This window comes from Pedobacter steynii (genome assembly GCF_001721645.1).
Lineage (GTDB): Bacteria > Bacteroidota > Bacteroidia > Sphingobacteriales > Sphingobacteriaceae > Pedobacter > Pedobacter steynii_A.
On record NZ_CP017141.1, the window covers coordinates 2,364,528 to 2,422,198 of the forward strand.

53 protein-coding genes (2 of these 53 cut by a window edge) are annotated in these 57,671 nt (G+C 39.7%); 38 read left to right on the top strand and 15 right to left on the bottom strand.

Annotation, left to right across the window (positions count from 1 at the left end; translation table 11 throughout):
* A protein-coding gene (locus BFS30_RS09735) for an MBL fold metallo-hydrolase (RefSeq protein ID WP_069379114.1) crosses the window boundary here: on the bottom strand, positions 1 to 764 show its 5' portion. The gene continues 202 nt to the left of window position 1, outside the view; only the first 764 of its 966 coding nucleotides appear in the window; its start codon is at positions 762 to 764; its stop codon lies beyond the left edge, outside the window.
* Between the two features lie 180 nt (positions 765 to 944).
* Between BFS30_RS09735 and BFS30_RS09740 the strand changes: the two genes are divergently transcribed.
* From BFS30_RS09740 to BFS30_RS09810, 15 genes are all read left to right on the top strand, one after another.
* The gene (locus BFS30_RS09740) at positions 945 to 2,024 is read left to right on the top strand and encodes a hypothetical protein (RefSeq protein ID WP_069379115.1); all 1,080 of its coding nucleotides are present in this window, start codon (positions 945 to 947) and stop codon (positions 2,022 to 2,024) included.
* A 174-nt stretch (positions 2,025 to 2,198) separates the two neighbouring features.
* Positions 2,199 to 2,927: a tyrosine-protein phosphatase gene (locus BFS30_RS09745; protein WP_069379116.1), complete on the top strand. Its 729-nt coding sequence runs from the start codon at positions 2,199 to 2,201 to the stop codon at positions 2,925 to 2,927.
* Positions 2,928 to 3,040: 113 nt separating this feature from the next.
* The gene (locus tag BFS30_RS09750) at positions 3,041 to 3,835 is read left to right on the top strand and encodes a polysaccharide biosynthesis/export family protein (RefSeq protein WP_237028733.1); all 795 of its coding nucleotides are present in this window, start codon (positions 3,041 to 3,043) and stop codon (positions 3,833 to 3,835) included.
* Between the two features lie 35 nt (positions 3,836 to 3,870).
* Positions 3,871 to 6,228 carry a GumC family protein gene (locus BFS30_RS09755; protein WP_069379118.1) on the top strand — a complete coding sequence of 786 codons (2,358 nt, stop codon included), beginning with the start codon at positions 3,871 to 3,873 and terminating at the stop codon, positions 6,226 to 6,228.
* A 6-nt stretch (positions 6,229 to 6,234) separates the two neighbouring features.
* Positions 6,235 to 7,782: an MATE family efflux transporter gene (locus BFS30_RS09760; protein WP_069379119.1), complete on the top strand. Its 1,548-nt coding sequence runs from the start codon at positions 6,235 to 6,237 to the stop codon at positions 7,780 to 7,782.
* 11 nt (positions 7,783 to 7,793) lie between these two features.
* On the top strand, positions 7,794 to 8,801 hold the full coding sequence (locus tag BFS30_RS09765) for a nitroreductase family protein (protein WP_069379120.1): 1,008 nt from the start codon (positions 7,794 to 7,796) through the stop codon (positions 8,799 to 8,801).
* Positions 8,802 to 8,824: 23 nt separating this feature from the next.
* Positions 8,825 to 10,069, top strand: a complete 1,245-nt coding sequence (locus BFS30_RS09770; RefSeq protein ID WP_083252005.1) for a polysaccharide pyruvyl transferase family protein — start codon at positions 8,825 to 8,827, stop codon at positions 10,067 to 10,069.
* Positions 10,062 to 11,399 (top strand): O-antigen ligase family protein, encoded by a 1,338-nt coding sequence (locus tag BFS30_RS09775; RefSeq protein WP_069379122.1) that lies wholly within the window; start codon positions 10,062 to 10,064, stop codon positions 11,397 to 11,399. Before BFS30_RS09770 ends, BFS30_RS09775 begins: the two co-directional genes overlap by 8 nt.
* Positions 11,396 to 12,655 (top strand): glycosyltransferase, encoded by a 1,260-nt coding sequence (locus BFS30_RS09780; RefSeq protein ID WP_069379123.1) that lies wholly within the window; start codon positions 11,396 to 11,398, stop codon positions 12,653 to 12,655. The genes BFS30_RS09775 and BFS30_RS09780 overlap by 4 nt, the downstream gene beginning before the upstream one ends.
* Positions 12,656 to 12,666: 11 nt before the next feature.
* Complete coding sequence (locus tag BFS30_RS09785) at positions 12,667 to 13,509, top strand: glycosyltransferase (RefSeq protein WP_069379124.1); 843 nt, start codon at positions 12,667 to 12,669, stop codon at positions 13,507 to 13,509.
* Between the two features lie 36 nt (positions 13,510 to 13,545).
* Entirely contained in the window at positions 13,546 to 14,652 is a 1,107-nt protein-coding gene (locus tag BFS30_RS09790; protein ID WP_083252006.1) for a glycosyltransferase family 4 protein, read from the top strand.
* Positions 14,653 to 14,692: 40 nt separating this feature from the next.
* A complete protein-coding gene (locus BFS30_RS09795; protein WP_069379126.1) occupies positions 14,693 to 15,775 on the top strand; it encodes a glycoside hydrolase family 99-like domain-containing protein in 1,083 nt (360 codons plus the stop codon).
* Positions 15,776 to 15,791: 16 nt separating this feature from the next.
* A complete protein-coding gene (locus BFS30_RS09800; RefSeq protein ID WP_069379127.1) occupies positions 15,792 to 16,487 on the top strand; it encodes an acyltransferase in 696 nt (231 codons plus the stop codon).
* Positions 16,480 to 17,175 carry an SGNH/GDSL hydrolase family protein gene (locus BFS30_RS09805; RefSeq protein ID WP_069379128.1) on the top strand — a complete coding sequence of 232 codons (696 nt, stop codon included), beginning with the start codon at positions 16,480 to 16,482 and terminating at the stop codon, positions 17,173 to 17,175. The genes BFS30_RS09800 and BFS30_RS09805 overlap by 8 nt, the downstream gene beginning before the upstream one ends.
* Positions 17,172 to 18,278 carry a DUF1972 domain-containing protein gene (locus tag BFS30_RS09810; RefSeq protein WP_069379129.1) on the top strand — a complete coding sequence of 369 codons (1,107 nt, stop codon included), beginning with the start codon at positions 17,172 to 17,174 and terminating at the stop codon, positions 18,276 to 18,278. Before BFS30_RS09805 ends, BFS30_RS09810 begins: the two co-directional genes overlap by 4 nt.
* A 15-nt stretch (positions 18,279 to 18,293) precedes the next feature.
* Here the strand turns inward: BFS30_RS09810 and BFS30_RS09815 are convergent, their stop codons facing one another.
* The 3 genes from BFS30_RS09815 to BFS30_RS09825 are packed head-to-tail and all read right to left on the bottom strand — an operon-like array spanning position 18,294 to position 22,273.
* Positions 18,294 to 19,823, bottom strand: a complete 1,530-nt coding sequence (locus tag BFS30_RS09815) for a capsule assembly Wzi family protein (protein WP_069379130.1) — start codon at positions 19,821 to 19,823, stop codon at positions 18,294 to 18,296.
* A 31-nt stretch (positions 19,824 to 19,854) separates the two neighbouring features.
* Positions 19,855 to 20,934, bottom strand: coding sequence for a mannose-1-phosphate guanylyltransferase (locus tag BFS30_RS09820; protein WP_069379131.1), 1,080 nt, complete (start codon positions 20,932 to 20,934; stop codon positions 19,855 to 19,857).
* 4 nt (positions 20,935 to 20,938) lie between these two features.
* Positions 20,939 to 22,273: a UDP-glucose dehydrogenase family protein gene (locus BFS30_RS09825; protein WP_069379132.1), complete on the bottom strand. Its 1,335-nt coding sequence runs from the start codon at positions 22,271 to 22,273 to the stop codon at positions 20,939 to 20,941.
* A gap of 238 nt (positions 22,274 to 22,511) precedes the next feature.
* Here BFS30_RS09825 and BFS30_RS09830 point away from each other — a divergent pair, with 238 nt between their 5' ends.
* The 5 genes from BFS30_RS09830 to BFS30_RS09850 all read left to right on the top strand — a co-directional run bounded on the left by BFS30_RS09830 (position 22,512) and on the right by BFS30_RS09850 (position 28,433).
* On the top strand, positions 22,512 to 23,903 hold the full coding sequence (locus BFS30_RS09830; protein WP_069379133.1) for an undecaprenyl-phosphate glucose phosphotransferase: 1,392 nt from the start codon (positions 22,512 to 22,514) through the stop codon (positions 23,901 to 23,903).
* Between the two features lie 21 nt (positions 23,904 to 23,924).
* Positions 23,925 to 24,983, top strand: coding sequence for a dTDP-glucose 4,6-dehydratase (gene rfbB / locus BFS30_RS09835; protein ID WP_069379134.1), 1,059 nt, complete (start codon positions 23,925 to 23,927; stop codon positions 24,981 to 24,983).
* Positions 24,973 to 25,842, top strand: coding sequence for a dTDP-4-dehydrorhamnose reductase (rfbD, locus tag BFS30_RS09840; protein WP_069382369.1), 870 nt, complete (start codon positions 24,973 to 24,975; stop codon positions 25,840 to 25,842). The genes rfbB and rfbD overlap by 11 nt, the downstream gene beginning before the upstream one ends.
* Positions 25,843 to 26,727 carry a glucose-1-phosphate thymidylyltransferase RfbA gene (gene rfbA, locus BFS30_RS09845; protein WP_069379135.1) on the top strand — a complete coding sequence of 295 codons (885 nt, stop codon included), beginning with the start codon at positions 25,843 to 25,845 and terminating at the stop codon, positions 26,725 to 26,727.
* Between the two features lie 929 nt (positions 26,728 to 27,656).
* Positions 27,657 to 28,433, top strand: coding sequence for a LuxR C-terminal-related transcriptional regulator (locus BFS30_RS09850; protein WP_167353136.1), 777 nt, complete (start codon positions 27,657 to 27,659; stop codon positions 28,431 to 28,433).
* 170 nt (positions 28,434 to 28,603) lie between these two features.
* Here BFS30_RS09850 and BFS30_RS09855 read toward each other — a convergent pair whose 3' ends face one another.
* The 3 genes from BFS30_RS09855 to BFS30_RS09865 all read right to left on the bottom strand — a co-directional run bounded on the left by BFS30_RS09855 (position 28,604) and on the right by BFS30_RS09865 (position 30,312).
* A complete protein-coding gene (locus BFS30_RS09855; RefSeq protein WP_069379137.1) occupies positions 28,604 to 28,867 on the bottom strand; it encodes a hypothetical protein in 264 nt (87 codons plus the stop codon).
* 74 nt (positions 28,868 to 28,941) lie between these two features.
* Positions 28,942 to 29,466, bottom strand: a complete 525-nt coding sequence (locus tag BFS30_RS09860) for a hypothetical protein (RefSeq protein ID WP_069379138.1) — start codon at positions 29,464 to 29,466, stop codon at positions 28,942 to 28,944.
* Between the two features lie 60 nt (positions 29,467 to 29,526).
* Positions 29,527 to 30,312 carry a helix-turn-helix domain-containing protein gene (locus tag BFS30_RS09865; protein ID WP_069379139.1) on the bottom strand — a complete coding sequence of 262 codons (786 nt, stop codon included), beginning with the start codon at positions 30,310 to 30,312 and terminating at the stop codon, positions 29,527 to 29,529.
* Between the two features lie 764 nt (positions 30,313 to 31,076).
* On the opposite strand from BFS30_RS09865, the gene BFS30_RS09870 reads away from it, so the two are divergent.
* Together BFS30_RS09870 and obgE are read left to right on the top strand one after the other, a co-directional pair.
* Positions 31,077 to 31,646, top strand: a complete 570-nt coding sequence (locus BFS30_RS09870) for an adenylate kinase (RefSeq protein ID WP_069379140.1) — start codon at positions 31,077 to 31,079, stop codon at positions 31,644 to 31,646.
* 87 nt (positions 31,647 to 31,733) lie between these two features.
* The gene (gene obgE, locus BFS30_RS09875) at positions 31,734 to 32,738 is read left to right on the top strand and encodes a GTPase ObgE (RefSeq protein ID WP_069379141.1); all 1,005 of its coding nucleotides are present in this window, start codon (positions 31,734 to 31,736) and stop codon (positions 32,736 to 32,738) included.
* Positions 32,739 to 32,765: 27 nt separating this feature from the next.
* Here obgE and BFS30_RS09880 read toward each other — a convergent pair whose 3' ends face one another.
* Positions 32,766 to 33,245 carry a GNAT family N-acetyltransferase gene (locus BFS30_RS09880; protein WP_069379142.1) on the bottom strand — a complete coding sequence of 160 codons (480 nt, stop codon included), beginning with the start codon at positions 33,243 to 33,245 and terminating at the stop codon, positions 32,766 to 32,768.
* 283 nt (positions 33,246 to 33,528) lie between these two features.
* Here BFS30_RS09880 and BFS30_RS09885 point away from each other — a divergent pair, with 283 nt between their 5' ends.
* Positions 33,529 to 35,112 (top strand): M1 family metallopeptidase, encoded by a 1,584-nt coding sequence (locus tag BFS30_RS09885; protein WP_069379143.1) that lies wholly within the window; start codon positions 33,529 to 33,531, stop codon positions 35,110 to 35,112.
* Positions 35,113 to 35,227: 115 nt separating this feature from the next.
* Here the strand turns inward: BFS30_RS09885 and BFS30_RS09890 are convergent, their stop codons facing one another.
* The 6 genes from BFS30_RS09890 to BFS30_RS09915 form a co-directional block, all read right to left on the bottom strand.
* Complete coding sequence (locus tag BFS30_RS09890; protein WP_069379144.1) at positions 35,228 to 36,457, bottom strand: TCR/Tet family MFS transporter; 1,230 nt, start codon at positions 36,455 to 36,457, stop codon at positions 35,228 to 35,230.
* A 264-nt stretch (positions 36,458 to 36,721) separates the two neighbouring features.
* A complete protein-coding gene (locus tag BFS30_RS09895; RefSeq protein WP_069379145.1) occupies positions 36,722 to 37,150 on the bottom strand; it encodes an SRPBCC family protein in 429 nt (142 codons plus the stop codon).
* 20 nt (positions 37,151 to 37,170) lie between these two features.
* On the bottom strand, positions 37,171 to 37,491 hold the full coding sequence (locus BFS30_RS09900) for an ArsR/SmtB family transcription factor (protein WP_069379146.1): 321 nt from the start codon (positions 37,489 to 37,491) through the stop codon (positions 37,171 to 37,173).
* A gap of 74 nt (positions 37,492 to 37,565) precedes the next feature.
* Positions 37,566 to 38,378: a DUF4249 domain-containing protein gene (locus tag BFS30_RS09905; protein ID WP_069382370.1), complete on the bottom strand. Its 813-nt coding sequence runs from the start codon at positions 38,376 to 38,378 to the stop codon at positions 37,566 to 37,568.
* A 5-nt stretch (positions 38,379 to 38,383) separates the two neighbouring features.
* Positions 38,384 to 40,729, bottom strand: coding sequence for a TonB-dependent receptor (locus BFS30_RS09910; RefSeq protein WP_167353137.1), 2,346 nt, complete (start codon positions 40,727 to 40,729; stop codon positions 38,384 to 38,386).
* 213 nt (positions 40,730 to 40,942) lie between these two features.
* A complete protein-coding gene (locus tag BFS30_RS09915; RefSeq protein WP_069379148.1) occupies positions 40,943 to 41,410 on the bottom strand; it encodes a nucleoside triphosphate pyrophosphohydrolase family protein in 468 nt (155 codons plus the stop codon).
* 142 nt (positions 41,411 to 41,552) lie between these two features.
* Between BFS30_RS09915 and BFS30_RS09920 the strand changes: the two genes are divergently transcribed.
* Positions 41,553 to 42,380 carry a hypothetical protein gene (locus BFS30_RS09920; RefSeq protein ID WP_157262898.1) on the top strand — a complete coding sequence of 276 codons (828 nt, stop codon included), beginning with the start codon at positions 41,553 to 41,555 and terminating at the stop codon, positions 42,378 to 42,380.
* An 18-nt stretch (positions 42,381 to 42,398) separates the two neighbouring features.
* Here the strand turns inward: BFS30_RS09920 and BFS30_RS09925 are convergent, their stop codons facing one another.
* Positions 42,399 to 42,992, bottom strand: coding sequence for an HD domain-containing protein (locus tag BFS30_RS09925; RefSeq protein ID WP_069379150.1), 594 nt, complete (start codon positions 42,990 to 42,992; stop codon positions 42,399 to 42,401).
* Between the two features lie 300 nt (positions 42,993 to 43,292).
* On the opposite strand from BFS30_RS09925, the gene BFS30_RS09930 reads away from it, so the two are divergent.
* From BFS30_RS09930 to BFS30_RS09995, 14 genes are all read left to right on the top strand, one after another.
* Positions 43,293 to 44,468: a hypothetical protein gene (locus BFS30_RS09930; RefSeq protein WP_083252009.1), complete on the top strand. Its 1,176-nt coding sequence runs from the start codon at positions 43,293 to 43,295 to the stop codon at positions 44,466 to 44,468.
* An 18-nt stretch (positions 44,469 to 44,486) separates the two neighbouring features.
* Entirely contained in the window at positions 44,487 to 45,725 is a 1,239-nt protein-coding gene (locus BFS30_RS09935) for a quaternary amine ABC transporter ATP-binding protein (protein ID WP_069379151.1), read from the top strand.
* 1 nt (position 45,726) lies between these two features.
* Positions 45,727 to 46,554 (top strand): ABC transporter permease, encoded by an 828-nt coding sequence (locus BFS30_RS09940; protein ID WP_069379152.1) that lies wholly within the window; start codon positions 45,727 to 45,729, stop codon positions 46,552 to 46,554.
* A 48-nt stretch (positions 46,555 to 46,602) separates the two neighbouring features.
* The gene (locus BFS30_RS09945) at positions 46,603 to 47,466 is read left to right on the top strand and encodes a glycine betaine ABC transporter substrate-binding protein (RefSeq protein WP_069379153.1); all 864 of its coding nucleotides are present in this window, start codon (positions 46,603 to 46,605) and stop codon (positions 47,464 to 47,466) included.
* 209 nt (positions 47,467 to 47,675) lie between these two features.
* A complete protein-coding gene (locus BFS30_RS09950) occupies positions 47,676 to 48,419 on the top strand; it encodes a glycosyltransferase family 2 protein (RefSeq protein ID WP_069379154.1) in 744 nt (247 codons plus the stop codon).
* A 10-nt stretch (positions 48,420 to 48,429) separates the two neighbouring features.
* Entirely contained in the window at positions 48,430 to 49,488 is a 1,059-nt protein-coding gene (locus BFS30_RS09955; protein WP_083252010.1) for a glycosyltransferase family 4 protein, read from the top strand.
* A gap of 131 nt (positions 49,489 to 49,619) precedes the next feature.
* On the top strand, positions 49,620 to 50,615 hold the full coding sequence (gene gap, locus BFS30_RS09960) for a type I glyceraldehyde-3-phosphate dehydrogenase (RefSeq protein ID WP_069382373.1): 996 nt from the start codon (positions 49,620 to 49,622) through the stop codon (positions 50,613 to 50,615).
* Complete coding sequence (locus BFS30_RS09965; protein WP_069379155.1) at positions 50,608 to 51,045, top strand: GNAT family N-acetyltransferase; 438 nt, start codon at positions 50,608 to 50,610, stop codon at positions 51,043 to 51,045. The genes gap and BFS30_RS09965 overlap by 8 nt, the downstream gene beginning before the upstream one ends.
* 36 nt (positions 51,046 to 51,081) lie before the next feature.
* Positions 51,082 to 52,275, top strand: coding sequence for a phosphoglycerate kinase (locus BFS30_RS09970; protein WP_069379156.1), 1,194 nt, complete (start codon positions 51,082 to 51,084; stop codon positions 52,273 to 52,275).
* Between the two features lie 201 nt (positions 52,276 to 52,476).
* Positions 52,477 to 52,950 (top strand): division/cell wall cluster transcriptional repressor MraZ, encoded by a 474-nt coding sequence (mraZ, locus tag BFS30_RS09975; protein ID WP_069379157.1) that lies wholly within the window; start codon positions 52,477 to 52,479, stop codon positions 52,948 to 52,950.
* Positions 52,940 to 53,845, top strand: a complete 906-nt coding sequence (gene rsmH, locus BFS30_RS09980) for a 16S rRNA (cytosine(1402)-N(4))-methyltransferase RsmH (protein WP_069382374.1) — start codon at positions 52,940 to 52,942, stop codon at positions 53,843 to 53,845. The genes mraZ and rsmH overlap by 11 nt, the downstream gene beginning before the upstream one ends.
* Positions 53,842 to 54,261: an FtsL-like putative cell division protein gene (locus tag BFS30_RS09985; protein WP_069379158.1), complete on the top strand. Its 420-nt coding sequence runs from the start codon at positions 53,842 to 53,844 to the stop codon at positions 54,259 to 54,261. The genes rsmH and BFS30_RS09985 overlap by 4 nt, the downstream gene beginning before the upstream one ends.
* Entirely contained in the window at positions 54,251 to 56,353 is a 2,103-nt protein-coding gene (locus BFS30_RS09990) for a penicillin-binding protein (RefSeq protein WP_069379159.1), read from the top strand. The genes BFS30_RS09985 and BFS30_RS09990 overlap by 11 nt, the downstream gene beginning before the upstream one ends.
* Before the next feature lies 1 nt (position 56,354).
* A protein-coding gene (locus BFS30_RS09995; protein ID WP_069379160.1) for a UDP-N-acetylmuramoyl-L-alanyl-D-glutamate--2,6-diaminopimelate ligase crosses the window boundary here: on the top strand, positions 56,355 to 57,671 show its 5' portion. The gene runs 141 nt beyond the window's last position; 1,317 of the gene's 1,458 nt are visible here — the first part of the coding sequence; the start codon lies at positions 56,355 to 56,357; the stop codon falls past the right edge of the window.

Below are 57,671 nucleotides of genomic sequence, written 5' to 3' on the forward strand. Positions count from 1 at the left end.
ACCAATACATCAGAGTGTACGAGGTCTGCTACGTCTATCAATTCCTCTTCACCAGAAAAAACGGTGCATACGGTATGCCCTGGGGTATGTCCGGGAGCGATCTGTAGCCGGATGCAATCAAACAAAACGTCCTTGTCGTTGAATAAATGAAGTCTGTCTTTTATAACAGAAATAGTTTTGTGGGCGGCAGAGACTACGGACGATATCATCTGATCACTCAATTTACTCTTTGAAAAGTCAGGGTGGGAAGCAGCCCAAAATTCATTTTCAATTTTTGACAGGTAGACCTGTGCATTGCTGAAAGTTAATCCTCCATCTTTATTGATTAATCCGCCAATATGGTCCGGGTGAGCATGACTGATCACAATGTCGGTTACCTGAGAAGGACTGATCCCCGCATCTGCAAGCGACTGAGGTAGCCATCCGGATACATTGCCTTCAGAAATTCCTGTTCCGGTATCGATAAGGATGATCTTGTCTTTTTTTCTGATGACCAATACATTGATACTTAAATCTACTTCTTTGACAGATCTGAAATTGTTTTTCAGTTCTGTTGCGACTGTTGCTGAATCAATCATCGGTGCAAAGAAAGGTTGTACAGGGCTCAGTGGTATATGTCCGTCGGTAACAATTGTTAACTCCAGTTCGCCAAGAGAAAAACGATGAAAGCTTTTTTTAGCCGGATCAGAAAAGAAGTTTTTAAAAGGGATTACTGCCGTGATCCCTAACAGGCTGCTATGTTTTAGAAAGGTTCTTCGCTTCATCTTTTTTTTATAAAACTAGACAATAGAAAAAATCAGAACAAGTACTTACAAGAAAGTAACCTAGGCACTAAAACCATACTGATGTTGATTGTCAGTGTTTTATTTTTAAGGAGGGGTATAGTTATCTGTTTTCGATATATTGCAGGGATTAAGATTTCTATTGATTTGAAATAACTGCGTATGTATATCAGGCAACTGTTGTTGGTTTTCTTCCTGTTGATCAGTATCGCTGTGTTTGCGAACATGGCAAAACCGTATGAAGAAGGTGCCGATCATTCACTTTTATTCTTTGGTAAGGAATTGAAGGTTACGGCAGAGTTTCTTAAAATCAAAGTTGTTCAGGAAAATATAGGTGATAGAGAACAGTATTATCATGCCCAATATGAGATTGATTATGAAGTCAGTTCGGGGCAGGCGCAGGTGTTGCCTTTATTATTTATCGCTGTCGGTTTAGCAGATCAGCCCTTGATTAAGGTGAACGGACTTATCGTGAAGGTAGCAGACCTGAAGGGTAAAATAAAAAATGGTAGCCCTCAGTTATATCCTTTTATTAAGCCTTATAAAGGAGATCAGGTAGGTGTTTTATATGAAAAGGATAAGGAGAAAATTGTTGACGTGAACGGCCTGGTGTATTTTGAGGCACCATTGAAAAAGGGGAAGAACATTATTCATGTTGCCTATACAGCTTCCTTAGGGTACAATACTTATGGTTTCTATAAAAAGCTGGATATTAATTATGCTTTATTCCCTTCTAAATACTGGTCGTCCTTTGGGCCGATAAAAATTGCCCTTGAGTTGCCGGAAGGGCTTTCTCTGGAAAGTGCTTCCGTTGGGGAACCGGAAAGAGATCAAAAGAAATATTCCTGGATACTAAATGAACTTCCGGATCAGGATTTGAAAATTGAAGTGATTCCTGAATTATCCGTGTTGTCGAAAATACTACTGGCTATCGGCCCTTTTGGCTTAGCCTTAATTGGTTTTTCAGGAGGCTTTTATCTTCATTTTAGGATGCTGAAAAGACGAAGACAAGCGGAGAAAACTGGGTTTAATTGGGTATTGACCATTGGGGTATTTTTGGTGCCTGTATTATTTTATGTTTGCTTTCTGCTTGCTTATGATTTAATAGACTGGAGTTTGGGCGGGAATGCGTTGGGAAGACATGGTTACGTGTTTCTCGTAGTCTTTAGTTTACCTGTGTTCTGGTTGGCCTATTGGGCGCTAATGTGGTGGCTGAATCGGAAGATGAAGCCGGTTAAATAAGAAAAATCACCTTCCTGATATACCTATTATTGGGTATATTTCCTTAATTCTAGGATAAAATTTTAAAATATAGCGCATGTAAACTGTCGCGATTGTATTTTTGTTAAAGCAAACTTTAGCCCGTTACGATGAGCCGCGGACTTATATTAAACAACATCCTTTAAAAATCTTATCATGTTTTCCTTTTTTAAGAAAAGAACGCACGTCGACCATATGGAGTGGTTAGGAGTGGATATGCATTCCCATTTATTGCCAGGTATTGATGACGGGGCAACGGACAGTATACAGTCTGTTGGTTTTATAAAAAAGTTGCATGAGTTGGGCTTTCAGAAATTGCTTTGTACGCCTCATATTTTTTCTGAGCTCTATCCAAATACACCTGATACGATAGGGGCTGCATTGGATATTACACGCCTGGCCTTGAAAGAGGCGGGGGTATCCATAGAAATTGGAGCGGCAGCAGAGTACATGATCAATGATACCTTTAAAGTTTCCAAAGACCTGATGTGTCTGCCCAATAAATACCTGCTGATTGAGATGTCTTACCTGGCTGAAATGCCCAATATAGAGCAGGTTATTTTTAACCTTCAGGTAAAAGGATACAAAGTGATTCTTGCTCATCCTGAACGCTATAATTTCTATTTTGAAAAACACCAGCGTTTCCATCGTTTTAAAGAAATGGGAGTTTTGTTTCAGTTAAACCTGTTGTCGGTGTGTGGCTATTATGGTAAAGATGTTAAGAAACTGGCTGAGTACCTGCTGCAAAAGAACTATTATGACCTGGCGGGTACCGACCTGCATCATGATAAACATTTACAGGTATTAAGCCAGGAAATACAAACTGGACGCCTTTTTAGTAAGATTGGACATGTTGGTTTTAAGAACAAAGAACTGTTTTTTTAATTAAATACCCATTTCTGGCTAGGTGTACTGAAATTTAAATCATTTAGTTTTGCTTTTACGGAATTCTGCTGGTTAGGTGGATTTTTTAGATCGAAATTACTATGATTAAATTAATGTTAACAAAAAAATACCTGAATTGCTTAATTATTTTCTCTGTTTTTCTGTTAAGTTCCTGTTCTGTTACTAAAAAAGTTCCCTATTTCCAGGATATTGATGCAGATGGCAGGTCTTTGTTTGCAAAAACAGGCGTGTTTAAAGAGTTGACGATTCATACTGATGATATTTTGTCGATTTCTATCGTAACTATTGATCCTGCAACTGCTATGCCGGTTAATCAGTTGGCCGGACAGAGTGTGAGTACCAATGCTCAGCTGGCCAATTCTGGTCCTGTTTCTTCAACAAGTGGTTTTCTGGTGGATAAAAATGGAGAGATCGATATTTCTGTAGTTGGAAAGGTGAAAGTAGCCGGATTAACGACATATGAAGCAAGGGAGCTGATTAAAAGTAAAGCATCTGTGGTTTACAGAGACCCCAATGTGCAGGTCCGGTATGCAAATTTCAAAGTTACGGTATTGGGTGAGGTTGCCAGACCTGCTTCCTATGTACTGCCAAACGAAAAGGTAAGTCTTTTAGATGCCCTGGGTATGGCCGGTGACCTGACGATTTTTGGAAAAAGAGAGAATATTCTGCTGATCAGAGATATAGATGGAAAGAAGGAGTTTGCAAGGCTGGACCTGAACTCTTCTCAGGTATTTAATAGTCCCTTTTATTATCTAAAACAAAATGATGTGATCTATGTGGAGCCTAATAAAGGTAAAGCTGCCTCATTGAATCAGGCGAGAACACAAACTTTCGCCGTTATTGGAACTGCACTTTCAGTCTTGATCGTGTTGTTTTCAAGACTTTAATAAATAGTATCATGCTTACACCTATGCAATATTAAATGAAGAACACGATTTCAGAATATAAAACGGCACAAGAAGATATAGAAGGACTGGATTTAAAACAGATCCTGTCGCGGGTACTGGCTAATTGGTATTGGATTGCTTTATCTGTAGTTATCTGTCTGGCATTTTCTAATCTATACGTAAGGTATAAAACACCTAACTATAAAATTTCTGCCAGAGTATTGGTAAATGATGAAAAGAAAGGTGCTGGTTTATCTGGTGGCGGAGATCTTCTGGGAGATTTAGGAGGGCTTTTAGGTACAAAGAGTACGGTTGATAACGAGGCCGAAATCCTAAAAACAAGATACCTGATGGAACAGGTGGTGAAGGATATGGATCTGAACATCACTTATTACAGAAAAGGGACACTGAAAAAGGTAGAACTCTATGAATCTCCGTATAAAATTAAGGTGGTTGCTGGTGCAGATACCATCAGGGCTACGGATGTGGAGGTTAGTTTTTTAAAGAATAATCAGGTTGCTGTAAGTGCGGATGGAATTGATACACTGGTTGCGCTGGACCGCTCTTTTACGATTCCATATGTTGGCGTGGTGCAGGTGATTAAAGGACCTGCTGTTCCGGTAATGGAGGAGAAATATTCTTTTAACATCATGTCTGTGGATTCGAAAGTGATTGCGCTCATGGATGCGATTACGGTGGAGGTTAAAAATAAGCAGGTGACGATTATTGACCTGAGCTTAACTCATGCAATCCCCAAAAAAGGAGAGGACATATTAAGTAAGCTTATTGAAAAATATGTACAGGCCAACCTGATGGATAAAAATGAGGTGGCTGATAGTACGGTTAAGTTTATTCAAAACCGGCTGGCTTATATCGGCGGAGAATTGGGCGGCCTGGAAGGAAATATCCAGAACTTTAAGCAGGAAAATAATCTGGCCGATATGTCTGAGCAATCAAAATTATTGGTGCAAACTACCGGTCAATATGTAAACGACCTCAGTAAAATAGAGACCCAGATCAGCATTCTAAAAAGTTTACAGGATTATTTAGGTGATGAGGCCAAAAATAAAAGGGTATTGCCTAGTTCGCTCGTTCCTGCAGATCTGGTTTTCAATGGGGCAGTAGAGAAATACAACACCCTGACTCTGGAAAGGGCAAGGCGATTGATTGGAGTAACGGAGGCGAATCCGGGAATCCAGTTAATGGATAAAGAGATTGCCAATGCAAGAGCTGATATTGAATCCAATATTTCCACTACGTTGGATGGTTTTATCATTACGAGAAACCGGATCAATGATCAAATGAGAAAGGCTGAGGGGCAGGTGAGGAATGTTCCAAAGGTGGAGCGAAACTATTTAAACCTGGCCAGACAACAACAGATTAAACAGGAGCTTTATATTTTTCTGATGCAGAAAAGTGAAGAGACCGCCATTTCTAAGACGTCTAATATCGCGAACTCAAAAACCATAGACCCCCCCAAGTCTGAAGTGAAGCCTTTTAGCCCGAAAAGAATGGTGGTCTATTTATTTGGAATGGTTGCCGGTCTGGTGATTCCTCTTGGATTGATGTATGTCAAAGATATACTGAATGATAAAGTTCAGACCAAAGAAGATGTGACCAGGATTACCCAGGTTCCTATTATAGGGGAGATCAGTCATGATGAGGGTAATGACAACATGGTGGTGGCAAACAGCTCCAGATCAGCGATATCAGAACAATTTCGGGCATTGCGGACCAATCTTTCTTTTTTCATAAAGAATGCTGATGAGAAAGTGATCTTGCTAACGAGCAGTATGTCCGGAGAAGGAAAATCGTTTGTAGCGATTAATCTGGGACAGATCCTGGCATTGACGAACAAGAAGGTATTGTTAATGGAGCTGGATTTACGCAAACCGGGTCTCTCGGCTAAACTGGAAGTTTCAAACCCGATAGGTTTTACTAATTATGTGACCAATGCGGAATTGACCAGTGATGATATTGTGAAGCAACTGAAACCTCAGGAGAATCTGTTTCTGGTGAGTTCAGGACCGATACCACCAAATCCTGCCGAATTGCTCTTAAGCGAGAGAACAAAAATACTAATGGCAGAACTGAAGCAGCAATTTGATTATATCATTATTGACGCGCCTCCTGTGGGAATTGTTACCGATGCGCAGTTACTGGCTTCTTATGCAGATGTCTGTATGTATCTGGTTAGACAAAATTATACGCTGAAACAGCAGGTGAATATCGTGGATGATTTGGCAAAAAGTCAAAAGATGAAAGGTTTAAGCATTGTGATCAATGACATTAAAGCTACCAAAGGTTATGGCTATGGATACAGTTATGGCAATTATGAAGTGAATGGTAAGGAACCGGGTTTTTTCAGCAAACTGTTTAAACGAAATAAATAATTTCAAATGAAATCAGCAAATAAGGTGGTTATCAACACGGGCATATTGTATGCCCGGATGTTAATAACAATGGGGATTTCTTTATATTCCACAAGGCTGGTATTAAATGCATTGGGCTCGGTTGATTATGGGGTTTTTAACCTGGTGGCGGGAGTGATTGCGATGTTATCTTTTCTAAATACAGCGATGGCTACCTCTACCCAAAGGTTTTTGTCTTTCTATCAGGGGAAGAATGATCTGAAAATGCAAAAACGGGTGTTTTCGAACAGCTTGCTCTTACATATTGGTATTGGTTTATTGATGGTCGTTGTGCTGGAGATTTCAGGGCTTTTTCTTTTTAATGGTTTTTTAAATATTCCTGCAGAGCGGATCGAAGTGGCCAGACTGATCTATCATTTTATGTCGGTTACAGTATTTTTTACGATTGTATCGGTTCCTTTTACGGGTTCGCTGGTTGCGCATGAAAATATGTTATGGGTAGCCATTGTGAATGTGGTGGAGACACTGTTGAAATTAGGAATTGCTTATATACTCTATGTTGTGGCTCAGGATAAATTGTCTGTTTATGGCTTATTAACGGCAGGAATCAGTATCGCGAGTTTTTTACTTTATGCGGTATACTGTTTTGGGAAATATGAAGACTGTACGGTGGAGGGAATCTTTTCTGTAGATAAAGATATGATGAAAGAGCTGACTTCTTTTGCAGGATGGAACTTGTTTGGTTCTTTATGCGCACTGGGAAGAGCACAGGGTTTAGCGATTTTGCTGAATGTCTTTTTTGGAACTGTAGTTAATGCGGCCTATGCAATTGCGAATCAGGTGGCAGCTCAGTTAAACTTTTTTTCTTTGACCCTGTTAAGGGCAATCAATCCACAGATCATGAAGAGTGAGGGTGCTGAGAATCGGGAAAAGATGCTCAGGCTGTCTATGATTGGCAGTAAATTTGGCTTCTTCCTGCTTGCCTTTGCGGCGGTTCCATGCATTTTTGAGATGAATGCAATCCTTCATCTATGGCTGAATAAGGTGCCGGAATATACAGCGGCTTTTTGCTCCCTGATGTTGTGTGCCACGTTAATTAACCAGTTAACCATCGGCTTACAGTCGGCGGTGCAGGCCACGGGAAAGGTAAAGCTTTATCAGGCGGTAGTGGGTTCTGTGTTATTGCTGGCCTTGCCGCTCGCTTATCTATTGTTAAAATTAGGGTATCCGGTTTATACCGTATTTATAGGTTATTGTTTTATAGAATTGATCGCGTGTACATTGCGGTTGTTTTTTTTAAGAAATATAGCAGGTCTCTCGATCTCCTTATATTTTTCTAATGTGATTTTCAAAGTGATTGTTCCACTTTGCCTGCTGATTCTGACTTGCTATCTGAGTGTGACTTATATTCATTTTGGATGGAGGTTTCTCTTTACCGGAGTTGCTGGCGTATCTGTATTCATCATGAGTATTTATCTCTTTGGCTTGTGTGATGACGAGAAAGAAATCATTCATAAAATAACGAATCAGCTGGTCAGTAAGCTGAATCCAAAAAAACAATTTAATCACGTATAGCTGTATTAAGTATGAAAAGTATCCTAAAAAAGATCGTTCCGAAATCTGCTAAAAGGTTCTATCGGTCGAAGCAAACACAGTTGTCGATTATCAAGGATTACGTGTACGATTACCGGAAGTTCAATAGAGAATCGGCCTCTTTTAAATTGAAAAATAAAGAGATGATGCAGGCGTATATCATCAAGGAATACCATGCCGTAGAAAAAGGGCTGGCCTTGCTGGAGCCCCGTCCCGGATTTGGTGCAGAGCGGATTTCTGCTTTGGCTGATGTAGTGGAAGAGTATCTGAATAACTATGGAATGGATTCAGTGACTTCTATCACTGCATTTACATTGAGGGAGTACCTGAATTTTGATGCCCCTTATCAAAAGATTCCTGAGTACTTATCAAGGAAGCTGGAAAAATTGCTGAAGCGGTGTGACGAGTCTGCTCAGATCAAAACCGGAGGGACTAAAATTATTCCAAGAACTGAAATTACAGAAACCCTGAATTTTGATTACGCTGGCTTTTTTAAATCCAGGCATAGTGTGCGGGATTTTTCGGAAGAACCGGTGGCTACTCAGCTGATTTTAAATGCGATTGATACTGCGAGATATACCCCTTCCGTGTGTAACCGGCAGGCCTGGAAAGTTTATGTGATTGAACATTCAAATCTGGAACTGAAGAAAAGACTGCTCAATGTTCAAAATGGCAACAGGGGATTTGGGGAACACATCAGTTCCTTAATTGTCATCACTGGAAAGCTATCTTCTTTCTTTGCCTATGAACGAAACCAGGTATTTATCGATGGAGGAATGTTTGCCATGTCTATTGTGCTGGCGCTTCATGCAGAAGGGTTGGGGGTATGCTGTCTGAATACCAGTTATGCCGTGAAACAATATGAAGCCTTTAAGGCATCAATGGAGATGGATAGTGACTGTGTGCCGATCATGTTTTTGGCGGTAGGGAACTTGAAAGATGATTTTAAAGTTGCGATTTCTGAGCGTAAGCCGCTGGCTGATATTGTTGAAGTAAGGTAATAAGATATACATTTTAATTTTTAATGATGAACAATTTTAAGCAGCTATTTAAGGGGTTATATGTTGAATTTTTCTGGTCTGTGGCCCTTTTCTGTTCTTTTTTTATAAAAGCTAAAAAGAATGCGAATAAAATTTTAGTGTTGCCGGCTGCTAACCTGAACGGTGGTTTTGGAGAAGATATCATGATTACCAGTTTCATGAATAATTTCGCAAATGGTACTCCGGTTTGTATCCTGAATGGATTTAAGATCATTCGTGAAGATTATAAGAAGATCAATAAGAATATAGAGTTTATTGATGGTTTTAACGATAAAGTGAATTTTCTAAAACTGTTGTTGCTGATTAAAAACTGTTCGCTGGTTTATGTGATTGGCGCAGACATTATGGACGGAACCTACCGTGTTCATAATTCCATCAATAGGTTGCGGGTAATTGAGCTGGCACATCGTATTGGGGTAAAAGCGCAGATTTCCGGATTTAGTGTAAGCAAAAATATACTTCCAGTTGTAAAGGCAAAATTCATTAAGGTAGCTAAAGATGTGAGGTTGAAAATCAGAGATGTGGAATCCTATACCAGGATGAAAGATTTTATTGATACTGACCGGTTGATCTTAACGAATGACATCGCTTTTATCTGCCCTGATGTGCCTAATAGTTATGAGAGTAAAATTTATGATGATTATCAGGCATGGGTGAGCACTGCGAAGGCGAATGGAAAAACAATAATAGGGGTTTGTCCGAATGCCATTCAGGCTAAAAAAATTGGTTTTGAAAACTACTTGTCGGGCTTTAAAAAGTTGCTGGAAGGCTTTTTAGAAGTAGGAAATTATGCTTTTGTATTCCTATATCATGACATCAGGCCGATTTGTGATGAGGCGAGCGATAGTACCATCAGTAAGATTTTGAACGAATACTTTAAGGCTAAGTCTGTCGACTGCTTCTATACTGATCAGATCAAAAATGGAGTAGAGCTTAAAGGTTATGTTGCACAGGTTGATTTTACCATTACCGGAAGGATGCATTTAGGAATCTCCGGGCTGACTTTTTCTAAGCCGATGTTTGGTGTTTCTTATGCCAACAAGTTTGAGGGAATGGTCAAATTATTTGATGTGGATCCGAATACCTGCCTGATAGATTATGATAAGCTGAGTGAATCAAAAGAGAAGATTCTGCTCTTTACTAAAAACTTTGCAGCTATCGAGGACAGTGTTAAAAAGAATATACAGAAGGTTAAACTAGAAACAAGTAACAATTATACCCATGGGTAAAGGGATTCTATTATTTATTATAATCTCGATTTATCTGCTTAGAACGGTTATCCTTAAGACGAAAAAAAAGGATACGAAATACTTATGGGTCAGCTTTTTTATATTCTGTATTCCATTTGAATTTGGAAAAGCTTTAAATACCCCAAAGCTAAATGATATTGCGGGGACTGTACAGCCGATCTATATCATTTCGCTATGTATCGGGTTAATTGTTGCAGTACTGCCTTATGCGAAACGGAGGTTTATAAATTATTCCTTTAAACTCAATAACTGGATCAACGGATTTTGTGTCTTGCTGATCGTTTCTTTCCTGAATCCATACAATACTTTTTATACCGGAACCTGGGTGCTGGCCATTTTTTTTCTGTCGAATATTCTTTTATTTAAGCTGCTGAGTAGCTTTCTGGATGAGTCTGATGTGGTTAATGGCCTTTTTGATGGATTGAAATGGCTGGCCTATACTCAGTTTTTTCTGGCCATTTGTTTTCCTGTTCTGGGTATCTCTGCGGTAACCAGGCTATTTCATGAATCTGCAGAAATCTGGGCAACCAGACTGGACACCAGAAGCGGAGCGGTTGGCTTTTTTAATCACCCGGGGCGGTTAGCCTTATTTATGGTGATCGCTTCCTCCTTTTTTCTTGCTACCTATTTGTATAATTTCAAAAGAAAGGCAAGTGCAATATGTTTGGGAATTTGTATCCTGACACTTTTTCTGACTTATTCGAGGACCTCGTATCTGGCTTTAATCATTACGCTGTTCTCTTGTTATTATATTGATAAGAACGCACAGAAAAATATCTTTTCAATTGCTAATATTTTAAAATTTGTCGTGCCTACAGTGTTGGTGTTGGTGTATCTGATTGTGTATTCTCCTTTGAGTGCTTTGTTTCTTCAGAGTGACTCTTCGGATCAGTACGATAACAGGATGGTGCACTGGCTGATGGCCTTTAATATATTTGAGGCTTCACCTGTGATCGGGGTGGGCTTGAATGCACACCTTTCCTATATCTCACAACACCTGGGTATTGTAAGCCAGGTAACTATGGACGACTTCTTTTCGGTCAATCCAATACATAACATTCATTTGATTGTCTTAAGTGAAATTGGGATCGTCGGAATTCTTATATGGGTCTATTTTTTATTTGGTAACATATTTAAAGCAAAAAAAGAAATTAAGGAGGGGCGTAATGAGGTGCTCTCTCTTACATTAGTCGGGCTCTTTGTAGCTTACATTATTTACGGTCTAACAGGTTGGGCTCCTTTCTCAACAGCCATTTTGCCAATATTTCTTTTTATAACTTTTTTTTCAATTAAATACAGAAACCAATGAGGAATATACTGATTGTTACCCCCTATATGCCATTCCCTCTAAATTCTGGTGGAAGAATAGCTCAATTTGAATTCAATAATGAATTGCGTCATCATTTTAATATGACGATTGCCTTTACGATGAAACCCGAAGATCAGAAAGATCTGGAGGAGCTGAAAAAATTATGGAAAAACGTAAACTTTAAACCTTACCTGATTACGGAGAAAACTTTTTCTGATAAGTTCGGAGATATCATATTCCGTTTCTCTGAATTCTTTAACCGTTTGGTTGGTAAAGGCGTTTTTTTCTTTGGTTGTAAGACCAATCTGGATAAATTACTCAAGCTGAATACCACGCTCTTCAGGTCTAAAAGCTTTGGATTTCCAAGGGGATTTATTGACCATTTTAGAAATGTATTACTGGAAGATAGTTTTGAATATGTTCAGGTTGAATTCCATCAGCTGATCTCTTTTGCTAAATATATTCCGCGTAGTTCCTACCGGATTTTTGTTCATCATGAAATCAGGTTCGTCAGAGAAAAGAGGGAGCTGGAACTTTTTAGTTTCAAGTCAGGCTTTCTGAAACACATCTATAAAAAAAATAAGATGTTTGAGCTTTCTGCTCTGGAGGAATATGATATGGTTTGTACCCTGTCTGATGTGGATAAGCTGCTCTTGGAAAAAGATATACAGAAACCAGTTCTGGTGTCTTCTCCGGTTCCGATTAAAGCCGGGAAATCAGCAGTTGATTTTTCATCTGTGAATAAGCTGGTTTTCCTGGGTGGGGAAGATCATTTCCCGAATAAGGAGGGGGTAGACTGGTTTTTGATGAACTGCTGGATGCCTTTGAAATCAAAATACCCTGATCTGAAGTTTTCTATAATTGGTAAATGGCATCAGCCGACTATTGACAGCTATGCCGGATTGTTAGATGCAGTTAGCTTTCTGGGCTATGTAGAGGACCTCAATAAGGAATTAGCTAACAGCATCTTTATCGTGCCCATCCGTATTGGCAGCGGGATCAGAATGAAAATTATCGAAGCCGTTAATGCAGGAATCCCATTCGTTTCTACAGAGGTGGGGGCAGAAGGATTATGTTTTAGAAACGGATATGATTGCTTAATTGGAAATTCTCCACAGGAATTTTGTTCTGCTATTGCCAGAATACTGGAGAGTAAAGATTTGGGCCAACAGTTATTGACGAATGCCCGGATTACCTTAAGCGAAGAGAACTCTTATGAGAAATTAATTGACCGAAGGCTGGCCATTTACAACTAAAGTAGACACAGATGAAACCTTTAACGAAAACTACCGCATCATCAAAACCGAAATTAATTGTTCTGGTGGTCCTTTATAAAAAGAAGATCTCGGAATCTCCTACAATCAGCCACTTGCTTTTGCAAAACAGAGCCTTGTTTGAGGTGGAGCTGGTGATTTGGGATAACAGTCCGGAGCCTTCTCCGGAACAGGAGGTGTCGGGTTTAGCGGGTGAGTTTGATAAATTTCAGTACATCTCCAGTCCTGAAAATGTATGGTTGTCGAAGTTATACAACCAGGTGCTGCGTTCGAACACTTATGATTATGCCTTATTGCTGGATCAGGACAGCGAGTTTCCTGAGTTTTATTTTGATAAATTAAAGATTGCGATTCTGGGCTTTCCTCATATTTCTCTTTTTCTTCCTATTGTGATGAACAACAGAAAAGTGGTGAGCCCGGGGTCCTTCGTTTATTTTAAGGGTAAACATTGGGAAAAGATAAAAACCGGACTCATCAGTTCTAAAAATGTACTGGCCATTACCAGCGGTATGGTCATTTCTGTTAAGGTCTTTCTCGCGCATCAGATGGAATTTGATGAGCGCCTGAACCTGTATGGAATTGATACTAGTTTTATGTTAAGGTTTTCAAAATTTGAAAAACAGCTCTATGTGCTTCGGATAAAGTTTGATCATGATACGGTGTTGTGGTCGAATCCTTCGGCCGATGTGATGTTAAGCAGGTTCAGAAACCTGAAGGCTACCTGGCCAAAAATTTTATCGGACAGGCCGGTCGCCCTGGTGCTGGCTTATTTTTATAGCAAGGCCGTTTCTCTGAAAATGGCGTTAAAATATCATGATATGAGGTTCCTGAAGTAAGGAATTCTGAAGAACAATAAGCAAATACGAAAACCGATGAAAATTATTTGTGTACACCAAAGTGCTGATATGTATGGTTCTGACAGGAGCTTTTTACAGGTTATCCAGTACCTTAGTCAGTCTGGCGATTTTGAGAAAATAACAGTCGTGCTTCCACGTACAGGACCATTGGTACTGGAGTTGGAAAAGCTAAGCGTGGATATTAAATATATGACGCTTTCTTTATTGAGTAAAACTTATTTAATGAAGTTGCAATGGGGGAAAATCCTTTTTCCTTTATTTCAGTTTCGTGCTAAAAAGAAATTATTCAATGAATATGATATCGTGTATGCCAACACTTCCGTGATTCTGGATTTTTACCTTCTGGCGCCTTTCCTTCGCCAGATGAAGATTATCCACATCAGGGAGATTCCTAATAAATTGATCAGTAAAGTGTTGTCTGCTTTTTTGAAACAGGCCGGATCAAAAATTATATTCAACTCTTATTCTACTTTAAAGAGCTTTGAAAAACTGGATAACAGTGTGGTGATTCACAATGCGTTTGAAGGATTTGGAGAAAGAAACATCGATGAGATAACAGGCCCCTCAAATATGCCCCTGCGCGTTTTGCTGATTGGCAGGATCAATGGCTGGAAAGGTCAGGATTTCGCAATTGAATCCCTGGTGAATATGAAATCTTCTCCGGTTCTGCTAAGAATTGTCGGCAGTACTTCTGCAGGAAATGAAGATTTAGTGATACAGCTTAAAAAGAAGGTGGATCAGCTGGGATTGAACGGTCAGGTTGAGTTTTTAGATTTTGTTTCGGATACGGCCGAAATCTATGCCTGGTCTGATGTGGTGATTGTACCGAGCACAAAGCCAGAGCCCTTCGGGAGGATTGCTATAGAAGCCATGAGTCTTTATAAACCTGTTGTTGCAGCAAATCATGGTGGATTGCCGGAAATTATTGAAGACGATGTAAGCGGGTACTTATTTGAGCCCAATAATAAAGCTTCATTTGTAAACGCTTTAAGTAAATATGCCAACGACAGAAAGTTATTGGAGCAACATGGAAAGAATGCAAAAAGATCTTTTGATGAGAAGTTTTCTTTAAACGGATTTTATAAAAAACTGGATTCCGTTTTTAAAGAAGAACTGGTTTGAAATAATAATAAGGTCGTTTGAAACTTTAAAACCGGAAAGTATGAACAGCAAGGCAGGAATAGGATTTTTACTTTTAATCGCTACATGTGGTATCTGGAAAACGGAGCTTTATGCTCAGGATAAAGCTGCCGGGGAGCTACGCGTTGGCGCCTATTATTTTGATGGCTGGACAGGAAAGACCAGTCATATTACCAGGTCTTTACGGGAGGATTTTAAAGGAAGAAAGCCTGTTTGGGGCTGGATTACGAGCAGGCCGGAAATTATTCAAAAGCAGATTACTGCAGCTGTGGAAGCAAATATTGATTTTTTTAGTTTTTGCTGGTATGATTCTGATTTATCTAAAAAGAACCTGGCCGAGCCCAGAAATAATGCACTCAATCTGTTTGTAAAGGCAAAAGAAAAAAAAGGCCTGAAGTTCAACCTGCTGGTGGCCAATCATTATGGATACCTGATTGGTCCGGCTGATTGGGATCGGGTGACGAAAACCTGGATTGATTTGTTTGAGGATGAAGCCTATCTGAAATTTAAGAAAAAGCCATTGCTGACTTTCCTGAGTCTGCGCATGTTGCTCAGTACATTTGGCTCTCCGGTAAAGATTAAATCAGCATTAGATAAATTGAGGGCAGATGCAAAGGCCAGGGGCCTGGAAGGTGTGCAGATTGCCATTTGTGTGGCTCCCAAACAGGCAGATGCTGATCTTGCGAAAGCATGCGGCTTTGATCTGTTGACCGGCTATAATTACCATGATCAGACTTTAATTGCAGGGCAATCAGTGAGTCCGATTGCGGCTTTGAGCCCAAAAGAACAATCGGTTTGGGCTGGTTTCCTAAAATTGGGAATGCCGTATATGCCGGTTAGTACGCTTAACTGGGACCCACGCCCCTGGGACGAAACGAATAAGGTAAAAAAGGCTTCTCCTCATTTCGATGGTTATTCTCCGGCTTCGGTATATCAATCTGTAAAGGGATTAAAAAAATGGACACTGGAGAATCATCCCTCCGGTGAAGGAGTACAAGTGGCTATGATCTATGCCTGGAATGAATATGGCGAAGGCGCCTGGCTTACTCCATCACAGCAATACCAAAATAAATTTTTACGTGCCGTTAAGGAGGCGCTGAAATAAACAAAGAAATACATTGATGAAAAGATTGTTCCAAGCTATTATTACTAAAAGAAACCCCTCCTTCAAATTTGATGAAAATATCAGCAGCCGTACGCTGTTCAATTTGGTTCGGAACAAAAGTTTCGATCTTTTGAGAGGTGTTATTTTTCTTCTATTTCATTTGAAAAAGCCAAAGCTGATCTTCCTGGCTGGAGCAGTAAGGTGTTTCAATAGTCAGAATATCGTTATCGGCAAGTGGGTGAAGATTGACTATGGCGTATACCTCAGTGGGCTTGGCAAAGGAAAACTCATCATAGGAGATTCATCAGGGATCGGGGCTTATTCGCAATTGATCATCTCGACCTCTTTTAACAATCTGGGAGAATTTATCCATATTGGAAAGCATGTGGGTATTGGTCAGTTTGCCAGTATTGGCGGCTCTGGTGGTGTTTCTATTGGTAATAATACCATAATCGGACAATATTTTAGCTGTCATCCAGAGAACCACAATTATGGGGATCCCAATCAGCTGATTAAAAATCAGGGAACAACACGTGCTAAAATTAGCATTGGAGAGAACTGCTGGATAGGAGCGAAAGTGACCATTCTTGCGGGTGTTTCTATCGGAGATAATTCCATCATTGCAGCCGGAGCAGTGGTAAATAAAAGTATGCCGGCAAATTCTATCATTGCGGGTGTTCCTGCCCGTGTTATTAAAGGTATCTATGATTAGAAAAATCTTTTTCAGCAGTATCATGCTGTTCATAGCGATTCAGGCTTATGCACGCAGCTATAGTTATCTGGATACGATCCCTAAGCGGGTATTGATTCTGGGGAACAGCATCACTTATCATGGCGCTAAAGCATCGGTGGGATGGTCCGGCAATTGGGGGATGGCTGCAAGTACTGCGGAAAAAGATTATGTACATCGTCTGGAATCAAAAATCAGGGGATTACACCCCAATACATTATTTAAATCCGGTAATATTGCCAATAGTTTTGAGCGGCAATTCTGGAAATATAACAGTGATGATTTTAAGGATTATCAGGCATTCAACGCAGACCTTGTTATCCTGGTAACAGGTGAAAATATTGATGATGCGCTAGCGGTTAAACAAGGACTGGAAACTCATCTGGAACGCTTTATTAGAGGACTGTCTGGTAGGCCTGATTTAAAGGTTTGTCTGGTAGGCAGTTTTTGGCCCAATAAACACATTGATAAGATCATGAAAGCAACTGCTGACAGAAATAACTGGGCATATGTTGACCTTCAGGGATTGTATCAGGAGAGAGAGAAAAACACGGCCATCCGGCAATACAGGGATAAGGGGGTAGGAATGCATCCTTCTGACCTGGGAATGGAAAATATAGCAAACAGAATCTGGAATAACATACAAGACTTATTTATTAATCAACAATGAAAATAGCAATTATAGGTACCCGGGGGATTCCGAACCATTATGGAGGATTTGAGCAATGTGCTGAATATTTAGCGCTGGGTTTAGTGAAGAAAGGACATGAGGTACTTGTTTATAATTCACATAATCATCCTTATCAGAAAAATGAATGGAATGGTGTGAATTTACGTCATTGTTATGATCCGGAGTATAAATTGGGAACGGCAGGGCAGTTTATATACGATTTAAATTGTATTCTCGATGTAAGGAAGAGAAAATGTGATGTGATCCTTCAGTTAGGGTATACCAGCGGTTCTGTTTGGGGCTGGTTATTACCTAAAAAGGTGGTGGTTACTACAAATATGGACGGATTGGAGTGGAAAAGAACCAAGTACTCCAATAAAGTAAGAAAATTTCTGCAATGGGCCGAAAAATTAGGAGTTAAATACAGTGATCATCTCATTTCTGATTCCATCGGTATTCAGGATTATTTAAAACAGAAATATAACGCGGATTCTACTTTTATCGCCTATGGCGCAACACTGTTTGAAGAGCCTGTGGAAAGCACACTTAAAAGTTATGGATTGTCTTCTTATCAATATGATATGTTAATTGCCAGACTGGAGCCGGAGAACAGCATAGAGATCATTTTAGATGGGGTTGTAAAAGCTGCGGTTGACCGTCCATTTTTAGTGATTGGTAAGCATGAAACGATATATGGAAATTACTTAAAGGAAAAGTATGCCGCTTTCGGACAGATCCGGTTTATTGGAGGTATTTATAATATAGCTATTCTGAATAGTCTGCGCTATTATTCCAATATCTATTTTCACGGACATACGGTGGGAGGAACAAATCCTTCATTGTTGGAAGCAATGGCTTCCAATAGCCTGATCTGTGCCAATGACAACCCTTTTAACCGGTATATCTTAGGAGAGGATGCTATTTATTTTAATGACCTAGATCAGGTGGCTGATCACCTGACAGGGCTGAAGTATCAGGAGGGTAGATATCAGGTAATGCTGAAGGCAAACAGCGATAAAATTACCAATATTTATGACTGGCAGCTAATTGTGGATCAATATGAAAAACACCTTTCAGAAGTGAAAGGTGTTTTAAACAGGTAATATTTGGTTAGTGTTTTATTGAAATTGCTTTTTTAATTTGAGCATTAATCCGAGGGAGTTGTTCAGGAGTTTTCCCTGATCAATGGCGGTCGAAAAACCTGCGCTGTAGCCATTTTTTAATGGTTTTGTCCCTTCTAAATAGAATGAGAACTGCTCAACAGGCTGGAAGATATTTGTAGTTTGAGGATTTCTGATGTGACCTGTTGAGCTTCCATAGATGCTGGTTCCAAACGTTCCGTAATTCCAGGAGTAGCTAAGTTTGGTCATGAAATTCCAGTTGTTGAAGCTGCCGGTAAGGCCTGTGTGTAGTGCAATGACCCGGTTATTGATAAAATAATCGGCTTTTTTTATGGCCTGTCCGCTTCTGGCATCATGTCTTGGTGTAATGAAGGGGTTCCCCAGGCCAAGGCTGTTATAAGACCATCCATTGACGTAATAGAAATTGTTGTAATAGTCTTCATCTCCTGATTTGGTAAACGTAGACCAGGGATAGCCGGCCTGATCTTTAGAATAAAACAGTTCTAATAATATCTTTTTCCAGGCAAAGCCATTTGTTTGATCCTTATATTTCCGGTTTTCGACACTGATCCCGTTCAGGCCATCGGCGATGTTGCCCAATTTGGATAATGCCCCTACATCGTAGAAAGTCTGGCGATAGAGCATCACTTTAACTGCGTCGAAGTCATATTCCGCGCCAAAGTCTATGGAGCCTAGCTGGTTTCCGATTTTGGAAGTAGGAACACCTTTAGTGCCATATCCTTTTCCAGTAACGACATGAAAAAAGGTTTCGGCGGGAGACAATTTGAAGTTAGATCCATATGCTGCCTGTTCATTTCCCCAGAAGACCTGGTGGTTAAATCCTCCATAGAGTTTAAGTCGCCAGTCGGCCTTACCTAATCTGATGTATAGGGATTTCTGATGAAAATAACTTTTAGGCCTGGTATCATTGATATAGTAGGTGATTTTGGAGGTTGGGGAGATGCTGTCCAGAATCTGTGTTCTGCCTAGCCAGCCATGTACGAAGTTTCCTTTGAAGGAGAACAGTCCATTGAAAACGGGTATTCTGTAATATTCAGGAATAGAAATATCCAGTTTCGGTACTCCGGCTGCATTTCCGGAAACCGAAAAATTGCCAGAGCTCAATAGGGTATCCCCATTTAATCCCATTACATCCTTCGTTCTGCCAGCTTTGAATTGAAACACCCCAAGTTTCACTTTTGCATACGCGGTGATCAGCTGGAGGTTTGAACCTTTGCCGGCATTGGCTCTTCCTTCAAAACCAAAACCCCAGTCTATCTTTTTTGAGTTCTGATATTCTTTATATGCTCTTCCTATAAAGCCAGCTGATGCGCCTGATAACGGGATCGAGCCAAATTGGTTTGACCGCATCCAGAAAGGAACTACGTCGTTAGTCGTACCAATTACCTGAGCCTCCACTTCATATTTAATGTCAGGCCGCTGTGCGCGAACCTGACCGGAGAACATCAAAATAAATACGGTGCTGAAGAGAGCGTGTTTTACTGGTTGTATGCGGTATATACCCATAGTATCCTTTTTGATTTAACCTTCTGTTGATTTAAATAAAGCGATCTCCGTATGATTCGCTCATTTGCTTTACCACTTCCTTAATCTCCTGTTCCTGGTCTTTCGGATAAATGAGCAAAGCATTGCCGTCATCTACAACAATAAAGTTGTCCAGTCCTCTGATAACAGCAAGTTTGTTGGTATTGATATGTATGATGCTGTTCTGCGTATCTTTGAGATTTATCTGTCTGGCTGCTACTACATTGTTTTCTGAATCTTTATCCGCTGTTTCATGTAATGATGCCCAGGTGCCAAGGTCAGACCATCCGAAGTTTGCCGGAATAGTATAGATGTTATCTGCCTGTTCCATAATGGCGTAGTCTATAGATATGTTTGGAGATCTGGAATAGTTTTCATCAATAAATGCCTGCTCTTCCGGAGTATTATAATACTCCCTGCCACTTTCAAATAAGCGATAGATATCTGGCGTATATTTTTTTAAGGCACTGATGATGGCGCTGGCTTTCCATATAAATATTCCCGCATTCCATAGGTAATTTCCGTCAGATAAATATTCCTGGGCTTTCTGAAGTGAGGGTTTCTCTCTGAACTGTTCGACCTTGTAAATTCCTTCTTCAGTTTCTTTTCCATACTGAATATATCCGTATCCGGTATCTGGTCTGACCGGACTTATTCCCAATGTAACCAGGGCCTCGTGTTTGTTGGTATAAGCCAGTGCAAAGAGCAGACGTTCTATGAAAATGTCCTCGAACAGGATAAAATGATCAGAAGGCGCTACAATCAGATTGGCATCCGGATTAAGGGCTGCTAATTTGAAAGATGCGTAGGCGATGCAGGGTGCGGTATTATTTCTGCTGGGCTCACAGATCAGCTGATCTGGAGAGATTCCTTTTAACTGATCCAGGATGATGTCATTATACTGGCTATTGGTGACAATAAAAATATGATCAGCCGGACATATCTTTAAAAAGCGGTTATAGGTAATTTGCAGGAGTGATTTTCCTGTTCCTAAAATGTCCAGAAATTGTTTTGGAAAGTGGTTGCGGCTTTTCGGCCAGAAGCGGCTTCCGACACCTCCTGCCATAATCAGTACATAGTTATTTTTATCCATGAATCTATCGGTTGCCTATAAAAACTTCATTTTCGATAAGTGTTCTGCCGATACTATTGTAATAATATCCAAGGTCGATCATTTTTTGAAGATCATATAGATTGCGGCCATCGAAGATTACTTTGTTGCTCAGACTTTCTTCCATCTGATCAAAATCAGGATTTCTGAATACGGACCATTCTGTTGCAATGAGCAGGGCGTCTGCACCCTTCAGTGCATCATACTGATCAATTGCATAAGTGATCTTATTGCCGATCAGCTCTTTAACATTTCCCATTCCTTCCGGATCGAATGCGGTAACTGTTGCACCTTTGCTGATCAGGCTATCTATGATGTATAATGCCGGGGCTTCTCTGATATCGTCTGTTTCAGGTTTAAATGCTAGACCCCAGAGTGCAAAATGTTTTCCCTGAAGGTCATTGCCATAGTACTTCAATACTTTGTCAACGAGTACAGTTTTCTGTTTTTCATTTACAGACATTACCGCTTTCAGGATTTGAAAATCATAGGAATTTTCTTCTGCTGATTTTGATAAAGCCTGTACGTCTTTTGGAAAACAGCTGCCCCCATAACCCAGTCCGGGGAAGAGAAAGCGTTTCCCGATCCGCTCATCTGAGCCAATGCCGCGACGGACAGCGTCTACATCAGAACCAACAAGTTCGCAAAGATTCGCGATCTCATTCATAAAGGTAATTTTGGTGGCCAGAAAAGAGTTGGCTGCATATTTGGTTAATTCTGAGGAACGTTCATCCATGAATATAATCGGATTCCCCTGCCTTACGTAAGGTCCATAAAGTTCAGTCATCAGTTTGATAGCCCGCTCGCTTTTTGTTCCAATGACTACGCGGTCTGGTTTCATAAAGTCTTCTACTGCAACACCCTCACGTAAGAATTCAGGATTTGAGATGACATCAACCTCTACACTGGTATTTGCTGCAAAAACAGCCTGTACTTTATCCGCTGTACCTACGGGTACAGTTGATTTGTTGACAATTATTTTGTATTCTGAAACGAGTTTGGAGATGTCTTTTGCTGCACCCAGAATATAAGAAAGGTCTGCGGTTCCATCCTCACCAGGAGGGGTAGGTAGGGCCATAAAGATGATTTGAGCTTCCTTTACCGCCAGGGCCAGGTCTGTAGTAAAGGTCAACCTGTTTTGTGAGATATTTCTTAGAAACAAGGTGTCAAGACCAGGTTCATAAATGGGGATGATCCCATTTTGCATCTTTTCCACTTTGGTTTTATTAATGTCTACACAGATTACATTGTTTCCTGTCTCTGCAAGGCATGTGCCGGTTACTAAACCTACATATCCTGTTCCTATTACCGCGATTTTCATAAGTAGTTCCTTTTTTTTTATTGTAAAACTACCTATCATGAGGTGATAATGTTGCTGTTTTTCTTAAAATACCTATTTGTGGGGACATTTTGAATCTGTATTCGAGCTAGTTTTGGTAAATGTTAAGAGGTTTGTTAGGATGACCCAAATATTTTAGGTTGTTTTTGTAGATGAGGGCTTTTTGCTTACAATTTATTAACGACATCTTAACAACTCAACCCTATTTATCTAATTTCAGATGCAAACACGTTACTTGTACTTGCTCAAATACATCTTGCCCGTTACGGATATCGTAATGCTCAATTTGGTCTATATCCTATCCTATTATCTTACCGAATACCTGGGTAAATCAGTTTCTTATGAACTGTGGCAGCATTACATGGTAGTTTGTAACCTGATGTGGATGTTCAATTCGGTAATCTTCGGTTTATATTCTGATTATGGATCGAGAAGATTAGAGCGTATTTACAGGGGAACCTGGCGCAGTATTGCGCTCCATGGGGTTGGTTTCGCTTTATACCTGCTTTTTTCCAGAGATGTGGAATTTTCAAGAACCTTTCTCGTGGTTTTTTATGCTTTACTTCTGGGGGCATTTGTCCTGAACCGTTTTCTGGGGACTGCCTTCCAGTTTTTGCTGGTGCACCGGTTTAATGTGAATAAGAAAGTAGCCCTGATTGGTGTGAACCCAACTGGTCGTCGTCTGGCCCATTATCTGGACCGTCAGTATAATATCGATTTTTATGGTTACCTGGATGATGGCAGCAGGATTTATGCAGATGAAAATGGAAATCTACCTACCCGGTTTATTTCCAAAATGGTTACTGCAGCATTGAGCGGGGTGAAAGATATCTATGTTTCTTTGGAGCCACACCGGATGTCGGAAGTAAAAACCTTCCTGGAGGTGGCCGATAAACATTGTCTGAGGGTAAAGTTTATCCCGGATATGGAGACCACACTGGCTACACCTTATACCATCAGTTATGTGGGAGATGAATTTCCTGTAATCTCTCTCCGAAAAGAACCCCTGGAAAGTGTCAGTAATCGTTTTAAAAAACGGGCTTTTGATATTGCCTTCAGTTTGGGGGTGATTATTTTCCTGATGAGCTGGTTGTACCCTTTGATTGCAATCCTGATTAAACTGCAAAGTAAAGGGCCTGTCTTGTTTAAACAACTCAGAAGCGGACGGAATGACGAGCCTTTCTGGTGTTATAAATTCAGGAGTATGAGGGTTAACAATGATAGTGATAAGAAACAGGCGACTAAAGACGATGACCGGATTACACCAATCGGAAAGTTCCTGAGAAAATCCAGTCTTGATGAGTTGCCTCAGTTCTTTAATGTGCTATTGGGAAATATGAGTGTAGTTGGTCCCAGGCCACATATGCTTAAGCATACTGAAGAGTATAGGGCGATCATCAACCAGTTTATGGTTCGCCATTTCTTAAAGCCCGGCATTACAGGTTGGGCTCAGGTAAACGGATTCAGGGGAGAGACCAAAGAAGATGGTGCGATGCAGAAAAGAGTACAGCATGATATCTGGTATCTGGAGAACTGGACGGCAATGCTCGAGGTGAAAATTGTCTTCATGACGGTCATCAATATGATCAAAGGAGAAGATAATGCCTATTAACAGCTTAAAACATATATAATTATGAAGAAGATATTAATTACCGGTGGTGCTGGTTTTATTGGCTCGCATGTAGTCAGATTGTTTGTTAAAAGTTATCCGGACTATGAGATTATCAACCTGGATAAGTTAACTTATGCCGGTAATCTGCTCAATCTTACTGATATTGAGCAGTATCCTAACTATAGGTTTATCAAAGGTGATATTACCGATACGGGGTTTATTAATGAACTTTTTCAGGTGGAAAATCCTGATGCAGTGATCCACCTCGCTGCGGAATCTCATGTAGACCGGTCTATCAGTAATCCAATGGAATTTGTGATGACCAATGTGATCGGAACAGTGAGCTTATTGAATGCAGCAAAAGAATGCTGGAAAGGGAATTATCAGGATCATCGCTTTTATCATGTAAGTACAGATGAGGTTTATGGAGCACTAGGGGAAACGGGTATGTTTACTGAGCATACTGCCTATGATCCTCATAGCCCTTACTCTGCATCAAAAGCAAGTTCTGATCACTTTGTTCGTGCTTATCATGATACCTATGGTTTGAATGTTGTGATTTCCAATTGCTCCAATAATTATGGATCCCATCATTTTCCGGAGAAGCTGATTCCGCTGGCGATCAATAATATCAAAAATAATAAGCCTGTTCCTGTGTATGGTAAAGGAGAGAATGTCCGTGACTGGCTTTGGGTTGAAGATCATGCCCGTGCTATTGATACTATTTTTCATAAAGCCAATGCGGGGGATACTTATAATATAGGCGGGCATAATGAGTGGAAAAATATTGACCTCATTCAATTGTTGTGCGGTATTATGGATGAGAAGCTAGGCAGAAAAGACGGAGAATCAGCAGCGCTGATTACTTATGTTACTGATAGGGCAGGACATGATCTGCGTTATGCGATTGACTCAGCTAAGCTTCAGGACAACCTGGGCTGGGTTCCTTCTTTACAATTTGAGGAAGGTCTGAGAAAAACAGTAGATTGGTATCTTGAAAATCAGGAGTGGCTGGAAAATGTCACCTCCGGACATTATCAGGATTACTATAAGCAACAATATGAATATCATGAACAATAAACAAAATATACTTGTTTTTGGAGGCCTTGGTCAGCTAGGTCAGTGTATCAGTAAAGTCTGTATTCAGAGAGGATGGTCTGCTATCCTTTTTCTTGATGAAGTAGAAGGAAATATCCTGGATCCGGAGATTCTGGAAAAACTATTCCAGCAGGAGTCTCCCGAATTTGTTATCAATTGTGCGGCCTATACGGCAGTTGATAAAGCAGAAGATGAAGTTGGGCTTAGTGAAAAAATCAACAAAGATGGTGCTGCCAACCTGGCCAGATGCTGTGAGCAGTTTAACGCTACACTCATTCATATTTCTACTGATTTTGTTTTTGAGGGCAATGTGCCCAAACTTTTAAATGAAGAAGACCTGGCAGAGCCTATAAATGTATATGGTAAAACCAAGCTGGCCGGAGAACAGGAGATTGTCAGCATTTTAAAAGAACATTATATCATTCGTACCAGCTGGTTATATTCAGAATTCGCAAATAATTTTGTGAAGACTATGCTTAAGCTCGGGTTTGAACGCGATGAGCTGAGTGTCATTACAGATCAGGTGGGTACCCCAACTTATGGGGTTGATCTGGCCTCAGCAATATTGGATATCGTTGAATCCGGTAATAAAACATATGGAACCTATCATTACAGTAATGAGGGGGTAACTTCCTGGTATGACTTTGCGAAGGCTATTTTTGACCTTAGCGGAACTGAGGTGAAACTTCATCCGATTCCTGGATCTGCTTATCCGACAAAAGCAGCCCGCCCCGCATTTTCCGTAATGGACAAAACAAAAATTAAACAAACATTTGATCTGGAAATCCCCTATTGGAGAGATAGTCTGATTACGTGTATTAACGCTTTAAAAAAACAATAAATGAAAGGAATTATACTAGCAGGAGGTAGCGGTACCCGTTTACATCCTTTGACCCTGGTGATGAGTAAACAAATGATGCCTGTTTATGATAAACCGATGATTTATTATCCCTTATCTACCTTAATGCTGGCAGGTATTCATGAAATTCTGATCATTTCTACTCCTCATGATCTGCCAAATTTCGAGAAATTACTTGGAGATGGAAGTAAACTAGGCTGTAAATTCTCTTATGCGGTACAGGAAGAGCCAAATGGTCTTGCACAGGCATTTGTAATCGGTGCAGATTTTATCGGGACTGATAAGGTGGCACTCGTACTTGGCGATAATATTTTTTATGGCGATGGGATGGCCAAACTCCTTCAGGGTAGTTCTGACCCTGATGGGGGTGTGGTCTTTGCTTATCCGGTATCTGATCCTGAACGTTATGGAGTTGTTGAATTTGATGAAAATAATCAGGCCATCTCTATTGAAGAGAAACCTTTGCTGCCAAAGTCTGATTATGCTGTTCCGGGACTTTATTTCTATGACAATAGTGTGGTTGAAATTGCAAAGAATATCAAACCTTCTCCAAGGGGAGAATATGAAATCACTGACGTGAATAAGGTTTATCTGGAGCAGGGCAAGCTTAAAGTAGGGGTATTGAGTAGGGGAACGGCCTGGTTAGATACTGGTACTTTTGCTTCGTTGATGCAGGCAGGTCAGTTTGTGCAGGTGATTGAGGAACGTCAGGGACTTAAAATCGGATGTATCGAAGAAGTAGCCTATCGCATGAACTTTATTGATGCTGAGCAGCTCTCGGCAATTGCGACGCCGCTGATTAAAAGTGGCTACGGAGCCTATCTTTTGAAAATGATTAAGCATAAGGAGCCGGTGATGACGGATTAATATAATCGCACTTTAATTTTCTTTATAGGTTAAATATTTTCAATGAAAAAATAAGCCTGATTTTCTGAAATTTCCTAATGTTCTGATTTTATGGACAAAAATGTGGAGTTGTACCCGATTTTGTCCATAAAAGTAACAGTTTTTTTGAAATAAAGTTTCCGATTTTGTTCTGAACTTAATTTTAATAGTGCCAGATCTTTTGAATTTGAATAATCGAAACAAAGAAATACCCTTCTGGTTTTGTAAAAACGATTTATCTAAGCTTTTTTTGACAAAATCCCCAATTATAGGGATGTTTGTTCGGCTTAATTGGATTAGTTTTTGTTGTTAATTAGTCTTAAGAAGTTAAAATTAAGACTCCTTTATTTTTATAAAAAAGGTCATTTTATCTTTAATTTCTTAAAGATTAATTTTTATTCCTAATTTGTTTAATTTCCGATGCTGATCCATTATTTATACGTAATCAAATATGTTTTGCTTCTTTTTGGAGTAGCAATATTCTATTTGATCCCTTTTTTTTCTTATCGTTTTACTTGTCTCTTTAGGGAAAAAATTTCTATTGGTCTGTGTAGACCATAAGGTTGTACTTTGTCGTTTGAATATTGATCAATCAGGTCAGAAATGTTAATTGTGTATGCCAAATATGAATCTAATCAATTTATAGTTTTTTTAATCTAACCCCTATTTCACCATGTCAAAATCATTTCTTATCTCAGTTATCCCGCGAGTCTCCGGCGTAACAAACCATTATTTTGGTTACCAGCTCTTTAATGCCAATTTGTTAATGAAGAATTGTATCTGGTAAGTTCAGCTTACTTTATATTTTTTAGAAAAGATGAAGAAAAACTAAAGACGTTCTCAAATTCATCAGGAACATGATGATGAATCGTTTTTTATTTTTTAATCGTTTAATTAACCTTATGGAATTTATGGAATTTAATAATAACGTCATGAATGCTCCCTGGGACAGGTGTAGCGACTTCTATACACGTTCAGATATGGCTTTACCTAAAGTTGTTTTAGATCAGTTTTTGCCCTCATTTCTTAGTCCAGGGCAGTTTTATTACTACTTAGTTGATTTCTACGGCCAACAGATCAGATATATAGATCCAAGTATTGCTGATATTTTAGGACTTGACCCTGAATCTGCCACGGTAGACAGTATCCTAAGCTGTATCCATCCTGAAGATATCAATTATGTAACCCAGACAGAATCCGCAAGCCTTAGATTTATGTTAAATCAGGTAGGTAAGGATAATCTTAAAAGCTATTACAAAACCACGTATTGTTTTAGGTTCAAGGTTGTTGGCGGCAAATATGAACTATTCCATAACGAGTCCGTTTTTCTTTCTGACGAAGAAACTGGCCGTATCTCACAGGTGCTTCATATTCATACGAATATCAATCACCTTACTGGGGTGAATGACTTTACGCCTTCTTTGATGGGACTAAAAGGAACAGAAAGCGTCTGGCCTGTTAATGTGAATAAAGAATCTGAAAGTAATTCCCTGAACCTGCATTTCAGCAAAAGGGAAATGGAGATCATTAAGTTGATCGCCCTTGGATATAAAAGTGAAGAGATTGCAGAATCGCTATTTATTTCACTTCATACTGTACAATCACACCGTAAAAACATCATTCGGAAATCTGGGGTTAAAACCAGTTCAGAACTGATCAGTTTATGTGTAAAGGAAGGGCTGATTTAGTCCGTTTTTATAGCTAAGGGAAGCAAGAAAAGGCAGGCCTGTTGGCCTGCCTTTTTTAATTAACCTTATGGGTGAAATTTTGGTGAAATTATAAATTGTTCAGACGGGCAATATAAACTGCTCCGTTTTGATTTTTTCCTGGGGTCCTGCCTGCTGACTGGCTATATTTTTTAAGGAATTTCTTTCTTGGCTATGCTGCCGGAATTCAACTGATTTTGGATGACTTTAAATTTATAGTCATCAATGTATTGCTTGACAGGAACATTTATTTGACGTTTAAACAGATTGCTTAAGTGATTTGTTGAGAAGTTGAAATAGATGGATAATGTACTCAGTTTTAAAAATTCCGGTTGTTGAATGTGAGTATGGATATATTCAATCATCGCGACTATCGTATGGCTGTTTGTGGAACCATTCTCTTGTGCCCTTTTCATTTGAAGAGCCTGGCTTTAATTATTGTTATGGTCTCTGCGCGCGCCAGGCAGGTAAGGGTTTTAAATCAGGGACTTTAATTGATTTTTTTGAGTCTCATCTCAAAATTTTTAATCCAGGAAACGCCTTTGTCCGTGGATATTTCCCCAATTTCAAACCAATCTCCCTGATCTAAGGTCAAGGTGAATTTTACCATATATCTGGGGTTATCCATACTCCAGGTATAACCTATATTATCTTTTACCTGAGGTTCGGTATCGGTCATATAGCCCATGCCTGTCATTGCTGTAAACCTGTATTGTTGCTTTAATACGTCGTAGGTCAGGTAGGCCAGGGCATCATGAATTGGCTTCTTACTTTCTTTATCCGTTCCAAAGCCTTCAATCATTAATATTCCCCCATTAAATTTAGACTGTACGGTCTCGGTCTGGTCGAAATAATGTTTTTTTCCATCCTGCATGATCATCCATCCTTCACCTTTCCAGGAGCCTTTGAAAAATTGCAATCCTTTCATCTTTTCCTGTTGAAGGGCAGCAGGCGACTGTCCGAAGACTGAAAATGTACAAATAGTAATAATGCCGATTAGCAACGTTCTGATCATATCGTTTTTTTTAATGAAGGTAAAAAAATGAAAAAAAGAATTCAGTGTAAAAAAACGACATTATACCATTTGCTGATGATCGATCCGGTCTATGTATTTAAAAAAGTCATCCAGCTTATACTGTGCAATGTTTCGGAAAGATTTATAAAAATGAGAAAGGTCTGCATAATTATGATCGATGATCATTTCCTGCTGATTTTGCTGTTTGAAGTAAAGTTGAAGAATTGCATGTCTTAATTTTCTGATTTGAGAAAATTGTTTGAGGCTCATTCCAGTTTCTTTTTTGAAGATTCTTTGTAATTGCCTCAGACTTAGAAACGCCAGGTCCGCGAGGGTGGCCGGTTCAGTTTTTCCATGGTCTGAAATGATGCGATCTACCGTTCTGTTGATTCTTAAGTCAGGTTGGTATTCATATCCGGTTTTTTCGTTTAACAAGGATTTGTTAAAAAGGTCCTCGATATTGATGTCTGAAGAGATAGATTCGAGAATCTGCTGTTGCCAGGGTTGCCAGCTACTTTCCGGGCAGAGCTGGTGTTGGTTCAAAAGATCAGCTTCAGAGATGCTGGAAAGCCATTTCATCTGCCCCGGTTTAATCCTGATACCAGCATAAAAGGTGTCTGGATAAATATCGATGTTGAATTTCGAGGTGGATGAACCTTTAATTACGATGAAATTTTGTTTAAAAGTTGAATTTTTGATGAAAACAAGTTCCGGACAGCCATGAGGAATAACGACATGATGAATGGGTTGAAGGTTGTTTGTTGAGGATGGCGGAATAATGAATTGCCAGTAACATTCAATCTTATTCTGGAGTGAGGGTGCCGGTAGGAATTCTTTATAAATCATGAAATGAGAGGTTAATTAAGACCTCCATAATATAATCATTTGTGCCTGACTTACCTGTGCTTCATTATGCACAGGTAAACAGGACTTTGTTTTCTAACCAAATAGCAGTACAAATATAGTTTATTTAGAATATTTCTAAATAAAAAAATGATATTTATTCAGCTATGATTTTTAGATTGCAAATCCGTTAGTCCAGGTAGTGTAAGAAAGGAGGATGTTTTCTGTTTATTTGCTGATTTTTAGTTACCTGACGCGCAATTCGAGAGCGATAGTTTTTCAGAATTCACATAGTGTTATAATTACACCATGCTGTCTGAATAAATTATCTGTGGAGGGATATCGATTTGATTAAGTTGATGTGATTGATAATGAGTGCTTTATTTGAGATTCTCTAAGGCGGTGCTCTCTTGCAGGTCGTAGTTTTTTGTCAAAAATTAAGTATACTAAATTAATAATTATATATTTGCAACCTCAAAAGGATTTTACCTGTTTTGAACTTTATTACAGGTAATTGGAACTAAAACAGTCCTCCGTTAGTCTTCTAAAAGAAGGTTGTTTTAAACTCAAATCCTCTAGAAAATAGTCAACAAAACAAAAGGCTGGTTTTGAAGACTGCAGAGATTTTATGGTTTTAAATCTTAGGTGGTAATCTGGTTGATTTATCGGGTAGAAATTTAAGAAGAAATCATTTGATTAATTAGACTAAACATGAACTAAAGCCTTAAGCCAAGGTAGAAGGCTTTCTAATTTTAAAGACAACCCAAATGCTAAATTTTGTTCTCTTTGGCCCACCGGGTGCAGGCAAAGGCACTCAATCTCAGAAATTGATCGATCAGTATCAATTGATTCACATTTCAACAGGTGACCTTTTTAGGGCTCACATTAAAAATCAATCACCATTAGGCCAGAGAGTAAGTGAGTTAATTGCGGATGGACAACTAGTTCCTGATGAAATTACCATCGCTATGCTGGAAGAAGAAGTGGATAAAAATCCAGGGGCCAAAGGCTTTATTTTTGATGGATTTCCACGTACTGTTCCTCAGGCAGCTGCTTTGGATGAATTTTTGGAGAGCAAAGGCAGCTCGATTGCAGGTGTCATTGCATTGGATGTTGATCAGGAAGAATTAACCAAACGTATTGCGCAACGTCAGTTGGAGACTGGACGTGTGGATGATCAGGCCGATAAATTGCAAAAACGAATAGACGAGTATTTTAGTAAGACAATTCATGTTTTGCCATATTACGAAGCACAAAACAAATTAAGCAAAGTGAATGGGATCGGTAAGATCGATGATATCTTTGCAGAATTATGTGCAGTAGTAGATAAATATTAGTTTTAATAATAGATTAGGTCCTGATCCGATCAGGATTACAAAAGCCCGGCTTTTAAGTCGGCTTTTTTATTTTAAAAAAAGAAGGTTATGTCGCAAGGTTCAAATTTTGTAGATTATGTTAAAATATGCTGTCGCTCCGGCAAGGGAGGGGCAGGTTCTGCACACTTGCATCGTGATATACGCACTTCTACGGGTGGCCCGGATGGAGGTGATGGTGGACGCGGTGGGCACATCATCCTGAAAGGAAACTCGCAATTCTGGACTTTACTCCATTTGAAATACCGTAAGCATATCATCGCACAGGATGGTCAGCCAGGCTCAAGTGGTACTTCTTCTGGTAAATTTGGTAAAGATGAAATTTTGGATGTACCTCTGGGAACTATTGCTAAAGATGCGGAAACAGGTGAGGTACTTTTTGAAATTACGGAAGATGGAGAAACAAAAATCCTGACGGCAGGTGGCCGTGGTGGATTAGGAAACTGGCACTTTAAAACGCCAACACTTCAAACGCCCCGTTTTGCTCAGCCAGGAGAAGCAGGGAAAGAAGAATGGATGGTATTGGAATTGAAAGTCCTTGCTGACGTTGGCTTGGTTGGTTTTCCAAATGCAGGTAAATCAACGCTACTTTCTGTGCTTTCAGCAGCAAAACCAGAAATTGCAGATTATCCATTTACCACCCTTGTTCCTAACCTGGGGATTGTATCTTACCGTGGCGGTAAATCATTTGTAATGGCTGATATTCCGGGAATTATTGAAGGTGCTTCAAAAGGTAAAGGCCTGGGATATCGCTTTCTACGTCATATTGAAAGAAATTCTGTTTTGTTGTTTATGGTACCTGCGGATACCCATAGAACAATTTCAGAAGAATATGCTATTCTAAAAGCAGAGCTTAAAGATTACAATCCGGAGCTCATGCAAAAACCTCATTTGCTGGCTATTACAAAATCGGATATGCTGGACGAGGAGTTGGTTGAGGAAATGAAGAAAGAGCTCCCTCAAAATATTCCAGCTATCTTTATTTCTTCTGTGGCTCAAAAGGGCTTAACAGAATTGAAAGATATGCTATGGCAATCGATTAATACCGAAGCCTAAAAATTCTTAACGGCCTTTCCTTAGCATTTATATGGTTGAGGAGAGGTCTTTTAGTTTTTTTTGCATACAAATGCTACTCTCTACATTTTCATATTGACCATAGTTAGGGATCACTTCATAACCTACTTTTTGGTAGAGTGTTACTGCTTCTTTTTGTTTATTTCCCGTCTCCAGAATACAGGTTTCGTATTTCAGTTCATTTGCCCAGCTCTCCAGCTGCTCAAGGATCTTTTTCGCAATTCCCTGTCTGCGGAATTCAGGATGAACAAACATCCTTTTAATTTCCATGATTTCTGGTCCATATTCTTTTATCGCGCCACAACCTACAGCATTTCCGTCTATGTATGCTACAATGGCATGTTTTATCGTATCGGTTTTGTTGAATTGTGTAAAAAAAGCATGGTCTTCTCCATTGTTGGCACTTAAGTCCTCATCCAAAAGGGTGATTAATCTCCTGAAATCTAAATGTTCCGGATTTGTTCTGCTAATGTGTATGCTCCTGTTCATGATATGTTAATTTACTAAATGAATCTGGCTTTTTCTATGAAACATCCTGTTTGTAGGGATTAATGTATATCAAATTTAAGTTAAAAATTTTCTGACAAGGAGACTGCAAATGTTAAAATGTGTTAATATTTAGTGATTCCTGTGCTGAGGGGGTGGAATCAATTGGCGCCGGAGATCAGGGCCCGATCTTTGTCTTAAGAAAAATGATGCTTTAATGCAGAGAGACTTGAGGGGTAAAATTATTACCTTTCAGAAAAAATAATACAATATAAATAGATAATTAATGAAAAAGTACTTGGTAATCCTCTTCGTATGCTTCAGCAGCATCGGTTTCGCACAAGAAAAATATTGGCAACAAGAGGTCAGTTATAAGATTGACGTAGCGCTCAATGATCAGACAAAGACCCTTAAAGGTTCAGAACAGATTGTTTATAAAAATAATTCTCCAAGTACACTTGAATTTATTTGGTTTCATATCTGGCCAAATGCTTATAAGCAAGAGTCTACTGCCTTGTTTCAGCAATTGAGAAATGACACCAGCCGGGTAAAGAAAATGGAAAAATATAGCTACGGCAGTATTGATGGTTTAAATTTTAAGGTAAACGGAAAAACCGCTCTTACTGAAGCACATCCCAATCCACAGTATATTGACGTCATTAAGGTGAAGCTGACATCCCCACTGAAGCCAGGAGAGTCGGTGAATATCTCGACGGATTTTAACGTGAAACTTCCTTCTTATTTTTCCAGATCTGGTTTCGCCGATGGAGAATTTATGATTTGCCAGTGGTATCCCAAGCCGGCGGTATTCGATAAGGACGGATGGCATGAGTTTCCTTATCTGGATATGGGAGAATTCTATAGTGAATATGCTTCGTTTAAAGTGAACATCACCCTGCCTTCTGATTATGTAGTTGGCGCAACTGGTGTTTTGCAGAATGAGGAGGAGCTTGCTGCCTATAAAACAATAGGAGCTAAAAATGCGGCCAACAGAGTCGGAACTCCGGTACTCTATCAGACAAAAACTAAAAATGCGACAAAAAAATTAACGTATGAAATCAGTAATGTCCCGGATTTTGCCTGGTTTGCCGCCAAAAACTTTGTTATTCAGTATGATACCGTAAAGCTGGCTTCAGGAAAAATTGTTGACGCTTTCACCTATTACCATAATAAGAAAGAAACGCTATGGAATAATAGTATTGATTATACAAAAGATGCAGTGCAGCATTATAGCAAATGGGTTGGTGAATATGAGTACCCGGTTGTTCAGGTGGTGGAAGGCCCCGCGAATAATTCGAGTGGTGGGATGGAGTATCCGACCATCACTTTAATTACCAGTCCAGATGCTAAAAAAGAAACACTTGATGCGGTAATTGCACACGAAGTTGGACATAACTGGTTTATGAGCATGTTGGGAAGTAATGAAAGAAAGCATACCTGGCTGGATGAAGGTTTGAACAGTTATTTTCAGTTCCGCTATGAAGCTGAAAAATATAGATCTAATTCCTTGTTTGGGGACCATATTCCTGCAGAGGTTAAGCAGTTACCGGAGCAAGAGTTCTCCTCAAAAATTTATCAGGTGATGCTGAACAATATTCCAATGAAATCTGCCATAGAAACACCCGCTGATAAATTTTCCAGCTCAGATGAATATGGTCTCATTTCTTATGTGAAAACCGCTCTTTGGTTACATCTCCTGGAAAATGAAGTGGGAAGAGAAAAAATGGATAAGGCTTTTCAGCATTATTTTAGCTTATGGAAGAATAAACATCCTCAGCCAGAGGATCTGAAAGCCGCATTTGAAGAATCATTGGGTAGTAATTTAGATGCTTATTTTAAATTGTTAAATACCGAAGGAAGCTTTAAATAAGTGCAATTCCTTTAGGAAAACAAAACGACTGTCTTCACCGACAGTCGTTTTGTTTTTATTAGAAGTTTATAGCATGTTTTTTAGCAGCCCTTGTCATGAGGGAAAAATACCTGCGTTATTTTGTTCTGTTAATAAAGGATTCTTTTTTCATCGTTCTTGTACAGATCCATACACTGATCAACATTAAAACTGCGGCAGCCAGAAATGGAGCACCGGAGAATTTAACGGGAGCATTTGGTCTGGTAAACCAGGCAAACAGATTGGTCATTAAGAGTGGGCCTACAATTGTGGTAGCACTCATCAGACTAGTCAATGCCCCTTGTAACTCTCCCTGTTCGTTCTGGGGTACATTGCCCGATATGGTGGCTTGTAAAGCTGGTCCCGCTATTCCACCTAAACAATAAGGAACAAGGAAAGCAAACATCATCCAGCTTTGGTTAGCGAAAGCAAATAGTACCATTCCAAAAGCCGAAAGGCCGAGACCGATATAAATGCTTTTTTCATTACCTAATCGTGGACTGGTGTAGCGGATTAATCCACCCTGTACAAGTGCGACTAATATCCCGGCCGTGGCCAGGGAGATGCCTACCAGGAAGGTATTCCAGTTAAAACGTTCGATATTGATAAAAGTCCAGGTACTTTGCAGGGCATGTCCGGCAATATAGATAAAAATCAAGGCGACAATTAATCCACCTACGCTCTTGTATTTTCTCAGACACATTAATGAACCCATAGGATTGGCTCTTGACCATTCAAAAGGGCGCCTGTGTTCCTTAGATAAAGACTCCGGTAGCACAAAATAACCATATAATACGTTGATCAGCGTTAGAATAGCTGCGGCAACAAAAGGAACCCTGGGGCCCAGCTGGCCTAATAAGCCACCCAAGGCCGGGCCAATGACAAAACCCAAACCAAAAGCAGCACCGATCATACCAAAATTCTGAGCCCTGTTTTCTTTGGTACTGATATCTGCAATATAGGCCGTAGCAGTAGTCATACTCGCTCCAAAAATCCCGGCAATGACTCTTCCGATAAATAACCACCAGATGTTAGGAGCTAAAGCAAGAAAAATATAATCAATGCCAAAGCCGAAGAGAGATAGCAATAAAACGGGTCTTCTTCCATACTGATCACTCAGATTTCCAATGATGGGAGCACAAAGAAACTGCATGATCGCGTAAGCAAACATAAGAAAGCCACTCCATTGAGAAGCCTGACTGATATTGCCATGAATTAATTGTTCTATCAATTGAGGGAATACAGGGATAATCAGACCTATGCCGATGACATCCAATAACATAGTGATGAAAATGAAGCTTAACGCAGCCTTTCGGGAAGAAGCCATAAATTTCTTTGGATTTGAACCCGCAAGTTAATTTTTTAATTTATACATTCCAGCCATTTCATGATTGAATTGAGAGAAATCACGAAAATTGTGAACTAGCTGTTTTATTTTACCAATCCTTTTTTATTTTTGCAGGAAAGCTCAGATAAGCAGCTTGTTAAAAGAAACTAATCCGGGGGGATGAAGGAACAATAAGGTGGTCATTAAGATGTCTGTTTACAGCATCTTAATCCACCTGTTCCAGGAATAGCCGCCTTCTTTCCGTTAATTTTCTTCCAGGTAGTTTTTTAGCGAAGTGCCAATGATAAAAGTCCATCCTGCATAAAAAGAGGAAGGAGCAAAATCAGGATTGTCAGTGGCAAATGTTTCTAAACCTGTATGAGTTAGTTTTAATCTGGTTTTTCCAGCTTCTTCAAACAATTCGAAGGTCAGGGCAGATTCACCAGGAAAGTTTTCGTATTTCCAGGTATAAGTCAGTTTCTTTTCAGGGAGGAGTTCTGTGATTTTGCAGAGATGGAGATACCTCTTATCGTCCTTTGAGCCATAAAACTGGAATTCAAAGCCTATTTCGGGCTTAAAATCTTCTATATCAAAATACCATTTTTTCATTTTTGCATTATTGGTTAATGCATCCCATACACTCGCAACCGGTGCATTCAGAATTCTTTCAAGTACAAGTGGTTCTGTTTTCATGTTGTTGTTGATTTTAAATTCTATGAATTAGACTTGTTTTCCTGACCAAGAAAGGCTTCCAAGGCATCCAGTTTTTGCGACCAGAATGCTTGGTACTTTTCTGCCCATAGAGCTACCTCCTTAATTTTTTTGAGCTGTGGTTCGCAATAGCGTTCTCGGCCATCCTGTCTGATGACTAAAAGTCCGCATTCCATTAATATTTTTATATGCTTGGAAACCGCAGGCCGGCTCATGTCAAAATGGTCCGCTACTGCATTCAGGTTTAATGATTGCTGAGAAATTAAGCTAATAATCTCTCTTCTTGTAGGGTCGGCTATTGCCTGAAAAACATCTCTTCTCAATTTTTAGTTTATATGAAACCGAATGGTTATAAATATAAGCGTAACCATTCGGTTTCCAAATAATTTGAGAACACTTACTTAACGGTCATCTGTTTTTTATTTACTGTATGTGCGCTAAAGTAACCTAAGGCTTTGTTATTAATATTTGAAGGCGGATTTCCAGGAGTGGCTCCACCAGAAGGGCCATTTTGTGATTGCTGGCTCAGGGTATACCAATAAAGGAATATATTTTTATCTATACATTGCATTTCTATATCTACCACATCTCCTGTTTTTAACTGATCCTGATCGTCATTATTGCCGGTGAAAAATAATACACTGGGAACATCATTCCCATCAGTCAGGCGGTCATTCTCTGCATACACCTGTTTGGATTGAATCCCATTTACTTTCATTACAAAACGGTATTGGTTTGCAATACCAGCAGGATCTTTATAGTGTACCTGTGCCTGTTTCTGATCATCATCTCCAAAATTAAAGACTTTTACATCCAGGAAATCAATCCCTACTGCGGCCGGCATGGTAGAAGCTGCAGTATAAACGACATCATTTACTGTTGCCTTGAGCGTATAAATGCGTCCGGGTTCTCCCTTTAATGAGGGAAGGGTATAAGTACCAGGGGCAGTTTCGGAAAAGCTCCAGGAGTGAGCATTGTTATCTGTGACAGTGACTATAGCACCGGTAACCGGCGGATAGGTGTTGTTTTCTGTATAAGGAACTGATTTACTGATTTTAATTACCTGTTGACCCAGCTGATCTGTAATAGTTCCCTCTATCACCAGCTGACCATCTGCATTGTCCAGCTTCACATCAATTACCTTTTCACAGGCGCTTAGTACTATGAATCCGGCGAGAAGTATCGTTATATATTTAATTTGTTTTAACATGATCATTAAAATTTGAAGTTATAGGTTATAGAAGGGATGATGCCGAACAAGCTGGTTTGTACGGCTTCTGTGCGGGTTGGATCATTTTCTTTATCTCTGAATCTGATGGCGTAAGGATTTTTAGTGTTGAGTACATTGTAAATGCTAAATGTCCAGCTGCTCTGGAACCTGCGGGTTTCTTTTGCCTTTAGGGTGGCTCCAATGTCCAGACGTGATGTATTAGGCATCCGATTTGCATTTCTGTCGGTATAATAATAAGTCGTCAGCCCGCCTATATTATATTTGCCTGCAGGATAGGTTACCGAATTTCCGGTGTTAAAGATGTAATTGGCGGAAACGGACCAGCGGTTACTCAGGTTATACATTGCCACTAATGATAAGTCATGTGTGCGGTCCTGTCTGGCAGGGAAATAAGTGCCCTGATTAATACCTTCAAACTGACGTTCTGTTTTCGAAAGGGTATAACTGATCCAGCCGGTTAGTCTGCCTTTGGTTTTCCTTCCATAAAACTCTACGCCATAAGCCCGGCCCTTTCCATATAACAGAAGGGATTCTACTTCTGCATTGGCAGTCAAATCTGCACCATCTTTATAATCGATCTGGTTTTGTAACCATTTGTAATAAACTTCCGCAGAAAACTCATAACCATTGTTTTCGGTGTTTTTAAAGTATCCTAGAGCGATCTGATCTCCAATCTCGGGCCTGATGTTATTGCTGCTCATCACATACTGGTCGGTTGGAGAGCTTGTTCCTGAATTACTAAGGATGTGGATGTTTTGAGTATTACGGTTATAGGAAGCTTTGATTGAATTTTTATCATTGAGCGCATAGCTTGCTGAAAAACGAGGTTCCAGGTTTAGGTAATTTTTGATAAAGTCACCACTTTTATAGGTCTTGGATGAAATAACCTCGGCATTGGTGTTATAAGTGTTGATCTTTCCGGGGCCGAGCAGAGAAAACTGACTTAAGCGCAGGCCGAACAGGAGGTTCCATTTCTCGTTCAGTTTCCACTCGTCCGATAAATAAGCGCCGAACTCCAAGCCATAACGTTTTTCTATAGAGAGTGGATTAATACTTGAATTGCTTGTAGCTGTAATGTCGGAGGGGGTGATTTGATGGTGGATGCCTTGCAGACCGAACCTGAGAATGTGGTTATTGCTAAAATACTGAAAATCCTGTTTAAAGTTTAAATCCCGGATGAGCGATTTCACTTTAGCGTTGCTTTTTTCATCAATCAGTTCAATTGCGTAGCTATAACGATTGTAAATTAAGGAAGTGTTTGAAAACAATCTGTTGCTAAAGATGTGATTGAAACGCATGGTTGCCGTGGTGTTGCCCCAATCATTGGCAAATAGGTCCTTAATCCCAATATTGTCCTGACCAAAATAACCCGAAAGAAACAGCGTGTTTTTGTCGTCAAATTTATAGTTCAGTTTGGCGTTGATGTCATAAAAATTAAGCGTATTCTTTTTTAAGGCGGAGTCGCCAAAAGCTTTGAGCAGGAGATCAATATAGGTTCTTCTGGCGCTGATCATAAAGGAACTTTTATTTTTGACTAAAGGTCCTTCTGCTTTGATGCGTGAAGCAATGAGGCCAAGGCCTCCTTCAATACCAAACTTTTTGTCGTTACCATCCTGCATTTTAACATCGAGCACGGAAGATAGACGGCCACCATATTGTGCCGGCATGCCTCCTTTATACAGGCTAACATCTTTTATCGCGTCGGCATTAAAAGTGGAGAAAAAGCCTAATAAATGAGCTGAGTTGTAAACTGTTGCTTCATCCAGTAAGATCAGGTTTTGATCTGCAGCGCCACCCCGGACAAAAAATCCTGTATTGCCTTCCCCTCCGGATTTTACTCCCGGCAGAAACTGTATGGCTTTTAACACGTCTTTTTCACCCAATAATACAGGTAGGTTGTCCAGATCCTTCATGTTGATTTTATTTAGGCCCATCTGAGGACTTTTTACGTTTTCGTCCTTTAGATCTGTTGCACTAATCTGCACTTCCTGTAGAGTGGAAGCCGGAGCAAGTTCTATGTTGATCGTTAATGATTTATGGAGCGTGATTTTTTGGATGGAACTTTGATAACCACTGTAACTAACAATCAGATTATATTCTCCTGGAGCAGTAGTGATGGAATAAAAACCATAGGCATTTGTAGCCAGGCCAGTATTTTGAGAGGCACTTTGCAGCTTAACCGTTGCCCCGATCAGTGTTTCTCCTGTTGTCCGATCTTTTATGGTACCGCTTACTGTAATGCGTTGTTGAGCAAATAAAATAAGAGGGAAAGAACAGAGGAAGACTAAGAGAGAAATGAATATTATTTTTATGCCGTTTAGATGTTTCATGAGACGAAAATATCTAAACGGCATGCAACCGCCTTGAAAAAAACGATGAACCGTATAGAATACGGGTTCAAATGTTAAAAAAATACACTGACCCGTATTTTAAGCGAATTCAGACCAACAGATTTATAAATCTGTTGGTCTTTTACATTGTTGCATTGATATTTATCCGATGCCAGAGTAAATTGGTATGGATCAAATGATTATTCTGATTACTTAATAAATGATGCTTTTAAGATCAGCTGGAGAATAATTAACAGACTTTAAGGTCTTGTCGTCGTTAGATCTGTAAACCAGGAATAAAGAATCTTCTTCTTTATGGTAGGCATTACATTGATGATTGGTTCTGTAGTGCTGGATTGTTTCATTAGCCTCTTCTTCAGATTTACAGGCCTTGCTCATATTTGAGCGGTGAACCTCATCAAAAAGTGCTTTAAATTTATCTGCCAGTCCAAATTCCAGGATGGCTCCTGCTAATACATATTGCAGGTCACATAGCGCATCTGCGATTTCAACAAGGTTATTTTCCTCGACAGCTTGTTTCAGTTCATTTAACTCTTCAGCGAGAAGAGAAACCCTTAGGTTACACCTTTCTTTAGCTGGTATGCCAGGTACATCTTTGATCGGATGTTTAAATGTTTTATGAAATTCTGCGACCTGGTTTAATGAATTTGTCTCTTGCATGCGTTGTTGATTTAAGATTTTACTTACTGCTTCAGTCAAAATTAATACATTTCAGTGAATATATCAGATGTAGGAATTGGATGAAGAGCAAAGTTCTGATAGATATCTTTAAATGAAAATAGATCATTTCTTATATTTAAAAATGATTAACGCTCCAATTATATATCGTTTACTTTTTATAATGCTCTTCCTTGCAGCATGCAATCCTTTTCCAAAGAAAGATACACATCCGGATTTACCGCTTCTTTCAGAATTGCTTCTTAAAAAGGAGGCGTTCACTAAGGTCTTGGATTATAAAGCGGTGAGCAACATTAGTTTTTTAAAAGATGACCGGATATTAGTACTTCCTGATCATAGTGGTTTACCGTTAAAAATAACAGATGAGGAGGGGGCTATCGTGTTTCAGAAGGTTTATAATTTTAAGAAACCACTTTATCTGGATCAAGAAGGAAATCTGTACTGTAACGATATGAAATATTTTTATCCGGATTATAAAAGAATGACTTATTTTGAAACGGTGGTTATTAATGATAGCCTAAATAATAAGCATGCCGAATTTGAACTGAAAAATCCTGGTAATGATGTTCTAAACCGGGCATTGAATGAAGCTTATGAAAAAGAATTTTTAGAAAAGTATCATTTGGAGCCTTGTGATTTTGTATTGGTCAATGAGGAAAGGTGTGATGTCTTTGAAATCCGGGGTAATCAGCTCGTAGTGAGGCAGGCAGAATTAATAAAGAATGATTTCGCCAAAAAGGAGCAACAGCTGAATCAGTTTGATGAACCAGTTTTGCTCAGATGGGAAAATAGCAGGATGGTTACTCCTGAATACATGTATTACTATCAGATAAACGGGGAACTTAAATTTAAGCTGGAGGAAGTGGATATGCTTAAATTCGGTATCCTGAAAGGAAGGACTTATCTTGATACTCCTTACGGATTATTTAAATTTCAATCCAATAAGCTATAAAAGTAAAAAAGAGGGAGTTTAATCCCTCTTTAATATCCCTTTTTCAATACTTTCTTCGAAAAGCATTTGTGTATGTTCCCAAAGCGTTTGCGAGCCATGTTGCATCCCATTTGTTTTCTTGATCACTGTATCATATTTTACATCAAACTCAACCCAGGTTCCTCCTTCGTTGGAAACATTTTGTAAAACCGGTTCTAACCTGTCCAGTGATTTTGCAAATTTGGCTTCTGGTGTTTGACCTTCTTCAAACTCTTCCCATATGGCAATAAATTCTTCTTTCTGTTGAACAGGCAATATGCCGAAAATTCTTTCTGCAGCTTTTCTTTCTTCTTTAGTATTAGCGTGATTTGCTATTGTATCGTACAAAAAAATATCACCCGAATCAATTTCTACAATGTCATGAATCAACAGCATTTTGACTACTTTTTGAATGTCTACTTTTTCATTGGCATGTTCAGCCAGAACCATGGCCATCATGGCGAGGTGCCAGCTGTGTTCTGCGTCATTTTCGTTTCGCTGACTGTTAAATAGGCGGGTTTTTCGCTGAATGTATTTGAGTTTATCAATTTCGTGGATAAAGGCCAGTTGCTTGGCCAGGTGCTCTAAATTCATGTGATTACATTTGATGTTTAAGCATTACAAAAGTAGCATTTTATCCATTAAGACGGGACTGCCTAAAGCGCGATTTTTGAGGTAAACTTGATTTAATGCTTATTTTTTCTTACCTTTGCGGTGTTTTTAATTTAAACCTTCGCTGTTGTTACGTCGTCTGCGCGTTATTTTCTTAATAAGAAACAGCACAATATCTGTTTAAATGCCTAAGGGAATTACTCCCTGGAATTCATTATTAATGTTTTGTTTAAAGCATTTTTTTACAAGCAGCAATAAAGCGGGCTTGTATTAAACTTTATTATGGTAAAATTCACACAGCTTATAGGCTGTTTAGTGCTATTTATAGCTGTCCCGTTCACTGCAGCTTTAGCCCAGGACTCAATAAGAACAATACCCGGCATCAGGTCGGCGGCCATGTGGTCAGATAAGCCCCAACTCAAGATTGGAGGTGCATTGCGGTTCAATTATAACCTTTCTTCCTGGAAGAAAGAACAAATAAAAAGAGGGGGAGATTTCGGACTCGATATGTTCCGGATTAACGCAGACGCCTCGTATAAAAAACTGGATTTCCATGCTGAATATCGGTTTTATGCCAAATCCTCAGGAGGAAGCTTTTTAAAGGATGGTTATTTAACCTATCATTTCAATGACAGTACCAATCTTGCGATCGGACTGGTTCAGAATCCTTTTGGTAATACTACTTATAACTCTCACAATTGGTTTTTTAACCTGCCTTATTACCTAGGCTTTGAAGATAAAGCTTCTATGGGAATCAGGTTTCACCAACACAGCAAACGCTGGTCTTATGATCTTGCTTTCTTCAAAAATGCGATGGAGCTGGATTTCGGTGATCAAACGGAAATTGATCCTTCCAGGTATTCCAACGATGTAGCCGGTAGAAATAAAGAAATAAATCAGGGAAACCTGAAAATGGAATACCTGCTGTCGGACAATAAACGAATTGGTATCTCCGGAATGCTTGGCGGAGTATACAATATACCTACAGGGCAAATGGGTTCCAGATGGGCTGCGGCGATACATACGGACCTTAGTTTCGGGAAGCTGAACCTAAAACTTCAGTCGATGTATTATCAGTATCATTCGGCGGATTCCGCACAGTATAGGGATGTGCTAAGCCTTGCTGCTTATGGCTCAGCATATGAAGTGGCTACTAAGGCCTATTTACACACAGCTTCATTTGCATATAGCCTACCTGTAAAACTCGGACCGGTAACTGCGGTTACATTTTACGAAAACTATTCTTACATGAATAAACCGCAGAGCGGATTTGCCGATTCTCAGATGAATGTACTTGGGGGGATGGTCACTGCGGGTAATCTTGTGACCTATATAGATTGGGCATCAGGTAGGAATCAACCCTGGTTGGGCCCGGAATGGCAAAATGGGTTGTCGTCGGGCGATTCGGGTTCAAAATGGCACAGCCGGTTTAACATCAATATCGGCTATTATTTTTAACATATAACATATAAAGACATGTCTAAACTTAAGATAGAAGACCTCACACTCATATTCGGAAAGGAAAAAGAAGAGGCCCTTTCATTACTGAAGCAAGGAAAAACCAAAGCGGAGATTCTTAAAGAAACAGGCTGTACTGTAGCGGTAAAGAATGCCAGTTTTGATATTGAACAAGGAGAGTTTTTTGTGATCATGGGGTTATCGGGAAGTGGTAAGTCCAGTTTATTACGTTGCCTGAACCGCTTAATTGAGCCGACATCGGGGAATGTAATCTTAAACCAGCGAAATATCACCAGTCTGGGAGATAAAGAGCTACAGGAAGTCCGCCGTAAAGAAATGGCTATGGTTTTCCAGAATTTTGGGCTGTTACCTCACCGTACAGTTATTGAAAATGTTGCTTTCGGACTGGAATTACAGGATATCCCGCAAAAGGAACGGGAAGAAAAGGCAAAAACAGTGATCGATCTGGTAAGTCTGAATGGTTATGAGAATCAACATACAGGTGAGCTTTCGGGAGGGATGCAACAGCGTGTGGGACTGGCCAGAGCTTTAGCCAATAATCCGGAGATTTTGTTGATGGATGAGGCTTTCTCGGCACTGGATCCGTTAATCCGTACACAAATGCAGGACGAGTTGATCGAATTGCAGGAAAAAATGCACCGCACTATTGTTTTCATTACACATGATCTTGATGAGGCCATTCGCCTGGGAGATCGTATTGCGATTATGAAAGATGGGGAAGTGATACAAATTGGTACCCCTGAGGATATACTGACCAATCCGGCAACGGATTATGTATCCTCATTTGTGGAGAAAGTAGATCGTAAGTCGATCATTACAGCAGCAAGTCTGATGTTTGAAAAACCAACTGTGGCGATTTTGAGAAAAGATGGAGTAGAAGGAAGCCTGCGCAAGATGCGTTCTTCCGGACTGACCTCTTTACCGGCAGTTTCTGTAGATAAACATTTCCTGGGGTTTGTTTACCTGAAAGATATTCTGGAATTGAAAGCCAAAGGTGAACATACCATTGAAAATGCCATCATTAAGGATATTCCGGTGGCCTATCCTGAGACTACGGTAGAGCAGATGCTCCCTTTCATTGCAGAGAATGGAAGAGCAGTTCCGATTGTGGATATACAGACAAATAGGCTGATTGGTATTGTTGCCCAAACCTCTTTACTGATTGAAACAACGGGAGCTAGCTGGGAAAACATTACAGGAAATACAATTGATAACCTTCAAAAAGAAATAATATAGTATGATACATATAGGAACTTATATAGAACAATTTATTAACTGGCTTACACTTCATTTTGGTGTTTTATTCCATGTCATCAAAATTACAGTAGAATCTATCGTGAATTCTGTGGAGTGGATACTGATGTTTCCTCCATTCTATGTTGTGATTGCATTAATTGCTTTTCTGGCCTGGAAAAGAACAGGTTGGGGATTGATGCTGTTTAGCGTGTTTGGGCTAACATTAATTTGGGGGATGGGTTATTGGGGGCAAACCATGGCGACATTGGCATTGATTTTATCAGCTGCTTTTATTGCTTTACTAATGGGAGTTCCCCTGGGGATATGGGCGGCAAAGACACCTATAGCCGGAAAGTTGATCAGACCGGTATTGGATTTGATGCAGACGATGCCAGCCTTTGTATATCTGATCCCGGCAGTACTTTTCTTTGGACTCGGAAAGGTTCCGGGGGCATTTGCTACTGTGATCTTTGCAATGCCTCCGGCGGTACGTTTAACAACACTTGGAATCAGCCAGGTACCAAAGGATATTGTGGAAGCTACTCGCTCTTTCGGTGCAACACCACGTCAGCTGCTTTTTAAAGTAGAATTGCCATTGGCATTGCCTACGATACTCGCGGGAGTAAATCAAACCATTATGATGGCGCTTTCTATGGTAGTGATTTCTGCTATGATTGCAGCTGGTGGATTAGGCGAAGTGGTGCTTAAAGGAATTACACAATTGAAGATAGGTTTAGGTTTTGAGGGGGGAATTGCAGTCGTAATTCTGGCTGTGATTCTTGATCGTATCACTCAGTCTTTCGGGCCAAAGAAAAAGATAAACGCATAAGTTGATCAGCGTATAAATGGATCATTGAACTCATAAAAACAACATACCATGAAAAAATTAATCAGCGGAGTATTAATGGCATTAGCCATTGGAATGCTTTACTCTTGTGTGAATCCGGTAAATGATAAAAAAGTAACGATAGCTTATGTAAACTGGGCGGAAGGAGTAGCGATGACTCATTTGTCTAAAATCTTACTGGAAAAAGAAGGATATAAGGTCGACTTAAAAAATGCAGATGTAGCACCGGTATTCGCAGCCGTTGCAGGAGGGGATGCAGATGTATTTCTGGATACCTGGATGCCGGTAACACATAAGGAATATATAGACAAATTTGGAGCTAAGCTGGAAATGCTGGGAACCAATTTCAAGAGTGCAAGAATCGGTTTTGTGGTTCCTGATTATGTGAAAATCAATAGCATTGAAGAACTGAATGTGAATATGGCGATGTTTGATGGCAAAATAGTGGGTATTGATGCGGGGGCTGGAATCATGAATAAAGCAGAAATTGCGGTTAAAGATTATGGTTTGAAGCTGGAATTGCAATCGGCAAGTGAGGCGGCAATGCTGGCAGTCTTGAAGAAAAGTGTTGATGCAAAACAGCCTGTTGTAATTACGGGGTGGTCGCCACATTATATTTTCAGTACTTATAAACTTAAATTTCTGAACGATCCTAAAGGAATTTTTGGAGCAGTGGAATCCATACAGACTGTGGCTAATAAGGATTTTGTAACCACAAACCCTCAGGTGACGGCTTTTTTTAGAAACTTTCAATTGGATGATGCAGAGCTAGGTTCATTAATGGCTGCTATGGAAAGTAGTAATGATGAGAAAGCAGCAGTTGAAAAATGGCTGGCTGAGCATGCGGAGCTGGAAATGCAAATGAGGTCTTTCCTGAAATCTGAGGACAAGTAGTTATACTTAATTCAAAAAAAAATAGGCCTGGGGGTAATTCTTTTAGGCCATTTTTTTTGTAGATCAGGAAGAATGGTTCTCTCCTGATTGCTTCGTGCCGGATAGGTTATAATTAAAGTTGTAGTTCATTTATTTAATTATTTATTATCAATATTGATTAACTATTAATTATTATTTAATATATTTGAATTACAATATGTTGAGTAATTATGAAAATAAGTGTTGTTACAGTTGTTTTTAATAACGTGGAGTTTATTGAGGAATGTATCTTGTCAATAGCTGCTCAGGACTATCCTTATATAGAATATATCGTAGTGGATGGGGGATCAACGGACGGAACAGTTTCTGTTATCAATAAACACTTGAAGCACATTTCTTATTTCTGTTCGGAAAAAGACGAGGGACTATATGATGCTTTAAATAAAGGTATTGCGCTGAGCACCGGAGAGGTGGTAGGTGTATTACATGCGGACGATTATTTTCCGGATCCGAGCATTCTCAGTGAAGTGGCAAGCTACTTCAAAAAGTATCAGTGCGAGGGAGTCTATGGCAATGTAAACTTTATACAAAGGCGCTGGCCTTCTGAGTTGAGAAGAAAATGGATTTCAAAAGTTTATCAAAGAAAAGACTTCAGGTATGGCTGGATGCCAGCACATCCTTCCCTTTTTTTAAAAAGGACCTTATTCTATTCTTTAGGAGGGTATTCTCTGGATTATGGGACCTGTGCAGATTATGAGCTGATATTGAGGTATTTTTACCGAAACCGTATTGAGGCGGTATTTATGAATAAGGTCCTGGTGAATATGAGGTTGGGTGGATTGAGTAATGGATCTTTCCGGAAAGTAAGCCGGGCAGCAGCTTATGATTATAAGGCTTTGGTTGCCCATAAAATCCCCCATCCTTTTTTCGTACTACTGCTAAAAAAGCTTAGAAAAGTAAGACAGTTTTTTTAATCGGATTCAAATGGAATGCATTGGCTATTTTATCTTTAGTTTCTTGTTGGTCGCATTGTTGATTCCGGTAGTGATTCGCCTTTCCTCACTTTTAAGTCTATATGATCAGGCTGATGTTTATCGGAAAAAACATAATGGTGAGATCTCGAGACTTGGTGGGGTTGCCATCTTTATTGGTTTAATGAGTAGCATTTTATTGTTTCTGGATTGGGGAGGTTTAGATCTGGCTTTTACTTTTGCTTCCTGTATTCTTTTATTCACTCTGGGGCTGAACGATGATATCTGTGGAGTAAGTCCGTTCTTGAAATTTATTGTCCAATTGATATCTGCTCTTGTTCTGTTACTGTACGGCGAGTATGAGGATATTGGGTGGATTCCCTTTTTAAGTGTTTTTCTTTTTGTCCTGCTTAGCAACGCTTTTAATCTGATTGATGGTCTGGATGGTCTGGCCGGAACCATAGGAGTGTTTGTGAATCTTTGCTTTGGTGTGGTGTTGTTTCTTGGTGGCGATCGAGGCATGGCCGCGATTGCTTTTGCGTTGTCGGGATCGCTTACAGGCTTTCTGTTTTATAATTACCCGCCAGCAAAGATATTTATGGGAGATTCCATGGCTATGGTTACTGGTTTGATTTCAGGAGTGATGAGCTTAAGGGTTATTAAAGTGCTAAACACTGGAGAGATTAGCTTTCTTTATTCGGGTTCATCCGCCGCTATCGTGTTTGTTGTATTGATGGTACCTGTTTTTGATTGCCTGAGGGTATTTTTAATCCGGATCTTGCATGGTAAATCACCTTTTGAAGGAGATAGGGGGCATATCCATCACCGTTTGAAATTATTGGGATGTACTGACAGACAGGTTGTCGTGGGCTTACTTTTTTTTAAGATAGGTACGCTGGGACTCACCTTGTTACTGCAACATCTTGGTAGTTTCACGCTGATTTCTTTGCAGCTTTTCATTGCGGGTTTGATTAATGGCCTAATCACTTTTGTGATCCGTAAGACTGCAGACAAAAATTACCGTTTAAGGGATGTTCTGCTTAAGGATACCTTAAATATCAGAGGAAGTTAATCGTTGCGTAATTTTTAATATTCTATCCTGAAATACTACCTCTGCTATAAAGAATATAGGTACTTTTGCGCCGTGATTTATAAGGCCAGAAAGGCATTTGAATGACAATACCAACAAAACAGCAGATAGAAATGAATATAGCAATTAATGGTTTTGGTCGAATTGGCCGTATATTCTTACGAGCGGCAATTGAGAAAAGCATCAATGTTGTTGCCATCAACGATTTAGGTGATCCGGCGGCACTGGCGCACTTATTTAAGTATGATACGGTGCACAGAGGATTTAAAGGAACAGTTGCTTTTGAATCAGATGCCTTAATTATTAATGGAAAGAAAATTTGGGTATTTTCAAAATCTAAGCCTGAAGAACTTCCCTGGAAAGAACTGGAGATTGATTTGGTACTGGAGTCTACTGGTAAATTCATTAGCAGGGCCGGAGCTGGGTTGCATTTGGTAGCTGGTGCTAAGCAGGTATTAATTTCCGCGCCTGCTGCGGATAAGGATATTCCGATGGTTGTACTCGGGGTAAATGATGAGGTAGTAGACTTGAAATCGCCAATACTTTCCAATGCTTCCTGTACCACTAACAACGTAGCGCCAATGGTGAAGATCCTTGATGATAACTGGGGAGTACAGGAAGGTTATATTACTACCGTTCACTCTATGACCGGAGATCAAAATCTGCATGATGGTCCGCATAAAGATTTAAGAAGGGCAAGAGCCGCTTCGGCTTCTATTATTCCTACAAGTACAGGTGCTGCAAAAGCAATTACTAATATCTTTCCTCACCTGGAGGGAAAATTAGGTGGTGCGGGAATCAGAGTTCCGGTATTGAATGGTTCTCTGACGGATTTTACCTGTCTTCTGAAATCTCCGGCAACTATTGAAGAAATTAATGCAGCTTTTAAAAAGTCTTCAGAAGATGAACTGAAAGCTCTGGTGGAATATACGGAAGATCCGATTGTATCCGTTGATATTTTAGATAACCCGCATTCCTGCATCTTTGATGCACAATTAACTTCTATTGTGGGGGATATGGTTAAAGTGGTGGGCTGGTATGATAATGAATCGGGGTACTCTGCCAGATTGGTTGATCTGATTCAAAAAATTGAAAAAGTAAATGGTTAAATATATATCAGCAGGGCAAACGTTGCCTTTGCGTAGTCTGGTGTTAAGAAATGGGCTGCCAGAAGATCAATGTATCTTCCCTCAGGATGAGGTAACAGGAACTTTTCATATCGGTTATTTCGATAAAGATCAGCTGGTGTCGATAGCGACCCTTTTTCCTGAGGATCATCCCGAATATGGTTCAAAGGGTTTCCGGCTGCGTGGAATGGCTTCTGATCCGGTCTTTGCAGGTAAAGGTTACGGTGCGGCACTCATAAAATTTGTAATTGATGAGCTGACATCCGCTAATGCTGCTTATATTTGGTGCAATGCACGTAGTTCTGCCGTTGCTTTTTATACTAAGCTTGGCTTTACCATGATCTCCGAAGAGTTTGAAATAGCAGGTGTAGGCCCTCATTTCGATATGATCCGGTTGCTGGATGTAAAATAAAAGACAATAAAGCCATAACTCTAAACAATAACAATAATGAAAACAATAGACCAATGTAATTTCAAAGATAAGAAAGCCTTAATCAGGGTGGATTTTAACGTTCCTTTGGATGCTGACTTTAACATTACAGATGACAAGAGAATGCGTGCGGCATTACCTACCATTACTAAAATCTTGAACGATGGTGGTTCGGTAATTCTAATGTCTCACCTGGGGCGTCCTAAAGGTGGGCCTGAGGATAAATATTCTTTGAAACATATTTTAGGCGATCTTTCCAGGATGCTGGATTTGGAGGTGAAATTTGCGGACGATTGTATCGGTGCACAAGCCGTGGATAAAGCCAAAAATCTGGAGCCGGGACAAGTATTGTTATTGGAGAATCTTCGTTTCTATAAAGAAGAAGAGAAAGGCGACCGCGAGTTTGCAGAAAAGTTGTCCAAACTTGGAAATGTATATGTAAATGATGCTTTTGGTACGGCACATCGTGCGCACGCCTCTACATCAATCATTGCAGAATTTTTCCCTAACGATAAATACTTTGGCTATTTAATGGCTGAAGAATTGAAAAATGCAGAAAAAGTAAATCATGGTGCAGTGAAACCTTTCACTGCAATTATGGGTGGGGCTAAGGTGTCTGATAAGATTTTACTGATTGAAAGTTTATTGGATAAAGTTGATAATCTGATCATCGGAGGAGGAATGGCATATACATTTGCCAAAGCTCAAGGTGGAGAGATCGGTACTTCCCTGCTGGAGGAAGATAGAATGGCACTTTGCCTGGAGTTGTTAGATAAAGCGAAAGCCAAAGGAGTAAATTTATATCTCCCACTTGATACCACTATTGCAGATAAATTTGCAAATGATGCGGAGAAAAAGGATGTGGATACAGGTCATATTCCTGCCGACTGGATGGGATTGGATATTGGTCCGAAAACCGTTGAATTGTTCTCTGAAGTGATTAAGAATTCAAAGACCCTGCTTTGGAATGGCCCGATGGGTGTATTTGAAATGGCTAATTTTGAGCATGGAACCCGTGCAGTTGCAAATGCAGTTGTGTCTGCTACTCAGGATAATGCGGCGTTTTCGCTGATTGGTGGAGGTGACTCTGCTGCGGCAATCGCTAAATTTAATTTGGAAGATAAAGTAAGTTATGTATCTACCGGGGGTGGTGCATTGTTGGAGTATATGGAAGGTAAAGAGTTGCCGGGAGTAAAAGCAATCAATGACTAGTTTTTTTGACTAAATTTAGGACAGGCGTTTCGTTTTTGACGAAACGCCTGTTTTTTTTACCACCTTGATTTAGGCCTTTTTAGCCCTTTAAAGCGGCAAAAATCTTGGTACGAAATATGTTGATAATTTTTTGTGGTAGAATGTGGTAAAAAGTGGTAGAAATATCTATTTTTACCCTACATAAAAAGTGCACATATAAAAATGGTTCAACTGTTAGGAGAATTTGATTGTAAATTGGATGCGAAAGGCCGCTTGATGGTTCCTTCGTCTCTGAAAAAACAATTGCCCAACGTTGAGCAAGAGGGACTTGTGATTAACAGAGGTTTTGAAAAGCACCTGGTAATCTATCCTAAAAAAGTATGGGAGGGAATCGTGGAAGAGTTAAGTAAGTTGAATCCATACGAACAAAAAAACAGAGAATTTATTCGGTATTTTACCCGCGGCGCGACGGAATTGACTCTGGATGCGACTGGAAGGGTGAATTTGCCTAAGTCTTTATTGGAATCTGTAGGCATTGAAATCAGTGCTGAACTGGTATTGGCCTGTCAGTTTGATAAGATCGAAATCTGGTCCAAAAAAGCTTATGATGCTTTGTTTGATAAAGAGCCTGAAAACTTTGCAATGCTTGCAGAAGAAGTGATGGGCAATAAGAACAGGAGGAATGATGGAGAATAATTACCACATCCCTGTAATGTTAAAAGAATGTATCGATGGTTTGAATATCAAACCTGATGGTGTATATGTGGACGTGACCTTTGGTGGTGGCGGACATTCAAGAGAAATCCTGAAGCATTTAGGTAAGGACGGAGTGTTGATCGCCTTCGATCAGGATCCTGATGCCCAAAGGAATAAGATTGATGACCCACGTTTTATTTTTGTAGACCAGAATTTTGCCTTTATTAAAAATAACCTGCGCTTGCTGGGTTATAAAGCAGTAGATGGAATTCTAGCCGACCTTGGCGTTTCTTCTCATCAGTTTGATGTGCCGGAAAGAGGTTTTTCTACCAGGTTCGAATCTGATCTGGATATGCGTATGGATAAACAAGGCGCTTTAACGGCTGCTGAAGTTTTAAATACCTATACAGAAGACAAGCTTCATAAAATTTTCGGAATCTATGGCGAAGTGAAAAATGCTAAATCACTGGCCCGCGCCATTGTTACCGGCCGTGTGGAACAGCCGATTAAAACACTTGCTGATTTTAAAAGAGCTGCAGGTGCACATATTCCGAAAGGAAAAGAGCATAAATATATGGCTCAGGTGTTTCAGGCTTTACGCATTGAGGTCAACGCAGAAATAGAGGTGCTGGAGAATTTTTTAATGCAAACTGCTGATGTGTTGAAAACAGAAGGCCGTTTGGTGGTGATGTCTTACCATTCTCTGGAAGACAGACCAGTTAAAAATTTTATAGCAAAGGGGAAATTTAAAGGTGAGGTGGAAAAAGATTTTTATGGGAACGAACAAAAGCCCTTTAAAATCATCACCCGAAAAGCGGTGATAGCGGATGCTGAAGAGCTGGAACGCAATAGTCGGGCAAGGAGTGCCAAACTCCGGATTGGAGAAAAGCTATGAATAACGAGTTCAGGCATCATATAGAAGAGGAGGATTTGGAACCTGAAGAAATTCAGATCAAGAAACCACGGAGGAAAGAAAGAGAGCCTGAAGGTGAAAAAGCGTTCTTTAAAAAGTTATTTACCGAAGGTGTAGTAACTAAGGAAGCGGCAACAGATATGTTACCGTTTTTACTGTTTTTATCTGTTTTGTGTATGCTGTACATTGCAAACAGCCATATGGCAGTGAAGAACATTAGAAATATTGATAAGTTAAATAAAGAGGTAAAAGAGTTAAGCTGGGAATATAAGTCGCTAAAAGCTGATCTGATGTTCAAAAGCAAATTAACTGAAGTTGCAAAAAAGGTAGATACATTGGGAATTAAGGAATTAACCGAACCTCCTAAAAAAATTGTAATAAACACTAATGAACATTAGAGCAAACATATTATTGCGTGTTTATCTGTCTTTCGGACTGATTGTACTGCTTGCCGTGGCGGTATTGGTCAGACTATGCGATGTACAGTTTGTAGAGGGGCAAAAATGGCGTGCCATGGCCGATAGCCTCTCTACTAAGTATATCAATGTGGAAGCTGCACGTGGAAATATCTATTCATCAGATGGAAGCTTGCTGGCAACTTCTATTCCAGAGTATGAATTGAGGATGGATTTGTTTGCCGGCGGAATAGATGATGATAAGGTGTTCTATGGAAAAGTGGATTCTCTGGCGCTTAAACTATCTCAGTTTTTTAAAGATAAAACGCCTAAAGAGTATTCACGTTACCTGCGTTCAGCAAGACAGGATAGCGCACGTTACTTGCTGATTAAACGTAAAATTGGCTATCAGGAATTGAAAACGATCAGAACATTTCCGTTGTATAACATCGGGAAATATTCAGGTGGTTTAATTGCCGTGCAACAAAACAAAAGAATCAAGCCATTTAAATTCCTGGCTTCCCGGACAATTGGCTATAAAAACGAGAACGTTGCCAATGGAGTAGGACTGGAAGGCGCTTATGGAAACTATATCAATGGTGAAAGTGGTAAAAGGTTAGTTCAGAGAATTGCTGGCGGTGTTTGGATGCCGGTAAATGATGAAGCTGAAGTAGCACCAAAAGAAGGGGCTGATATTATCTCAACCATCGATATCAATATGCAGGATCTTGCTCAAACAGCTTTGGAAAGACAGTTGAAACTTAGTGATGCTGATCATGGAACTGTAATTCTGATGGAAGTGAATACTGGTGAGGTAAGGGCTGTGGCGAATTATACGCGGGTATCTGAAGGTGTTTACGAAGAGAAGTTTAATTATGCAATTGGTGGCAGCCAGGATCCGGGATCTACGTTTAAACTGGCTTCCTATATGGCACTTTTAGAAGATAAAAAAGTCGATACCAATACATTGGTTGAAACTGGTGATGGTTTTTACCGGATTCCAGGACATACGATTAAGGATTCGCATGGTGGAATTGGTACGGTTACGGTGATGAAAGCCTTTGAGCAATCTGCAAATACAGCCATTGCAAAATTGGTGAATATCCATTATAAAGATAATCCTTCCCAGTTTACAGATCATTTGTATGATATCCATATGAATGAGAGGTTGGGCTTGCAAATTCCGGGTGAGACTAAACCGGTAATTAAAAATCCTTCAAACAGGAGCTGGAACAAAAATATGACCCTGCCACAGATGGCTTACGGTTATGAAATGCAGATTACGCCACTTCAGATGCTGACCTTTTATAATGCAGTAGCAAATGATGGAAAATACATTGCGCCAATCTTTGTAAAGGAGATCCGCAGACTCGGAAATCCGATTGAACAGTTTAAAGCGAGAGTGATTAGTGAAAGGATCTGTTCCGAAAAAACAGTAAAAAAATTACAGGCGATGTTAGAGTCGGTTGTGACTAAAGGAACAGGTAAGCTAATGGGCTCTCCGTTTTATAGAGTTGCAGGAAAAACAGGAACAGCACAGGTTGCTGATGGTAATAACGGGTATAAGGCAAAGAGAAGTTATCAGGCTTCTTTCTGTGGTTATTTCCCGGCAGATAAGCCGAAGTACTCCATTATGGTTGCTATCAATGGTCCTAAGAATGGATATTATGGTGCTACAGTAGCAGGGCCGGTATTTAAAGAGATCGCAGACCGCATTTACGCAAGTGATATGCAGATGTATAACAATGTAAAAGACCACTTTGTAGGGAATACGAAAAATCCTGAAGCGAAAGCAGGTCAGAGTAAAGCGGTTAAAAAAGTATATAGTGCTTTAGGGATTAAGTCTCTTTATGCGGCGAAGTCTACGTATTTCAATAGCATTGATACCAATAATGGGGTGGTATACGAAGAGTATAACTCCATCAAAGGGATTATGCCAAACGTAAATGGAATGGGTTTAAAGGATGCGTTGTACCTTTTAGGGAACGTTGGATTGAAAACAAAAGTGATTGGAAGTGGGAAAGTGTTTAGTCAGTCCATCCCTTCAGGAAGTAAAATAGGTAAAGGATTGGCAGTGCAATTAGAATTAAGATAATATGCAGTTACAGGATGTTTTATATGGAATAGCAATAACAAACCTAGTTGGTGTAACCAACAGGGAAGTGACTGCGCTTACTTTTGATTCCCGTCAAATCATTAAGGATGCTGTGTTTTTTGCAATTAAAGGAAGTTTGTCTGATGGACATAAATATATAGCAGATACCATTAATGCAGGTGCATCAGTGGTAGTTTGTGAGCAGATTCCTGAACTTACCCAGGCAGAGGTGACTTATATTCAGGTAGAAAATACCTCGGTAGCCTTAGGGGCAATGACAGCTAATTTTTACCATAACCCATCTTCAAAACTGAAATTGATTGGGATTACAGGTACTAATGGTAAAACGACTATTGCAACAATATTATTTAAATTGTTCCGTGAGCTGGGCTTTAGCGTGGGCTTGATTTCGACTGTTCAAAATCATATTAATGATACAATTATTCCGGCCACACATACCACACCAAATCCAGTTGCCTTAAATGAGCTTTTGCAGGATATGGTGGATGGAGGCTGCGAATATTGCTTTATGGAGGTTAGTTCTCATGCTGTTGTTCAACATCGGATCGAAGGACTAACTTTTGCCGGTGGAGTGTTCTCAAATATTACGCATGATCACCTTGATTTTCATAAGACGTTTGATAACTACATCAAAGCAAAAAAAACATTTTTTGATGGACTTCCGGCTACTGCATTTGCATTGACCAATCTGGATGACAGGAATGGAATGGTGATGTTGCAGAATACCAGAGCTACAAAACAAACTTATGCGTTAAAGCAACTTGCTGATTTTAAAGCAAAGGTTGTAGAGAACAGCTTCAATGGACTGCACCTGGATATTGATCATTCAGATGTATTCTTCAAATTGGTGGGTTCTTTTAATGCTTATAATCTGTTGGCAGTGTATGGGACAGCAGTATTGTTAGGTCAGGATAAGCTGGCTGTATTGACTGCTTTAAGTAACCTGACCGGCGCAGAGGGAAGATTTGATTACATCACCTCCAGTCAGAATATTATAGGAATTGTGGATTATGCACATACTCCGGATGCAGTTCAGAATGTGCTCAGCACAATTCAGGATATTAGAAAAGGCACAGAACAAGTGATTACCATCATCGGGTGTGGTGGTGACAGAGATAAAACAAAACGGCCGGTAATGGCTCAGGTGGCCTGCGACTGGAGTGATAAGGTGATCCTGACTTCGGATAATCCGAGATCAGAGAATCCGCAGACAATTGTAGAGGAAATGGAAAAGGGCGTGTCGCCAACCAATAAACGTAAGACGTTGAGTATAGTGGATAGAAGAGAGGCGATAAAA

Coding starts and splice junctions, on each gene's coding strand:
- BFS30_RS09950 (WP_069379154.1), top strand. CDS start 47,676: ATGAAAATAAGTGTTGTTACAGTTGTTTTTAATAACGTGGAGTTTATT.
- BFS30_RS09800 (WP_069379127.1), top strand. CDS start 15,792: ATGAAAAGATTGTTCCAAGCTATTATTACTAAAAGAAACCCCTCCTTC.
- BFS30_RS09955 (WP_083252010.1), top strand. CDS start 48,430: ATGGAATGCATTGGCTATTTTATCTTTAGTTTCTTGTTGGTCGCATTG.
- BFS30_RS09785 (WP_069379124.1), top strand. CDS start 12,667: ATGAAACCTTTAACGAAAACTACCGCATCATCAAAACCGAAATTAATT.
- BFS30_RS09775 (WP_069379122.1), top strand. CDS start 10,062: ATGGGTAAAGGGATTCTATTATTTATTATAATCTCGATTTATCTGCTT.
- BFS30_RS09765 (WP_069379120.1), top strand. CDS start 7,794: ATGAAAAGTATCCTAAAAAAGATCGTTCCGAAATCTGCTAAAAGGTTC.
- rfbB (WP_069379134.1), top strand. CDS start 23,925: ATGAAGAAGATATTAATTACCGGTGGTGCTGGTTTTATTGGCTCGCAT.
- BFS30_RS09905 (WP_069382370.1), bottom strand. CDS start 38,378: ATGTTAAAACAAATTAAATATATAACGATACTTCTCGCCGGATTCATA.
- BFS30_RS09760 (WP_069379119.1), top strand. CDS start 6,235: ATGAAATCAGCAAATAAGGTGGTTATCAACACGGGCATATTGTATGCC.
- BFS30_RS09770 (WP_083252005.1), top strand. CDS start 8,825: ATGATGAACAATTTTAAGCAGCTATTTAAGGGGTTATATGTTGAATTT.
- BFS30_RS09815 (WP_069379130.1), bottom strand. CDS start 19,823: ATGGGTATATACCGCATACAACCAGTAAAACACGCTCTCTTCAGCACC.
- BFS30_RS09825 (WP_069379132.1), bottom strand. CDS start 22,273: ATGAAAATCGCGGTAATAGGAACAGGATATGTAGGTTTAGTAACCGGC.
- BFS30_RS09810 (WP_069379129.1), top strand. CDS start 17,172: ATGAAAATAGCAATTATAGGTACCCGGGGGATTCCGAACCATTATGGA.
- BFS30_RS09755 (WP_069379118.1), top strand. CDS start 3,871: ATGAAGAACACGATTTCAGAATATAAAACGGCACAAGAAGATATAGAA.
- BFS30_RS09895 (WP_069379145.1), bottom strand. CDS start 37,150: ATGAAAACAGAACCACTTGTACTTGAAAGAATTCTGAATGCACCGGTT.
- BFS30_RS09805 (WP_069379128.1), top strand. CDS start 16,480: ATGATTAGAAAAATCTTTTTCAGCAGTATCATGCTGTTCATAGCGATT.
- BFS30_RS09940 (WP_069379152.1), top strand. CDS start 45,727: ATGATACATATAGGAACTTATATAGAACAATTTATTAACTGGCTTACA.
- mraZ (WP_069379157.1), top strand. CDS start 52,477: ATGGTTCAACTGTTAGGAGAATTTGATTGTAAATTGGATGCGAAAGGC.
- BFS30_RS09750 (WP_237028733.1), top strand. CDS start 3,041: ATGTTAACAAAAAAATACCTGAATTGCTTAATTATTTTCTCTGTTTTT.
- rfbA (WP_069379135.1), top strand. CDS start 25,843: ATGAAAGGAATTATACTAGCAGGAGGTAGCGGTACCCGTTTACATCCT.
- rfbD (WP_069382369.1), top strand. CDS start 24,973: ATGAACAATAAACAAAATATACTTGTTTTTGGAGGCCTTGGTCAGCTA.
- BFS30_RS09920 (WP_157262898.1), top strand. CDS start 41,553: ATGATTAACGCTCCAATTATATATCGTTTACTTTTTATAATGCTCTTC.
- BFS30_RS09820 (WP_069379131.1), bottom strand. CDS start 20,934: ATGGATAAAAATAACTATGTACTGATTATGGCAGGAGGTGTCGGAAGC.
- gap (WP_069382373.1), top strand. CDS start 49,620: ATGAATATAGCAATTAATGGTTTTGGTCGAATTGGCCGTATATTCTTA.
- BFS30_RS09780 (WP_069379123.1), top strand. CDS start 11,396: ATGAGGAATATACTGATTGTTACCCCCTATATGCCATTCCCTCTAAAT.
- BFS30_RS09795 (WP_069379126.1), top strand. CDS start 14,693: ATGAACAGCAAGGCAGGAATAGGATTTTTACTTTTAATCGCTACATGT.
- BFS30_RS09970 (WP_069379156.1), top strand. CDS start 51,082: ATGAAAACAATAGACCAATGTAATTTCAAAGATAAGAAAGCCTTAATC.
- BFS30_RS09910 (WP_167353137.1), bottom strand. CDS start 40,729: ATGAAACATCTAAACGGCATAAAAATAATATTCATTTCTCTCTTAGTC.
- BFS30_RS09925 (WP_069379150.1), bottom strand. CDS start 42,992: ATGAATTTAGAGCACCTGGCCAAGCAACTGGCCTTTATCCACGAAATT.
- BFS30_RS09870 (WP_069379140.1), top strand. CDS start 31,077: ATGCTAAATTTTGTTCTCTTTGGCCCACCGGGTGCAGGCAAAGGCACT.
- BFS30_RS09830 (WP_069379133.1), top strand. CDS start 22,512: ATGCAAACACGTTACTTGTACTTGCTCAAATACATCTTGCCCGTTACG.
- BFS30_RS09885 (WP_069379143.1), top strand. CDS start 33,529: ATGAAAAAGTACTTGGTAATCCTCTTCGTATGCTTCAGCAGCATCGGT.
- BFS30_RS09740 (WP_069379115.1), top strand. CDS start 945: ATGTATATCAGGCAACTGTTGTTGGTTTTCTTCCTGTTGATCAGTATC.
- obgE (WP_069379141.1), top strand. CDS start 31,734: ATGTCGCAAGGTTCAAATTTTGTAGATTATGTTAAAATATGCTGTCGC.
- BFS30_RS09890 (WP_069379144.1), bottom strand. CDS start 36,457: ATGGCTTCTTCCCGAAAGGCTGCGTTAAGCTTCATTTTCATCACTATG.
- BFS30_RS09790 (WP_083252006.1), top strand. CDS start 13,546: ATGAAAATTATTTGTGTACACCAAAGTGCTGATATGTATGGTTCTGAC.
- BFS30_RS09965 (WP_069379155.1), top strand. CDS start 50,608: ATGGTTAAATATATATCAGCAGGGCAAACGTTGCCTTTGCGTAGTCTG.
- BFS30_RS09860 (WP_069379138.1), bottom strand. CDS start 29,466: ATGATCAGAACGTTGCTAATCGGCATTATTACTATTTGTACATTTTCA.
- BFS30_RS09865 (WP_069379139.1), bottom strand. CDS start 30,312: ATGATTTATAAAGAATTCCTACCGGCACCCTCACTCCAGAATAAGATT.
- BFS30_RS09850 (WP_167353136.1), top strand. CDS start 27,657: ATGGAATTTAATAATAACGTCATGAATGCTCCCTGGGACAGGTGTAGC.
- BFS30_RS09985 (WP_069379158.1), top strand. CDS start 53,842: ATGAATAACGAGTTCAGGCATCATATAGAAGAGGAGGATTTGGAACCT.
- BFS30_RS09990 (WP_069379159.1), top strand. CDS start 54,251: ATGAACATTAGAGCAAACATATTATTGCGTGTTTATCTGTCTTTCGGA.
- rsmH (WP_069382374.1), top strand. CDS start 52,940: ATGGAGAATAATTACCACATCCCTGTAATGTTAAAAGAATGTATCGAT.
- BFS30_RS09935 (WP_069379151.1), top strand. CDS start 44,487: ATGTCTAAACTTAAGATAGAAGACCTCACACTCATATTCGGAAAGGAA.
- BFS30_RS09915 (WP_069379148.1), bottom strand. CDS start 41,410: ATGCAAGAGACAAATTCATTAAACCAGGTCGCAGAATTTCATAAAACA.
- BFS30_RS09855 (WP_069379137.1), bottom strand. CDS start 28,867: ATGAAAAGGGCACAAGAGAATGGTTCCACAAACAGCCATACGATAGTC.
- BFS30_RS09880 (WP_069379142.1), bottom strand. CDS start 33,245: ATGAACAGGAGCATACACATTAGCAGAACAAATCCGGAACATTTAGAT.
- BFS30_RS09945 (WP_069379153.1), top strand. CDS start 46,603: ATGAAAAAATTAATCAGCGGAGTATTAATGGCATTAGCCATTGGAATG.
- BFS30_RS09745 (WP_069379116.1), top strand. CDS start 2,199: ATGTTTTCCTTTTTTAAGAAAAGAACGCACGTCGACCATATGGAGTGG.
- BFS30_RS09930 (WP_083252009.1), top strand. CDS start 43,293: ATGGTAAAATTCACACAGCTTATAGGCTGTTTAGTGCTATTTATAGCT.